This is a genomic window from Hymenobacter qilianensis, assembly GCF_014489555.1.
Classification (GTDB): domain Bacteria; phylum Bacteroidota; class Bacteroidia; order Cytophagales; family Hymenobacteraceae; genus Hymenobacter; species Hymenobacter qilianensis.
Genome location: NZ_CP060784.1, coordinates 2467055 through 2524213 on the forward strand (window position 1 = coordinate 2467055; position 57159 = coordinate 2524213).

The window sequence follows — 57159 nt, forward strand, 5'->3', positions numbered from 1 at the left end:
GTCAAGTACATGAACCGACTTAAGTTCTTGAATACTTTGTCAACATGATTCGGTATACGATGAACCAAAACACACAGAATACCACAGCCTGCGCTAACAAAATTTCAGCATAATTATCAGGCTCCATATATGCTATTCCAAAACCAATGAAGCTAACTGGTAGTGTTACCAACAATCCTAACATTACCCAATCCCCATAGAGTGGAGGGTATAGGCATATAACACTTGCTGTTCCTAGCCCGACGTATAAAAATGATAGAGCAAATGAGCTTTTGAGAGCACGGTTCTGCAAATCATTCATATTGTCAATCAATTACAAAGGCAGGAATGAGTAAATATATCAGCATTTGCACCACGCCCGCACAAGGCGGTACTTTGAAACATGGAAAACACGCCCGACCTCCCCGAACTGCTGTACATCTTTGATCCGCTTTGCGGCTGGTGCTATGGCATGACGCCCGTAATCCAGCGCGTGCGCACCGAAATGGCGGGCCAGATTCAGGTGTCTGTGCTCAGCGGTGGGATGGTGACCGGCGAGCGAGTAGCTCCTTTGCGAGCCAAGTGGAATTACATCAAAAACGCCCTACAGGATGTGGAGCGGGCGGCTGGAGTGCGTTTTGGTGAAGCGTATCGTATGTTAGGAGAGGAAGGCAGCGTTATTCAGAGCTCCGAGCCACCCTGCCGCGCCCTCACCGTTTTTCGCCAGCTGAATAGTGACCCCAGCCGTGTCATTGATTTTGCCCACGACATCCAGCAGGCGCATTATTTTCATGGCTTGGATTTGAATGACCCAGCTATCTATTCGGCGCTGATTGCCCTTATGATGTGGATGCAGCCGAGTTTGAGCGCCGCTTAGTGCTCCCCGAAACAGCCACGGCGACCCGCCAAGAGTTTGCGGCCGTGGAGCGCATTGACGTCCAAGGCTTCCCAACGACGATACTGCGCGTGGGCCAGCAGGGCTACGTGCTGGCGCGGGGTTTTCAGCCCTATGAAGCCTTCAGCAAAGCCGTGCGACAGGCCTTGCAGCAGGCTGCAGAAGAGCAGTAATGCAACTTTAGACTGCGTGTCAGCCGCCGATGCTGCCAATTCGTACCACCTGCTGTTTGATCGGCGACCAGGCAATACGGCGGCCGTCTTCTTTGCCAACTAAATACTGAAAGCCAATGGAATCGGGGCGGCGGCGCAGGTCGTCCCAGGTGGTGCGGTCGATGGTGCCGGCTTGGTAAGTGTCTTTGGCGGTAACGGCCGGCGTGCGGAAGTTTTTGTCGGCAAAAAACTCGTCCATGCGGCGGCGCACAAATGCTTCGCGCTCAGCCTGCGTGGCGGTGCTGTTTTTCATCTCATACACCATCGACGCCTCCAGATCGGCGGCAGAAAGCACCTCCCGAAAAATCGTTTCGCCACTGGAATTGGTGATGGTAAAAGTCGCTTCGCCGGCCAGCAGCGAAGGACCGCGCAGCACCAGCTTAAATTCATCGTCGGTGGAAGGGGAGGAAAAGCGTCGCCGCCGCTGCACCGTTTTGAGCGTGTCCGATTGAGCATTGACGGCTGGCGCGCGGGTCGTGTCCATGGGCTCGGCCGGAGCAGTCGCACTCGCCGTATCCGACGACTCTATCTGAGTGGAATCGGGCCGGGAGCATGCTCCGAGCACTATGAGCAGGAAAGCCGAGCATAGGAAATGACGCATACGAGAGGCAATTGGAAAGCTGTTTCCAATACGGAATAGGTTGAATTACTGTTCTGGGGGGCTTTTTTAAAGCGAATCTCTGCGTCGTTCTCTACTGCACTACCCAATGCCGCAGCACCAGCATCAGGACGAAAGCCGCGCTCAAACACAGCGACGACACTTGGTTCATGCGCATGGTGCGCTCAAAGCTGGCCGCAGCCGCATCGGACCAAGCCAGGAAAGCCCAGCGGCTGAATAAAGCCACTACCGGCCCGGTCGCCACCAAGAAGATCAGCAGGTTGCGTAGTTCGTCGCGCTGCCAATAGGTAAAGCCCAGGAGCGCGGCGCCGAACAGCAACCCCACCGCCGCAAACACAAACGTACCCCGAATGCCCAGCACGAGGCTCAGGGTTTGGTCGCCGCGCTGCCGGTCTTCTTGGTGCTGATATACCTGTGTCAGCGGATAGGAACCGCACAAAAACAGCGTACTCACCAAGGCCAGCAGTAAGTTGTCGGGGGCCAGAATTTCCTCAAATTTGCCCCCCGCGCCCACTTGCGTCATCAGAAAGGTGAAGGCGCCCTGAAACACAACGACGACCAACGTACTCAGAAATGGGTACTTCTTCAGCCGGATGCCCTCGTAGCTATAGGCTTTGGAAATAAGCAGATACACGACTACTAGCCCTGCAAACAGCGGGCTGAGCAGCCAGGCGCCCACCACCGCCAGCATATCAAACAGCCACACCAGATGCAGCAGCTCCTCCGATACCTTGGGGGCTTTTTGAGGCCACCGATGCTGCCTTCGTCGCGGTCGTAATAGGAGTTGTAGCCGTTGGAAGCCGGGTAAGCCAGCACATGTAGCACCACAAACACGCCCGCCGCCCGCCACAAGCTAAACGGCTCACGCAAGGCACTCAGCCCAAACCAGAATACCGGCATCAGGTACACGGAGAAGGGAATGCGCAGCAGCGGCACAGCACGGCGGTAAGCAAGAAGCATGGGAGCGATTAGGTAGCAGTTGCCTGATAAGGTAGAAAGGTAAGCGGAGTTACGCTGCCATTTGGCCCTAGGCCTTTTTTGGCCAGCCCACTAAGTACGTGACCTGCGAGCCCGACCAGTGCTTCACTTTACCGGCCCGCCACTCAAATTTGCCCCCAGATCGGCTTTACATGCTAAGGCCAGCAGCCGATCCGTTGGGTACATGCGCAGAATGGATACGGTGCCGTCCCAGATGGTGCAGAACGGGATCAGGGGAATAATGAAGGTAAAAAACAGGCGGCTCAGCCGAAAGGGCGGCATAAATGGCGTGGCCATCACCTGCATAATTGGCAAAATCGTCCAGGCCAGCAGGATTTCGTGCCAGTGCTTGCCGGCGCCCTCAAACACCCCAATTCCGGCGCCTTGCCGCACGGCATCGGCCAGAATAGCTTCGGCTGCGGCGGGCGTGAAATGATGAAAAGCGGAAAAGATGGTTCGAAAGCCGGTAAGATGCGCGGGCACCGCCGTCGCATCGACGGGCGTAATTTCGTAGTCAATTTGCCCCCAGAGCTTTCCCTGATGCTCTGCCAAGCGCTGGGCTGCGGGTATAAGTCGGTGAGCGTAACGCGCAGATCGGCCAGGCCGGGCAGCTGGCCCAAGGCCCGCGCCACGCCATCGGTGCCGCCGCCCGCGCCCGCACCCAGCTCAAGCACATGAAGCTGCTGGGTTTGCTGAAGCGCCTCCCGCAGCACCGGCACCAGCGGCTGATAAATGCCTAAGTGGCTGGTCATGAAGCGCAAGTAGTCCATCATGCCCGCCCGGATAACACTTGGAAACCAGGCTTGGTCTTCAAACTCGAAAAGGTGGAGGCGGAGCTTCAAGCAGTCAGTTGGTTAAGATTTTCAAGATTGCTCAACCGCCGCATGAAGTGCTGTAACGGATTGGCAGGCTGCGTAGGAGTTGTTTTGGCCCTGTTCCAACGTAATTTGCAGCGTCGAGTCGCTTCCGGTTTAAAAATATATTCTTCAACAAGTAGAATCAGCTCTGATCTTAGTTGCGAATCAGGGCAAACTTGACCAGCTTTGCAAAACAAAGTACTTTTGTCGATATGAATCCAGCCGTCGATCCGCTCGCCCAACTTACCGAGATCCGCGCCATCATGGAGCGCTCGTCGCGTTACTTGTCGCTCAGCGGCCTTTCCGGTATTGCGGCGGGGTTGCGGCCTTGGCAGGTGTGGGAGTGGGGTATTGGTATCTGGGCCAGAAGTATGGTAGTACGCAGGACTTTGTACGCATCATGCAAAGCTCAGAGCAAGAGCGGGTTGCAACGCTGCCATTTCTGCTGATGCTTACGGGGGCATTATTCTGCTGGCTTTGGGTGGTGCTTACTACTTCACCCGTCGACGGGCCAAGCAAGACAGGGTGCAGCTGTGGAGTCCTTTGGGGCGGCGGCTGGCCTTGAGTCTGGCCATTCCGCTGGTGGCTGGGGGGCTTTTTTGCCTCGCTATTTATCTGCAAGGCGCGGCCGGACTGGTCGTGCCGGGTATGTTGCTGTTTTATGGTCTAGCTTTGCTGAACGCCAGTAAGTACACCTTGGAAGAAATCCGGTGGCTGGGCCTCACCGAAATTGCGCTGGGGCTGGTGGCGGTTTTATTTCCCGGCTACGGACTGATATTCTTTGCGCTAGGCTTTGGTCTAAGCCATATCATCTACGGCCTGATCATGTACAACCGTTACGAACGGACTGCCCGCGCCCTGTGAAGCACAACATTCACATTCTCAATAAAGCCTTCGACCACCGCGTGCGCCTGGGAGTGATGGCTGTGCTGCTGGGTCAAAGCGACCCGGTAAGCTTCAATGAGCTAAAAGAAGCCCTCGACCTGACCGATGGCAACCTGGCCAGCCACGTAGCCGCCCTCGAAAAAGCAGGCTATGTAGAGGTGAGCAAGCAGTTTGTAGGTAAAAAACCCAATACGACCTATATGCCCTCCAAGGAAGGAAAACAGGCTTTTCAGGAGCATCTGAACGCATTAGAAAAATTGCTGCGGGGGTAACGCTCTTTTTTTGCTCATTAACTTTGAAATACAAAGTTCTTTTAAAATGTCAAATTTATTCTAGCCGCCTTATTCGCCATGGAAGTTTCCACCAATTTTCCACCCGCCCGCTCCGATTCGTCGGTTGCAGCCCATCGGCTTACGCTTACCACTTTGCAGAAAGTGGCCATACCCGTCGGGGCAATCTGGTTTTACACATTGTTCTGGCAGGAGCGGCCCGCCCTGAACGTGCTCCTGTATACCCTGTTTGTGCTCACCGTTGGGCTGGTGGAGTTGCCGCGCCACGCCCCCCAATGGCGTTCTACCGGCTTCCGGCTTACGCTGGCCGGTACGATACTCAGCGCCGCGCTGGTGGCTTGGTATGGCTCCGGGGCAGCATTTTTAGCTTGGCTGGCCTCTTCAGCCATGTGGCTTGGCTACCGCAACCAGCCTCACTTAAAGCTGGTAGTCTACGCGCTACTGACGGCCGTTAGCAGCGCCATTCGCGCAGTGCCCAGGCTGGCGCAGCTGCTGGTATTGCCACGCAGCCTGGATGGGCGCGTAGAACGGGCTTGGTTTTACGGCCGTCTGCTCGTGCTGCCGTTCGTGGCGCTTTTAGGGTTTCACATCCTCTTTGCCATCGCCAATCCTGTATATAGCGCCCTGACGGAGCGGGTGCTGAACGCAATAGGGGAGTGGGTAGAGGCCTTTTTCGAGATTTTCTCGATACCGCACTTCCTGTTTTTCCTGTTTGGCTTGGCCCTAACCGGGGCGGCGCTCGTCATCGTGCCGGTGCACTACTTCGCTGATAAGGAGTCCCGCTTCGGTGAGTTCATTCTGCGCCAGCGCGACCGAGTCGCTTCCTTCGCCGTGCGCCGCCCCGACTTCCGGGCCAAACGCTTTCGGGCGCTCGATTTGCGCAAGGAATATATCGTGGCCCTCAGCATGTTCGGTCTGGTAAACGTGTTGCTGCTCGTCGTCAATGGCGTTGACATCAACTGGATCTGGTTTGGCTTCCAGCCCTCCCCCGGCTTCGACCTTACTCAATTTGTGCACGAAGGCACTTATGTGCTCATTCTGAGTATTCTCGTGGCGATGGGTATCGTGCTGTGGTTTTTCCGCCGCAACCTGAATTTTTATGAGCAGGGTCTGCCACTGCTGCGCTGGCTAGCGACGGTGTGGGTGCTGCAAAATGCCGTGTTGGCCGTGTCGGTGGGGCTGCGTAACTACTATTACATCCTCTACACGGGGCTGGCTTACAAGCGAATTGGGGTGTATTTCTTCCTGCTGCTCACGTTTTTTGGGTTGGCCACGGTGCTGCTCAAAATCTGGCAGCGCCGCTCGGCGTACTCGCTGGTTCGCATGAATGGGCTGGCGGCTTATGTGCTTATGCTGGGACTGGCCTGCGGCAACTGGGAAATCTGGATTGCGCGCTACAACCTGCGCCCCGAGCTGCACGAGCTCGACTACGGCTTCCTACTCAACATGCCCGACCGGGTGCTGCCCACGCTGGCAGCCCAACCCGAGGTGCTCACCCAGCGTCACCTCGTGCACGAGTATTACGGCAGCTGGATAGAGCTCAAGCCCGATGATGCGGCGCAACGGCTTCAGCAACGCCTGGCCCGGTATAAAGAAAGGCAGGAGGCTCGCAAGTGGCCCAGCTACACCTACGCCGATTGGCGAGCCTATCAGCAGCTGACAGCCAATAAGCTATAAGTCGCAACTCATTCTACTGTATTCTAACTATATATCCATGACTTTCTCCGATTGGGCCAACTATTTCAGTGCCAACCAAGACCACCTCGACGACCTGAGCTGGGACGACAGCTACCGCCTCACCGAGCGCGAATTGCGCGCTATTCGCTACTCGCTGCCGCAGTTTCAGCAGGGTGAGCACTCGGAGGGCAAGCATCTGTACCAAAAAGCCAAAGACCTCGGCGACCCTGACTATGTAGCCGCCATCCGCCTTTTTATCAGGGAAGAGCAGGGCCATGCCCGCGTATTGGGACAGTATATGGCCATTCACCAGCTGCCGCGCTTATGCAAGTCAAGCGCCTTAGACAAAGTGTTTCGCTGGCTGCGGCAATGGGCCTCGCTGGAGCACACATTGCGGGTGTTGCTGACGGCCGAGATTATTGCGGCCGTATACTATCAGGCACTGTATCAGGCTACGTATTCGGGCTTGCTGCAACAAATCTGTCGGCGTATTCTGCGCGATGAAGAAATGCACCTGAACTTCCAGTGCTTTACCCTGACTCAGATTACGCAAGGCCAAAGCGGGCTGCGTCGCTGGGCCACGCGCCAGGCCTACCGAGTACTGATGGCCGGCACTACGCTCGTTGTGTGGCTCACTTACCATCGCACGTTGCGGGCCGGAGGCTTCGGACTGCTGGCTTTTGCCGACGCGGTGAGCGTAGAGTTTGGGCGAGTGGAAGACATGCTGGCCACGCCGGGGGGCATTTTTGTGCGCCCAAAAACGCAGGAGCCTACTGTTTTGGTTAAAACTAGTGCTCCCCGCCGCCCAGCAAGTGTCGCATTTCAAGCTCACTAAAGGGGCAGTAATTCGGAAGCTAATTGAACCAGAGCGCGTAACAATGTGGTTTCATCGGGAAGTCTGGCTGCGGGGCCGCGCCTAGTTGGTATATTTGCGTATCCGTCGTCGGTGCCTTCTGCTAGGAGTGGCCCCTCGGCCGCCACGTGTTTTGTTCTGCATGTCCGCTTCCGAATCGCCCAATTCTGTACAAAAGCCGCGTCGGCGCTGGCCTAATATCCTGTCGCGCATGGCGTGGGGGCTTTTATTATAGGGCTGGGCGTCTTTCTGCTCTATCCTATTCTGGTCAGCACCAACTTCATGTTTCTCTTTGGCAAGTCGCCGGGGCTGGAGGAACTGGAGAACCCGAAAGTGGAAAAGGCTTCCGAGCTGTACACTTCCGATGGCGTACTGATTGGTACTTATTTCCGCGAAAACCGCTCACCTATTCCGTTCAGTAAGATTTCGCCTCTGCTGGTGAAGGCCCTGATTGCCACCGAAGATGCGCGCTTCTACGAGCACGCCGGCATCGACCCACAAGCTATGGCCGGCGCGGTTTGGGCCGTAGTGCGCGGCGAAAAGCGCGGCGGCAGTACCATTACGCAGCAGTTAGCCAAAAACTTATACAAAACCCGCCGGGGCGAGACCAGAGGCGCACTGGGTTATATTCCGGTGGTGAGTACGCTCATTAGCAAAACCAAGGAGTGGCTGACGGCCGTGGAGCTGGAGCGCCGCTATACCAAGGAGGAGATTCTGCGCATGTACTTCAATACGGTGGAGTACGGCTCGCAGGCCTTCGGTATTAAAGTGGCCGCCAAAACCTTCTTCAGCACCTCACCCGACAGCCTCAAGCCCGAAGAAGCGGCCATGCTGGTAGGTGTACTGAATAATCCAACAGCTTATAACCCTCGCTTTCACCCCGAAGCCGCGCTCAAGCGCCGCAACCTGGTGCTAACCCGAATGGGGCAGGCTGGACATTTGAGCGCCCAAGTCGTTGATTCTCTGAAAAAAAGCCCCCTGGCGTTGCGCTATCAGGTAGATAAGCACTTCGACGGGCCAGAGGCATACTTCCGTGGGGCCGTAAGCCAGACGGTGAATGAATGGTGCGAGAAGAACGGCTATGACATGTACCGTGATGGCTTGAAAATCTATACCACCATCGATTCGCGCATGCAGGCCCACGCCGAGGAATCGGTATTGCAGCGCATGAAGGTGCTGCAACGGCAGTTCGATAATTTCTGGCGCAATAGAGGCGGTAATCCGTGGGTAGATGATCAGGGGAAAGAAATTCCCGGTTTCATTGAAACCCAGATGAAGCGCACCGATCAGTACAAGCGGCTAGCTGAGCGCTACAAGGGCCAGCCCGCCCGCCTGGATTCGGCCTTGAACGCGAAGCGCCCGATGAAGGTGTTTACTTGGAAAGGCGACGGTGACACGACACTCGTCATGTCGCCTCTCGATTCGCTGGCATACTACAAGAAGTTTCTGCACGCCGGCATGATGACCATGGACCCCTTCACGGGCCACATCAAAGCCTGGGTGGGCGGGCTGAACTACCGCTTTTTTCAGTACGACCACGTAAAGCAAGGTCGTCGGCAGCCGGGCTCTACGTTCAAGCCGTTCGTTTACTTAACGGCTCTCGACAATGGGTACACACCCTGCGACCGTATCCGCGACGAGCGTGTAACCATTCGTTACGTGGAGAACGGCAAAAACATGGAGTGGAAGCCCAACAACGTAACCCGCGAGTACTCCGGCTCCAACATGACGCTGCGCCACGCTATGGCCCGCTCCATCAACTCCGTCACGGCCCAGCTGACAGAGCTAGTAGGATGGGAGAACGTGGCCAAATATGCTCACAAAGTTGGTATTCGCAGCAAGCTGCTCGATGTGCCCAGCATTGGCTTGGGCTCGGGGGGCGATGTGAGCGTGTACGAAATGGTAAACGCCTACAGCACGTTCGTAAACAACGGCTTCCGTACCGAACCTTTGCTCGTGACTCGCATTGAGGACCGCAACGGCAACGTCATCAAGCAGTTCGATCCTAAGCAAAAGCGCGTTATTCCGGCCGAAACAGCCTGGCTTATGCTTCACATGCTGAAGGGCGGTATGGAAGAACCCGGTGGTACGTCACAAGCGTTGTGGGAGTACGACCTGTGGAAGAAGGGCAACGAGATAGGGGGCAAAACCGGCACTACCTCCAACTATTCCGATGGCTGGTACATGGGCGTAACCAAAGATTTGGTGAGCGGCGTGTGGGTAGGCGGCGAAGACCGTAGCATTCACTTCTTCCGCTCTCAGCAGGGCGAAGGCAGCCGGATGGCGTTACCCGTTTACGGCACCTATATGGAGAAGCTCTATAAGGATAAAGACCTGGATATAGAGTATGGCCGTTTTCCTCAGCCTACTGTTAAGATATCGAAGAAGTACAACTGCGTAACGCCTGCCCCGCGCCGCATCGTAGAGCCCATAGATTCGCTGGTCGCTGATAACCTGCTGGAAAAGCTTAACGCAGGCACTATTGCCATACCCGACAGCTTGTAAATCAGGATAGTCCATCATACAACGGAGGAATAAGAACTGCTGATTCTTATTCCTCCGTTGCGTAAAATGACTCCAGGGCGCCCTTCAGATTGGGGTATTCAAACGTGAACCCTTGTTTCAGTACCTTTTCGGCGCTTACCCGCTGTGAGGCCAGTACGATTTCGCTCATCTCGCCCATCATCAGGTTCAGGGCAAAAGCAGGCACCTTGGGCAGCACCAAGGGTCGATGCATTACGTCCGCCAAAGTTTCAGTGAAAGTTTGATTGGTAACTGGGTTCGGCGACACGGCATTATACGTGCCCTGCCATTGCGGCTCGTCCAGCATCTGAATCAGCAATCGACATAAGTCGTCGAGGTGAATCCAGGACATAAACTGTTTGCCTGAGCCCAAGGCAGCTCCAGCCATAAGCTTCACGGGTCGGGCCATTTGGGGCAGCGCGCCGCCTTCCGTGCTGAGCACAATACCAATGCGCACAACAATGGTCCTGATGCCCAGCGCTTCTACTTCATGGGCCGCTTGCTCCCACTTCCGGGATACATCAGCCAAAAAATCATCGGAGGGAGTATTGGGGGGCGTTTCTTCGTTTACAAGCTTGTCGCCGCTATCTCCATAGATACCGATAGCCGATGCTGACAAAAAAGCCCGAACGTGGTGTTCGCCTTTCGCCAGCTCTTTTGCCAATAGTCTGGTACCATCTAGGCGGCTTTCCAGAATCTCGCGCTTTCGCTCGTCAGTCCACTTTCCATCCGACACACTCGATCCGGCCAGGTTAATAATGTAATCGGCGTAGCGAATGGCGGCGGGGTCCAGCGTATCGTGGCGCGGATCCCAGCGGAAAGTGTGGTAGTGGCTGGCGCCGGTTTGGCGGCTGAGCAGGGCCACTTCATAGCCCGCATCAATGAGTAGTTCGGCGAGACGTGTGCCAATTAGGCCCGTACCGCCGGTGATGAGAACTTTTTGGGACATACTAATGGGTGTTGCCTATTGCAGTCTGGCACTTACGTGTTTGGTCAGCAAAAGGTGTTGGGCAGATGAGGTCGTGAATGGGGATGCAAGCTAATAGGCTGCCGACAACTCACAACCAGAATTTACTTCCCAATCAACCGCAGGAACTCAGTGCGAAGCGCCTGGTCGCGGTCGAAAGCCCCGCCATACTCGGCCGTAAGCGTGCTACTGCTGGTGTCGTTCACGCCCCGGCTCATTACGCACAAATGATCAGCCTCAATCAACACAGCCACGTCGTTGGTGTGTAGCGTGTTTTTTAGCTCCTCGGCAATCTGCCGCGTCAGGCGCTCCTGCACCTGCGGGCGGCGAGCGTAATACTGCACCACCCGATTCAGCTTCGAGAGGCCAACCACGTGCTCGCCGGGCAGATATGCCACATGCGCTTTTCCAATGATAGGCACAAAGTGATGCTCGCAGCAGGAGAAAAGAGTGATGTCACGCTCCACCAGCATCTGATGATATTGGTAGCGGTTGTCAAAAAGTTTTACATCGGGCTGATATGCAGGGTTGAGGCCGCGAAACCACTCGTGTACATACATTTTGGCTACTCTGCGCGGGGTGCCCTTCAAGCTGTCATCGTTCAGATCGAGGCCTAGCAACGTCATGATTTCGCGAAAATGATCGGAAATGCTTGCTATTTTCTCTTCCTCACTTAGCGTAAAGGCATCGGGGCGCAGGGGGGTGCGCAGGTCAGCCGGCAAATGGGCATCGTTTGGGACGGGGTGGTCCGTTGCGGCAACTGCGGGCACGGCGTTATCCATGGTATTCAACAAAGTTGCGTTCGGTCTCATATAACGTGACCGATAAAAGTAAATGGGACTCAACATGAGCCCGTAGCTTTTGCCAAATCACTACGGCGATATTCTCGGCCGTGGGGTTGAGGTGGCGAAACTCTTCCGTATCCAGGTTGAGGTTACGATGATCAAAGGTATCCAGAATCTCGCGCTTAATCAGGTCGCTTAAGCGCTTCAGGTCATACACGTAACCCGTTTCCGGATCAATCGCGCCCGTGAGGCGTACGATCAACTCGTAGTTGTGGCCGTGATAGTTGGGGTTATTACACTTGTCAAATACTTGCTGATTGCGCGCATCATCCCAGGCAGGATTGAAGAGCCGGTGGGCAGCGTTAAAGTGTTCCTTACGACAGACGGTGACTTGCATAGTGCTTGCTGAACCACGGGTGTAGTGATTTGTTCAGTCCACTTCGGTTCGGACTATTTATTCTACGATCAAAAGGACTTTAGCGGCGAATGAAATAGTTGGCATCGCCTTGTAAGTCAGTCGCTGCTCATATTGTGGTAGTAAAGCTATAAAGGTTATGACTTAATAAACAAAAGTGTCAATTCTTGAAAAAAAACAACTTAAAGGGTATGTAGTAAAGGGTAGTCTGGTATAGATTTGGCGTAGTGAGATTTGAGACAGCAACACAATCTTTCTACTAATAACTTTTTCTTCAACCCTTTTCATTCATATATGAAACAAGGTGTACTACTTACTCTGCTCCTGAGCTTCATGCTGACGGTAACTGGCTACGCCCAGAAATCGCCCGTTGATGAAACGGATATGTCGATCAAAGGCATTCCTCGCAAAGGGCAACGCATTTCCTTGCAGCTTGAAAGCAAGCGCGTAGAAGAATCATGGGCTAAGCGACTGAACGAGAGGTTTGGTAGCAAAGTAAAGAACGACAAAGGCGTGTATTCGATGGAGGGTGTCACGATCGATGAGATCTCTAAAACGCCGGTTCGGGTATTCAGCAAAATTGATGCTACCCCTACAGGTACTACCATCTGGTGGGCCATTGACTTGGGCAATGCTTACCTCGACAGAACGGCTACTCCCGTACAATGGAGCGCCGCGGAAAAGTACCTAAAAGACTTTGCTCGTCTGCTCTATCGTGAAGACTTAGCAGTGCAGGTAGCTGAGGCTGAAAAGTCTCTGGTTATTTCACAGAATAATCATAACGCTGTAATTGCTAAGGCTGACTTGGTAAGAAAGGATATCGAGAAAAATAAGGCTCGCAAAATGGAGATTCAGCAGGAACTGGCCAAAAATGCCGCCGAGCTTCTCCAGTACAACAACGTAGTGGACATGAACCTGAAAGAGCAGGAAGCTGCCCGCGCCGACATTGTAAACATGCGCGTAGCCCTGGAGGCTGTAAAGGATCGTATGAACAAGATTGAGTAGCTTATACCAAGCACGAAAAAGCCCCCAGAGTTTGTCTGGGGGCTTTTTCGTGCTCTACCCTTCCCGGAAGCTTTCCTAGCGCATTACACTACGCACATGTTCGACGGCCGCCTGTTCGTCTTTCCAGCCCATAATGCGCACCCTGCCAAGAGAGGCCCGGTGCTGAAACCAAAGCCGCAGTATCTGTTGGGCGGCCGGGTAGCGCTGGGTAAAATCAGTCCAGGTTCTCGTCTCTGGTAAGATCTGCTGGCTGGGCCGGGCTGGTACCGCCAACACTACCCGCTCCAAAGCGCCGGCATTATCAAGCACCACCAGGCCAATGGGCAGCACTTCCAGCACCGTACCTGCCGGCTGACTTGCCGCCAGCACCAACACGGGCAGCGGAAATCCAGCTGCGGTGCTGGTACCCGGCACAAAGCCATAATTACCAGGATAAGGCAAAAACTCCAGCACTCGGTCTTTGCCCGCCCGCTGCTGGGGGCAAATTCGTGAGTGGCTGCATCGTAGCGACGCTCAAGGTTGGTGCCCGCCGGAATCTCAATGACAGCTTGAAGCAGCTTTCGCTCAGATGAGAAGGTCGGTAACTCGGCGTAGTCGGTTTGGCAACCAGCTACGCCGAGACCAATCAGAAGGCTAACTATAAGTCGTTTGGCTCCCTGCATCAATACTTGGACTTACTTAGCTAGCTGCTCATCGAGCTGGCGGAAAGGGTTGAGTTGATCTAGGCGCAGCACGAAGCGTATCCGATCAGTAAAATCCTTGCGGCTGCTAGGCAAGCCATTCTCATACTGAGAGCCGGCCACGGGCAGATAGAACTGGAAGATATCTTTGATCACCGGAACGACCAAGCCTGCATCGTAGAAGAAATTTTGCCCCCCACGGCTTTCGTATACTGTAAAGTTTTCCTTCATAGCCCCAAAATCTGCGAAGATGCCTAGGCCTGTTACTGGCAGATCAGCTTGCAAGTTAAGGGTGCTAAGCCAACGCTGACTTGCTACTGAAATCTGAACTTCATTGCCTACAAAAGCTTTGAAAGCGCCGTCGCGGTCATCAGTTTGGTGCGTTTGGGCGGTAAAAGCATTCGAAATCTGCTGACGATCTAAGAAGGCAGTTTGGCGGCGGTAGTCGGGGCTGCCGCTCAGACCAATGACGAAAGGTGCGTCGTTAGCTTTTTGCAGGAAGCGTCCTCCAAACAACCGGGCCTGCACGCGTTTCTTCGGCGAGTAATAGCGGCTATACGAAGCTGAAGCGCGCAACAGCGTAGCTTGCAAAGACGAGCTTTCAATCGATAAATCCGGCGTGAGTCGGTTCAGCTCCACGCTGGCTGACCAGCTTTGCAGGGCGTCACCAGCCTGCACCTGATACAGCAACGTCTGGATGCTGCTGGTCACATCAGAATCCTCGTTGCGCACGGAAGTGTTAGCAAGTTGGACCATGTGCTGGGGGCATTATACGCCGACTTAGGCAAAGTCAGGGTCAAGCTAGGCTCCACCTTTACATAGCGTTCGAAACGTTGTACCGTTACGCCGGTAATGAGCTGGCGAGCGGTTTCCTTGGGCAAAATGTTCAGATTAAGCGTGCCGATACCGTTCAGCTCATTGCGATTGAAGCTGTACATTGGCATCGCCAGGTAGCTCAAGCGCTTGGGAACCAAAGGGCTGCTATAGAAAGCCGCCCCCAGCATGAGCTTGTCGGAAGTATTGGCTCCCAGCACCGGCGCCCAGTTGATGGCAGCACGGTCCCAGCGCTCCACACTTACGAGGGGTCGGAAACGCAGCGGCTCCAGGCGAGGCAAGCTGCCTTCCAGCTTGAGCTTGTCGTCGCGACGGTTGAGCTGGGGCGTCAGGTAAGCTGGATCAATGACGACAGCGGCAACGCCCTCACGCCGGAAGTCAAGCTGGGTTTCCTCATCTTCTTCGCCGTTGCCAAATACAGGCGTCCATTGCGTTTCAATCACCTCGCCCTGAGCGTTAAGCGTAGCTACTGGCACGGCAAACGGAGCGGGCGAGTCGTTGCGAACCAGCACCTTTACCTGGTCATTAGTCACCTGTATATCGCCGACAGCGGCATTGTAGCGGGTGGTGTTTTGAAGCATGTTCTCAAAAAACCAGTCCAGCTGCTGGCCGGTGCTTTCTTCAAATGCCGTCTGCATGTCGGCAGGAGCGGGGTGCTTGAACTGCCAACGCTGGTAGTAGGCGCGCATGGCAGCATCAAACTTCTCCTGCCCCAAGTAGCCAGCCAGATACTTCAGCAGGGAAGCCGTTTTGGTATAAACGATAATACCGTAGTTGATTTTGCCGTACTCCGCCGCACTCGGGCCGCTTACTGCCTGATCGAGGCCCCGGCTGGCTGAGGCTTGATACGGCACTTGATTTAGGGCCGTCGCATTTAAGCCTTCCACCCCCAGAATAGTAGAAGCTTTGCCCGATGTCAGTACGCTTTCAAACATACCTGCATTCGGGTTGTCGCGCTCCGCCACCCGGTTTTCAATGTAAGAGTTTACCCCTTCATCCAACCAAGGATAAGCCCGCTCATTGGAGGCCAGAATACCGTAAAACCAATTGTGCCCTACCTCGTGCACAATGGCCGATGGCATCGTAACGGTTACCATGGGGTATTCCATGCCTGAACCGGCACTCAGTGCCCCGTCTACGGCCGTAGCGGCGGTGTACGGGTACTCACCCACCCACTGTGAATAGTAGGTGACAGCGTCGTTTACGTCCTGTAGCCCTTTTATCCACTTCGCCACATCCTTGTTCAGGAACATAACCCAGGTATCTACCTGCTTGCCCGAAGGCAGCGTGACGGCGCTCTTGAGCACATTGAACCGCTTATCGGCAAACCACGCGAAGTCGTGCACGCGGTCCTGCACGTAACGAAGCGTTTTCGTCTCCGATGCAGAACTCGGGAAGGTCAGGTCTTTGCTATAGTCTTCAGCCTTTTTGGCGGCCGTGGCGGTAGCAAGCTGCGTTAAGCGCGCCTGCTCTTCCGCGTTTTGCAGCACGCCGGTGGCACCTACGGTATAGTTCGCGGGTAGCGTAATGCGCACATCAAACGAGCCGAACTCGGAGTAAAATTCACCTTGGTCAAGGTAAGGCATCGGGTGCCAGCCCTGGCTATCGTACACCGCCGGCTTCGGGTACCACTGCGTAATCTGGTACGACTGCTCTACGTGACCGAAGCGCGAAAAAGAGGCTGGAATCTTTACTCGAAAAGGCGTTGTAATCGTGATTTTGCCCCCCGGAGCCAATGGTTGGGGTAAGGCTAGCTTTGCCATATCGGCGTGCTCCGGATCGAAGCTAAGCGTAGCAGGTTGGCCGTTTACTTTGAAATCAAGCTGGTCAATGAAGCCGCGCTGGTCCTGGGGGGCAAATTGAAACTTCCGGCTGCCGTTTCGCAATTGCTGCTTGGCAAAAGCTGTGGTATTGTCGCGGTACGCATTGGGCCAGAGGTGAAACCAGATGAAGGTAAGCTGATCGGGCGAATTGTTGGTGTACTGAATTTCCTCCTGGGCCGTGAGCGTGTGATGGCGGTCATCCAGGGTAACATCAATGGAATAATTGACTTCCTGCTGCCAATAACTGCCAGGTGAAGTGCTCTGCGCCGATAGCGCCAGAGGAAGAAAAGCAAGCCAGCAGCTGGCTAATAACTTTTTCATGCAAAGAGAAAAGTGTAACGAGCGAATAAATGCGGGACGAAAGTACGCGGTCGGCCTCAGAATGTCGTGTCACAACCTTTGTAGCGGTCGGTCCGTTTTCTCAAACTCAGTTTCACCATCCGCCCCTGCGGACTAACACCCCCTACCTATGTCTTTCAATAAAATTCCCAAAGACGATACCCAGCACCAAAATCATCTGGATGGCGCCATCAATAACCTGAACAATGACTTGCAGGAAGAAGCCTCCAAGGCCGGCTTCGACAATGTGCTTCAGCGTTGGATAGAGGATGTTAAAGATGTGAACAACCCGGAGCTACACCAGATTGTGGTTGATTTGCAGGCGTTGAAGGCTCACTTTAATGGCGGCACAATCGATCATAAGCTCGTTGGTCAGCTGATGAGCCGCTTGGGTGACAACACTCTTAAGGCAGCTGTTTTTGCTGAAAACCCAAACACGGCCCAGCGAGTAACCAACCTGGGTGAAGCTTTGCTCAAGGCAGCCAAGCAAGTACAAAACCCCAATGTCAATTCTACTCCCGAGCAGGATTTGAAGAATTCGAACGGCTAGTAGCTGCACAATCGAATTCGTGTAAACGCCAAAAAGCCGGCTCCTCTTGAGGAGCCGGCTTTTTGTATGCTTAAGAAAGCTTGGCTTAGCCGCGCTTCTCTTTGATCTTGGCTGCTTTGCCCGACAGGCCACGCAGATAAAACAGACGAGCACGACGCACTTTACCGCGACGAACTAGCTCAATCTTGTCGATGTTGGGCGACAGAAGCGGGAAAATACGCTCGGTGCCGATTTGGTTTGAAATCTTACGAACAGTGAAGGTTTCGCCGTTGGAATTTGGATTCTTACGCTGGATAACAACGCCCTGGAACTGCTGAACACGCTCCTTGTTGCCCTCGCGAATCTTCACGTGAACATTAACGGTGTCGCCGGCGGCGAAAGCGGGGAAGCTGGCGCGGCGCTCCTGGGATTCCTGCTGGATAAAATCGAGTAGTACGCTCATGGCTGGAAAAAAACTAAAAATAGGACGGCGCCGCCGTCCGAGTGGTTTCGGGTAAAAGAGGCGCAAATATAGCGCTCTGTTTTGAGGAAGGCAAACTTATCACTGAGTTAAATTCTGAAAGGGCCAAAGCGCTACGTATATAGAGGTTAGGCAGCTACTCATCCAGCAAATCCGGGCGTCTTTGGCGGGTTCTTTCTAACGCTTGCTCGTGTCGCCAGATGTCAACCTGAGGGGTATTTCCGGAAAGTAGAATCTCCGGTACGGACTGGCCACGCCACTCAGCCGGCCGTGTGTATACAGGCGGCGCCAGCAAATTATCCTGAAAAGAATCGCTCAGCGCTGACTCTTCATTGCCGAGCACTCCCGGCAAAAGCCGCACGATAGCGTCGGTAAGAATAGCGGCCCCAAGCTCGCCACCACTTAGCACATAGTCACCCACACTGATTTCGTGCGTGATGTAGGCCTGCCGAATTCGCTCATCAATCCCTTTGTAATGTCCGCAAAGAATGATGATGTTCTCAGTCAGCGACAGCTGGTTTACCAGCGGCTGCCGAAGCGTCTCACCGTCTGGGGTCATATAAATGACGGCATCGTAGCGGCGCTCAGCCAAAAGGCCATCCAAGCAAGCCGCAATAGGCTCTACGCGCAATACCATGCCTGCGCCACCGCCAAATACATAGTCATCAATCTGCCCGTGCTTGTTAATGGCAAAGCGCCGCAAATCGTGGACGTAAATTTCAGCCAAGCCCTTATCCTGCGCCCGCTTCACGATAGAATGAGCAAAGGGACTGACCAATAAATCGGGCTGGCAGGTGACGATATCGAGGCGCATGGGAGCACCGCCGTTGGCGATGAAGCTAGGTTCTGAAAATAAATCGGTAATAAAGCTCTGGGGCTTTTTCAGCTACGGTTCGATGAACTCATCGGGCTCATCACGCTCCCGGGAAGACGGCTTGAGATAAACATCCAACAAGCCCTCCGGCAAGCTGACGTGCAGCTTCTGCTCGGCTTCATCGGCGTGTAAAACCAATTCATCTACCACCGGAATCAGCACTTCCTGGCCTTGGTAGCGCATGCCCATCAGGTCTTGCTGGGGCATCTCATAGAACGTCTCTACGATTCCTAACTCGCCCAGCGTTTCATCTACTACAGTGTACCCGATGACGTCGTGGAAGTAAAACTGATCCTCCTCAAGCTCCGGCAACTCCTCGAGCGCCTTGAATAGCTTGGCATTTCGCAAAGGCTCGGCTGCTTCCACCGTGTCGATGCCTTTAAGCTTTAGCAACACACGGTCAGACGTTTGAGGTTGCACCCGCTCCACAGTGAAAGCGATAAGCTTACCGGGCGTGGGGGGCAATTCTAGCCACACAGACTTCATTTTGCTGTAGGCCTCTACGTCGTCTACATCCAGGTAAGCTACAACGAAGCCCTTCAGGCCGTGTGTCTTTCCAATGCCGCCAAGTTGATAACATTCGTCGATAGTCATAGGATAGGGGTTCAAGAGGGTGAAAGGGGAGGAGGCAACAAAGACAGCATTGGCGGTAAAAAAGTTGAGAGTTTAGAAGAAGCTGCCGCGACGCAGGCCGCAAGACAACAACTCCTAAACTCTCAAACATTTAAACTCCTAAACTAAGCTTAGGCGCCAGCTTCCTCAGTGGTTTCAGCCGGAGCAGCTGCTTCGGTCGTTTCGCCTTCGGTTTCAGCAACAGGCTCAGCAGCAGGAGTCTGCTTCTTGCGAATTGCTTCAGCACGGGCTTCTTTAACCTTAGTTTCAGCGGCAAGCTGCTGCTTGCGCGTTTCTTCCTTGGCAGTGCCCAGGCTAGTGCGCTTGCCTTCGATTTTCGCGTCTTTCTGCTCTTTCCAGGCAGTGAAGCGCTCGTCAGCTACGTCCTGAGCGATGGCACCTTTAATAACACCCAGTTGCAGGTGCTTGCGGTACAATACGCCACGGTAAGAGAGCATAGCACGAACCGTATCGGTTGGCTGGGCACCCTTCATGATCCAATCGAAAGCTTTGTCGCCGTCGAAGTTGATGGTAGCAGGGTTAGTGTTAGGGTTGTAGGTACCGATTTTCTCGATGAAACGGCCATCGCGGGGAGCGCGGGCGTCGGCTACTACGATGTCAAATTGCGCGGCTTTTTTGCGGCCGCGGCGGGCGAGGCGGATTTTAACTGCCATAAACCTAGTTGGTTAAGCGACGGAACCCGTCCGTCTGGTTGAAAGTGAGGCGCAAAGGTACGTACATCTGTGCAAGATTGAAAACCTTTTACCAGATTCAAGCTCATTGCTCGGTGTTAGCCAGATTATAGAGGCAAAAGAAAAGGCTGCCTCGTTTCCGAAACAGCCTTTCTATGATCCAGGATAACTTAAGCAGCAACCCGAACTGGTACTTGCTGCTTACGCTTGATTTTGATAACACGCATTTTATCCAAGCCCCAAATGAACACATAGGTAGGATCAAACTCCCACCACTTCACACCGAAATTAACGCGCAGTGGCAGCTTGTGGTGGTTGTTCTGAAACAACTCACCAAAGGCCAAAAAGTCTAAGGCTAGCGTGTTCTTCGATTTGTCGTGATTATCGAAGTTCTGGTAGCCGTACTTATGACCACCCCAGTTTACGATAGCGCCATGCAGCGGACCCATCAGAAAGTGAACTGGCAGCAACAGATACATCCACCAAGCAGTAGCAAAGTTGATGTAGAATAGTACGTAAGCCGTACCCCAAGCCAAACGCGAATACCACTGGCTACCAAAGTTTTCTACAGCTTCCCATACTGGATAATCTCCTTCGAAACGCTCAGGGGCTTCTACATTATGCTTGAGCAGATCAGTATAAATGACCTTTGTCTTCCACATCATCGCAAACGGGTTGGATGAGAAATGAGGGGAGTGCGGGTCCATCTCAGTGTCGGAGTATGCGTGGTGCATGCGATGCAGAATAGCATAAGCCCGCGGCGACAGGAATGACGAGCCCTGACAAGCGTAGGTGAAGAGGTAAAAGAACTTCTCCCAGAACTTGTTCATCGTGAACATTTTATGCGCCGCGTAACGATGCAGATAAAAAGTCTGGGTGAACAGCGACAGGTAGTAGTGGGCAACGAAGAAAATAAGTATGGGCATAGAGCAGGAGTGTTGAATATCAGAGGAAGCAGAACCGGGGCGTTATTCGCAAAAGACTACGCAGTCGACTTTAGTTCAGATTTCGACTACAAACCTACAGCCAGAGCTTTGTAGGGTCAATAAATAGGCTGAAAAGGCCAAAATCTTGTTCAGGTGCTATTTTTAAGCTAGCTCAAAAGGAAGCACAAAGCCATTTCCACTAGCTAAGATTCAGCTTTTTAAACAATGGCTTTATAGAACTCTTTAGCCCCATGTAAGGAAGCCTTATGAGGAAGATTTACTTCTAAACCCGTAGACCAGAAAAAGGTTGAAAAAAGCTGTAAACCTTGGTCTTCAATAGTATATGCTGGCAGCCTCCCAGTGCGCCACAGTCGGCAAAGGAGCTTCAAAGGTCATCAGCTCTTTAGTAACAGGATGAGACAGTTCCAGCCGTCGGGCGTGCAGAGCAATACTTACATCAGGCAAGGGTGCTAAAAATCCATATTTCACGTCGCCCACGATGGGTGTACCTAGCCCAGTAGCGAGCTGTACCCGAATCTGGTGTGGGCGACCCGTAATAGGGTTAACCTGAACCAGATAGCGCGAGCCAGCTTGTCCTAATACTTCATAGTCCAGCTCGGAGCGCTGGCCTTGCGGATGAGCGGCAGAATAAGCTTTGGTGACGTTGCGGATAGGATCTTTGACGAGCCAGTGCACTAAGTGCCCGCTGCTGGGTTCAGGGCGCTTGCCTACCAGCGCCCAATACGTTTTGTGCACCGTATTATCCCGAAACATCTCATTGAGGCGGCTCAGGGCTTTCGATGTTTTCGCAAGCGCAACTACGCCACTCACGGGTCTGTCCAGGCGGTGCGCTACGCCAATGAAGGCGGCCCCAGGCTTTTTGTATTTAAACCGCAAATATTCCGCGGCCTTTACCGATAAAGGCTCGTCGCCGGTTGAGTCGCCTTGTACAAGTAAGCCAGCCGGTTTATTAATGATAAGCAGATGATTGTCTTCAAACAGAATTTCCTTCTGTTCCGACCATAGATTAGGACGAGTCACGCGGGATTAATTGACGGGTAATGATAAACTCTTGAAAAAAGCCCCCCAGAGCTACAATGGACAGAGATGAGGGCAAAAAATTGTGTTTGTAGAACTTAGTAAGCCTCTTCAGACGAAGGGAAATCGCGTGTTTTTACATCCTGAATGTAGCGCTCCACGGCATCGTGCATTACATCGCCAATCTCGGCGTAGCGGCGCAGGAAGCGGGGCTTAAACTCTTTGGTGATGCCCAGCATATCGTGAACTACCAGCACCTGCCCATCCACATCGGGGCCGGCGCCGATACCGATAACCGGAATAGTAAGCTTTTCAGCGACTTGCTTAGCCAAAGCCGACGGAATTTTCTCCAGCACCAAGGCAAAACAACCCAGCTCTTGGAGCAGTTGAGCGTCTTCAAGCAATTTTTGGGCCTCAGATTCTTCTTTGGCTCGCACCGTGTAGGTGCCGAATTTGTAAATGCTCTGGGGAGTGAGGCCCAAATGGCCCATTACGGGAATACCAGCCGTTAGAATGCGCGTGATGGACTCCCTAATTTCGGCGCCGCCTTCCAGCTTCACGCCATGCCCACCCGACTCCTTCATGATGCGGATAGCCGAGCGCAATGCCTCCGATGAGTTACCTTGGTACGAGCCAAAGGGCATGTCAACCACTACAAACGCCCGTTTCACGGCCCGCACTACGCTGGAAGCGTGGTAAATCATCTGGTCGAGGGTGATGGGGAGGGTCGTTTCGTGGCCGGCCATCACGTTTGAGGCCGAGTCGCCTACGAGCAGCACATCGATGCCGGCACCATCGAGCAGAGTAGCCATTGAAAAGTCGTAGGCCGTGAGCATGGCAATTTTTTCACCCCGCCGCTTCATGGCTAGCAACTGGTGGGTGGTCACGAGCTTAACTTCTTTGTGCTGGGACATAGGGAGCGGAGAAAGTGAGGTATAAAGGTGGGACCCGGATCGGCGGATTTTTGACTAAGCCTGAATTTGCCCCCCAGCCTTACCGGTTCTGGAAAGTGCGGTTGCGGTTGAGCTTGAGGTCTTGCAGCAGGCTTGATTTGGCGGCAATAGTTACGTTGTAGCCTTGGCGAATACCAAATGGGAACCAGCTGCCGCTGATTTGCCAGCAGTGCAAATCACGGTAAAAATCGAGGGAAGTAAACGAAACCTGATTGCTGCGGAAGTCATAGCCGCTGCTGTAGCCGACGCGCAGGTTCTGAGTGAGCTTCACCGAGCCGCTCAGGTTGAGCGAAGCCACGGTAAGCGCATCGGCACGAGGGCGGTTGGGGCGACCCGGAATGGGGCCCGGATCCTGATAGGTAGCGCCAAAAGAAGTGCTCAGCTCCCAGGGAATATCAAAGTCAACGTAATCCTCATACGGATCGACGCGCACCGGATTGCCTAGTACAGGGTCGTTGGCCGGAGCCACATCGCGCGCCACAGCCGACTTTTTCGTGCCCGCCGCCGGGTTGAATTGGTAGCTAAGATTCAGCGTAGCAGTTGTCAGCTGGGCCAGCCGCCGCTTGGGCTGATTAAAAAGGTATTCGTTGATGAAGCGGCCCGTGGAGTCGCGCTGATAGAAGACAAAGCCGGCATTCACCACAATGTTCAGCTTCTTGGCTACCTGCGTGCGGAACGTAACGGCCAGCGGCAGCAGGTTGAGCGAGTCGGCGGCAAAGTCGTAGCCGGTGTTAAAGTCAAGCCCATCAATCAGGCTTACTTTCTCAAACGGGGTAGTGCCGGTCGTGTCATTTTTGGAGCGAACCTTCATTTCTATCTGGTTCTGTAGTCCAATAGTTACCGCGCTGGATGCCCGGCCATTCGCATTGCCCGCCGCTGCTCCAATAAAGCGGCTGAAAGCTATCGGATTGCGGGTGATGTCGTTTTGCTGGCCAAACTGGTTGTACAAGCGGCCCTGTGCATCACGCAGCGCCCCCAGGTTTAGGTTCGACTCATAAAAATTGTCGTTCCGGGAGAAATCAGGCGCGTAGCTGTAGCTAACCGAGGGCGTGATCTTGTGGCGGATGGCTTCAATCTTGGCGCCTTTTATCGGTAGAATGCCATAGATATTGGTCGATAAGCTGGCCCCGCCGGAGTAGTTGTACAAACGGCCAAACTGCGAAACCGTATCGATGCGTACGGCCTGTGCTTCGGGCTCGAATTTGTAATTCAGGCGTTTGAAATACCAGGATTCGCCGTAGTTGATCGTGGGGTTGAGACTCAGATACTTAAGTACCGTGTAGTTGCCCAGCGTAATGCCAAACTGGTGTTGTACCGTTGGCTGCGCGTTATTCAGCAAGGGCGCCAGATTCGAGAAATCGAAAGGAATGGTGCGCCCCGTAGCGGTGCCGCCAATCACGGGTATGACGCCGCCATTAAGCAGGCGGGGCTGCTCTGAGTTGCTTATCTCGTTTCGGCCGATGAGGTTATACGTTATGGCAATCTGCTCGTAAAACTGATCGTAGAAACGCCCCTTGGGCTCAATGCCAAACCACTGATACGGATATTGCCGCGCTACCTGCACCGACACATCGGGCAGCACAAAATTCATGACACCCGTTTGGGTGTTCTGGTTTTGGCTAAGCTGAAGCGAATAGTTGATAGGCGAGTTGCGAATCTGCTTCTGATAGCTGATCGTGGAGTTGAACGAAGGCGTGAGATAGCGCCGCGTATCAAACGAGTTTTGCTGGTTGTAGTCGGTGCTGCCCGCCTGCACGCTGGCCGAAAAACGCCCCCCACCGGGCCGGGGAGTGGGCGTATGGCTCCAGTTTATCCAGATGGTCTTGGGACTGCGCGGACGCCGGAATTCTACGTTGGTATTGAGTGCCTCCGAACGCAAAATAAGATTAGCCGGGCGCTGGGTATAATCAATGCTGAGCAGGCCGTTGTAGTTGTAGCGCTTGATGTACTGCATCTCGCCCCGCAAAGCAAAGCCGCCAAAAGCTTCGGCATTACCGCCGTATACATCACCAGTCAGGCGCAGGCCAATGTACTCGTTGGGGGCGAAGTAGTAGCCCCCATTACGCAGGAAAAAGCCCCGGTCGGCGGACTGGCCAAACGTGGGGAAAATGAGGCCCGAAGCGCGGCTTTTGCCCGGAGTTGGGAAGTAGCCAAAGAGGAAGCCCAGTGGAGTCTGGATGTCACTTACCACCAGGTTGAAAGGGCCCGTGACCACCTTCTCCCCCGGAATCACCTTCATCTTGGTGGCATTGATGTGAAAGTGTGGATGCTCCAGATTGCACGTCGTGTACTGCCCATTGCGCCCGAAAATCTCGTTCAGCGCGTTCTTTTTCACAATGCCGGCATGCACGTAGCCTTCACCCTGCTGGGTAACGGCGTCGGCAATCTTGCCCTTACGCGTCTTGAAGTTGTAGTTGATCGTACCGGCCTGATAAAGCCCCCCAGCGTCTTTGAACACCGGCCGGCCCTGCACTTTGCCCGCGGAGTCGGGGGCACCATTGGCCTTAAGCAGGTTTTGGCCGTAGTCAACGGTGATTACAGCCGCTTTCAACGATAAATCGCCGTAATCCACGTTGGCTTCATCGTAGAGATACGCGACCTTTTTCTGGACATCGAAACGAATGGAATCTTTCGCCGAATACTTAACGGTGGTCTTTATATCGCCTTTCACTTCGGCTCCCACACGTAGAGAGTCGCCAGCCGCGCTGGTATCGATAGCTGATACGAGCCGCGTGCCACGAGCCGCTCGGCTGGTGTCGGCTAGTACATTGGTGGTCTGGCGCCCGTCGGAGTTGACGCGCGGTACGACGGCAGGCACGGCCTTTGCGGGACGCTGCTGCTGGGCCCAGGCGCCGCTGATACTCAGCACCAATAGCACTACTGCGAGCAGCGGCCTCAGCCGCCCCGGATGGGGAAGTAGGCAAGATTTACGCAAGCGGAACGGCGCGGGCAAGGCCACGTAGTTTTTATCGTTTATTTTGTGGCGATTTGCAAAGGTAGCGGGTTGCTACACCAACTTAACGAACTCTGTGCGGAATATTGTAGCTGTTTGTCTGGCGAGTCTGTTGTTTATTTCTGGCTCGTCGGTAGCCGTGGCCCAGGGTCAGCGGTTTTGCCCCCAAGAAATACCAACTACGCACCGTAGTACTGGATGCCGGCCATGGCGGTAAGGATAGAGGCTGCGCTGGTGTGTCGGCCCGGGAAGCGGCCGTATCCCTGAAAATAATTCTGGAGCTGGGGCGGCTCATCGAAGCTAATGAGCCCGATGTGAAGGTAGTGTATACCCGCAAGTCCGACGTGTTTGTGGAGCTGGCCGACCGCGCCGGCATTGCCAATAAAAATAACGCCGACCTGTTTATCAGCGTGCATTGCAACGCGGGTCCTGCGGCGGCATATGGCACCGAGGTCTGGACAATGGGTACGGCCAAAACCGATGCTAATTTGGCAGTAGCCAAGCGTGAAAACGCGGTTATTTTACAAGAAGATAACTATAAAGCCCGCTACGGCGGCTTCGATCCTAACTCGCCTCAGAGCCACATTCTGTTCTCGCTGTTTCAGAGCGCCCACGTAGATAATAGCCTAAGATTTGCGCAAAAGGTTGATTATCAGTTTAAAACGAAGGTGGGGCGCAAGTCGCGCGGGGTGAAGCAAGCTGGGTTTCTGGTGCTTTGGAAGTCAACAATGCCTTCGTCTCTGATCGAAGTTGGCTTCTTGACTAACCGCAACGAGGAACGCTACCTGAACGATAAATCGGGTCAGTCGTATATGGCCTCGGGTATATACCGGGCCTTCCGCGACTATAAGAATGAGTTAGAGGCTATGAACGGGGACTAAAAGCCCCCCATAGCAGTTAACACCTTATCTACCTGCTCTTCACCTCCCTCAATAGCTGACCCAACGTGTCAAAAGAAATCAAAGTAGCCCTGCTTGCTCTCGTGGCCATTGTAGCCCTTTACTTTGGGTTCACCTTTCTAAAAGGAAGCAACATTTTCTCATCCAACCGTACATTCCATGCCAAGTATGACAACGTGGACGGGCTGGCCTTGGGCAACCCGGTTATTCTGAACGGGGTGAGAGTGGGGCAGGTGCGCGAGATGCATCTGGTACCGGAAGAAGGCAACCGGGTACGCGTGCAGTTTGAGATAGACAAGAATATCGTGGTGGGCGACTCCACCGTGGCCAGCCTGTCGGGTACGCTGCTGGGCAGCAAGACCATCACGCTGTTTATGGGCAAGAACTCGAAGGTATATGATGGCGGCGAAGAGCTAAAATCGTACACCGTTGCCAGTATTACCGATGCGTTTCAGGCCAAAGCGCTGCCCGTACTGGGTACCGTAGATTCGACGCTGATTAAGGTGAACAGCTTCCTGACCAAAGAAGCCCGCATCAGTTTGCAAGCCACGCTGTTGAATGCACAGGGCTCGACGGAGGCGCTGAAAAACCTGTTGATTATGAATCAGCGCAACATCAACCAGATTACGACCAACATGGCCGAGTTGACCCGTGCGCTTAACGTGACGGAGCGCAAGTTTGACCGCTTGGCTTCCAACTTGGCGCAAATCACGGACACGCTCAAAAATGCCCCTATCAGCCAAACAGTGCGCACAATGAACGCCACCGTGACGGAAGCGCAGGCAACTATGGCTTCGCTTAATGAGTCGTTGACCAGCACCAAAGGCTCGCTCGGCAAGCTTATCAATGATGACTCGCTGTATACGAATCTGAACGCTTCCGCTGCCAGCACCGATGCACTGCTGGTTGACTTCAAGGCGAACCCTAAGCGCTACGTCAACTTTTCGCTGATTTCGTTTGGCGGCAAGGATAAGAAGAAGCGGGAGGTTACCAAGAAGCCTGATGGGGAGATAGAAATTGAGCAGAAAGTAAAATCTAGCAGCCCGCAAACCATGGCGCCTGTCGATTCAGTCATTGCACCGGTTAAATAAGGCGTCTGCCAATTTTAAGTACCTTTGAAATCCGCCTTCGGGCGGATTTTTTTGTGTCGAAACCACCCAATTTGCCCCCCAACACCCTTTTTCCCACCCGCATGAATCTGGAGTTCAACAAAAACGAAGATCAAGTCAAACAACTCATTTTTCAACTCAGCCAGCGTCAGAAGAAAGTGGCGCTGGGCGGCGGCGAAAAGCGCATCGAGGCCCACAAAGCCAAAGGCAAGCTCACCGCCCGCGAGCGGATAGACTACTTGCTGGATAAAGGCACAGAAACCGTCGAGATAGGAGCTTTTGCGGGCGAAGGCATGTACAAAGAGCATGGCGGCTGCCCTTCAGGCGGCGTGGTTGTGGTGATTGGCTATGTGAAAGGGCGACAGTGCGTGGTAGTAGCCAACGACGCCACCGTGAAAGCTGGTGCCTGGTTCCCGATTACGGCCAAAAAGAACCTGCGGGCTCAGGAAATCAGCATCGAAAACAAGCTGCCCATTATCTATCTGGTCGATTCGGCGGGCGTGTACTTGCCCATGCAGGACGAGATTTTTCCCGATAAGGAGCACTTCGGACGCATCTTCCGCAACAACGCCGTGATGAGCAGTATGGGCATCGTGCAGCTAGCCGCCATCATGGGTCCGTGCGTGGCCGGGGGGCTTATTTGCCCATTATGAGTGATGAGGCGATGATTGTGGATGGCACGGGCTCGGTGTTTCTAGCGGGCTCTTACCTGGTGAAATCGGCCATTGGCGAAAGTATCGACAACGAGACGCTGGGCGGCGCTACTACGCACTCCGAGATTTCGGGCGTGACTGATTATAAGTTTAAGAACGACGAAGAGTGCCTCGATCATATCCGCAACATCTTCGATAAGATGGGCGGCCAGCCCTCAGCTGGCTTCCACCGCGCCGCACCGGCCGAGCCGGCTGAGAAGTCCGAGGAAATCTATGGCCTGCTGCCCGCCGACCGCGCCAAGCCTTACGATATGATGGATATAATCCGTCGCTTGGTGGATAACTCGGAGTTTGAGCCTTACAAAGACCTCTATGGTCAGACGCTGATTTGCGGCCTGGCGCGTATTGATGGTTGGGCAGTCGGCATTGTAGCCAACCAACGCAAAATCGTGAAGTCGAAGAAGACGGGCATGCAGATGGGCGGCGTTATCTACTCCGACTCAGCCGACAAAGCCGCGCGCTTTATCATGAACTGCAACCAGAAGCGTATTCCGCTGGTGTTTCTGCACGATGTGTCGGGCTTCATGGTGGGTTCGCAGAGTGAGCATGGCGGCATCATCAAAGACGGTGCGAAGATGGTAAGCGCCATGAGCAACTCCGTGGTCCCGAAATTCACGGTCATTGTGGGCAACAGCTACGGAGCCGGCAACTACGCCATGTGCGGCAAGGCGTATGATCCGCGCCTCATCGTAGCCTGGCCCACGGCCCAACTTGCCGTAATGAGTGGCGCCGCCGCCGCCAACACGCTCCTACAGATACAAGTAGCCAGCCTGAAAGCCAAAGGCGAAGTAATCACGCCCGAAGCCGAAAAAGAATTGCTCGACCGCATCAAGAGCCGCTACGAGGAGCAACTGTCGCCGTATTACGCCGCCGCCCGCTTGTGGGTAGATGCGGTAATTGACCCGCTGGAAACGCGCAAGGTACTTTCAATGGGCATTGATGCGGCTAATCATGCGCCGATTGAGAAAGCGTTTAATGTGGGTGTTATTCAGGTGTGAAATGAAATAAATTCGCTTTAGTTTTCATTTAAAATCTATTCAGTGAAAGACCTTAATAAGATCAAAATCTTCTTATTAGAAGCAAAGGATATTTCCTTGGGATATAGCGAAATAAAATTTGTTGATTATGATGATTTGGACGCCGCACAAATTGGTTATAAAGTTGATTCGAAAGGAAATAATTTAACATCAATAAACGAAGGTGATTGGCAGGAGGAATGGCTAGTAATTGCTAATGACGATTTAGGTGATCCAATTATAGTTGATACTTCTTCGCCAGATTTAGCAGTCTTAACTGCAGCTCATGGAGAAGGTGATTGGGAGCCACAAGTAATAGCAGAGAGCCTGGATGATTTTAAAGAGATACTCAACATATTAAATAATAGTTCTTTAGAAAGAAATAGCGAACTCGATACTGATAAAAACTCAATTGATGAGACTCAGAAGCAAGATTTTTTATTAAAAATTGAACAGCGAAATCCTGATGCTGCAATTTGGTATTGGGAGGCATTTTTAAATAATTCATAAAATAACTTTAGTAACCCCCAACTGGCGCGAGATTGTAGCTCGTGACAAGCCTTTTTGTGGAGGTTGTACCTCCACTGCCGCACAGCGGCAAACTGTGACCGCGCCGTCTGGAAAAATCCGGGCGGCGTTGTTGTTCTGGCGGGGGAGGCGCAGCCTCCCGGCATGGCTGGTCACGAGTTACGCTGCACTAAACTCGCGCCAGTGAGGTGGCGAAAACCAGTTCGTTAAAGCACTTTATTTGAACATTCCTACCTATTCTACGTGTTGATTCTGGGCAACCGGCGGCGGCGAAACCGTGTCGGTTGCTTTTATTTGCTACTTCGTGCTTCTCGGGGCCGCTGCAAACACCCCGACCACCTGCTTCATGACTAATAAAGAAATCAAAGCGCTTATCTCGCTGCTCGACGACCCGGAAATTGCCCCCCAGATAGAGGAGCGGATTCAGGCATTGGGCGAAACCATCATTCCGTTTTTGGAAGAGTCGTGGGAGGAGAGCCTCGACCCGCGTCAGCAGCAGCGTCTGGAGGATCTGATTCACGATCTGCAATTTGATGGCTTGAAGCAGCGCCTGCGTGTGTGGCGCGATTCGGGCGGCGAAAACCTGCTGGAAGGCATGTGGCTGCTGAACTCCTACCAGTATCCCGATGCCGATTTGCAGGCCCTGAACCGCGCCATTGAGCAGTTGCGCTTCGAAGCCTGGACACTCATGCGACCCGAGATGCATCCTACTGATCAGGTGCAGGTGCTAAATCACGTTTTGTTTCGGGTGCATAAGCTGGGGGCCAATACGCAGAACTTCCATTCGCCCGCCAACTCCATGCTGCACCTGGTGTTGGAAACCAAGCGTGGCAACCCGCTTACGCTCTGCGTGATTTATCTGCTGGTGGCGCAGCGGCTGAACTTGCCTATTTACGGCGTGAATCTGCCCAATCTGTTTGTGCTCACGTATCAGTCGCAGAGCCAGATAGCGGAGCCGTTTTACATCAACTGCTACAATCGCGGCCTCATTCTGTCGCGCACCGACATCGAGCATTATGTGGCCCAACTCAACCTGTCGCCCAACGATATCTTCTATGCGCCCTGCTCGCATCTCGACATCGTGCGCCGGGCGTTGCGCAATCTGGTGATGAGCTTCGAGAAGCTGCAGGAGCCCGCCAAAGCCCTCGAAGTAGGCAAGCTCCTGGCCATCCTGACCGATGAAATTACTCCCCCCACGGATATTGAGCCGACAGAATAGTTCGGGTTAAATCAAGGCATAAAAAATCCCCCCAGCGCAAGTCTGGGGTGCTTTTTTGGAGTTATATGTAAGCCTACATTCTCTTGATCAGGCAGCCCGCCGCCCGCTTGTCGGCGACGCCTGCGGGCTTTCCAGCCAGAATATTGTCCAGCACCTGCGCTACGTAGCGCTCCTTGGCATAGGCTTCTACCTGAGCATTATCGTCGATGGCCCCTCTGTAGCGCACCACGAAGCCATTCTCAGCAGGCTGCAACACAAAGGCTTCCGGCGTTTTGGTAGCCCCAGCAGGCCGCTCACCTTCTGCCCAGGGTCGGTCAGATAAGGATAATCGTCGGAGCCGGTGCTCTTCATTTTGAGCTTATCCGCGTCGGCAGCATCGGCCGTAGCTTCCAGGTTGATGGGCGCATTGATAAACAAAAACTGCACGCCCTTGCCACTATACGCGGCCGTCAGGGCATTCAGGCGGCTTTGATACAGCTTGGAAAAGGCGCAGTTAGGGTTCACGAATACGACCACAACAGCCTTGTTGCTGGCATAGCTGCTCAGCGTAACGGTCGCGTTGGTGGGACTCGTAAGACTAAAGTCGGTGACGGTGCGGCCATCCTGCGCTTTTGCCACACTGATAGCAACGGTACAGAAAAGCAGGGCGGCCGCTGCAATAATAGAGATTCGACGAAAAAGCATAGGTGGGAAGATTAGAAGGTGGGATGGGAGCGCCAAATCTTTATGAGGTAGATTGTTGCGTCTGCAACCAGACGAAGTGGGCGAAACTCAGCCGTGCATAGCATCTTCAACGCAATACGTTAGCACATAGTCGGATGCTAGGCGTTGATAAGAAATTCGGTGTTCGCTGCGGAAGTTTTCGAGCAGCAGGTGCCCCGTCAAAACACCTGCCTCCCGCAGCTCAAACGGGTTGAGCAACAATTGCTCTTTAAACACCACGCCCCGGCGACTATGCAGCTTATACAGCGTCTCTTTGGCACTCCAATAGAGACTATATTTTGCTACGTCATCACCGGCATTGACTCGTTCAGTTTCGGCTAGAAACCGGGTTGCCAAGTGTTGCGCTTTGGGTCTTATCAGTTCAACATCTGTGCCAACGCGCCCCTGAGTCGATACAATTCCCGCCACCCACTCCCCCGAATGTGACAATGAAACCGCAAAATCAGGCAATTGCTCTAAGTAAGGTCGACCGTTGCTGTCGTTAAGCAGCAGGGACTGAGCAGAGGTTAGCTCCCGCAGCAGCGTATGCGTAAGCGCCCGTCCTGCCAGCCACTGCGCCTGACGCGTCAAATCGCGCACTGCCGGCTGCTGCGCCGCGTAATGGGCAGAGTGGGGGAGAAGCTCGACCAACGCGGGGGGCATTTCTGTAAGGTGCCACAACCCGAGCAGAGCATGGTCAGAAAGAGGCGTGAGGGAGTGTAAAGGCATTATAGCAGATAGAAGGAATTGACACTTATACTTTTACTTCGAACCTCATGCAGAGCAAAGCGAAGCATCTCGCGTGCTGATGCGGGATTAGTAACCTAACGGCACGAGCGAGATGCTTCGCTATCGCTCTGCATGACCGCCCATTTATTAAGAACTTAGTTAAACGCAGGTCTAAAAGCAGGTATCGAATTGTTTCGCCAAAATCAACCGCTAGCCGTTCTGCTATAGGCTTAGAAAAACCGCTGTAATTTCGCCCTAAATTACGACCTCGCTCATGCCGTTGCTTTCACGTCCGCAGGTGCAGAAACTGGCCACACTCAGCGGCCACCGCGACTGCGTGTACGCCTTAGCCGGTTCTGCTGAGGAAAACCGCTTCTTTTCGGCCGGCGCCGATGGTATGGTCGCCGTGTGGAGCATCGATGACCTTGCGCGTGATGGTGAGCTGGTGGCCTGGGTTGAAAACTCAGTGTACGCCCTGCGCTACTTACCCGAGCGCGAGCTGCTGGTGCTAGGCCATAATTTTCAGGGCGTGCAGGCCATTGCGTTGGCAGAGCGAAAGCTGGTGCATAGCACCGCGCTGCCGCCAGCTGCCATCTTCGATTTTGCATACTCAGCGCCCCGTCAGCGCCTGTATGTGGCCCTTGGCAATGGAGTGCTGGCAGTATTGCGAGCCGCCGATTTTTCACTGGAAAAGCTGGTGCCGCTTAGCGACAAAAGCCTGCGTTGCTTAGCGCTGCACGAGGAGCGAGGCGAGTTGGCCGTAGGGGGCAGCGACACCGTCGTTCGTATCCTCGATATTGATTCGCTGGCCGTGAAGTACACGCTTTTAGGTCATAGCAACTCCGTGTTTACCGCTGCTTATTCGCCCGATGGTCGGCAGCTGCTTACGGCTGGCCGCGATGCTCATCTGCGTACTTGGGCTGTGGGGGGCAATTATGCGGAAGTAGGCAGCATTGTGGCTCATATGTTTACCATTAACCACCTACTGTTCAGCCCCGACGGACTGTTGCTGGCCACGTGTAGCATGGATAAGTCTATTAAGGTATGGGAGGCCGAAACGGGACGCTTGCTGCGCGTCGTAGATAAGGCTCGTCATGCCGGCCATGGCACTTCCGTCAACAAGTTATTTTGGTCGGGCAGGCAGAATCGGCTAGTTTCGTGTAGTGACGACCGCAGCCTTGCCGTGTGGGGGATTTCTTGAGACACTAGGAGTGAGGGCCGAGAGGTAAGAACAGAAAGCAGCAGTAGCTCCCGAATGGCTAATCTGTTTCTTTCAAATACTCGCCTTGCCGCTCGCTTCGTTTCTACCCTATCTCTCCATTCATTAAGGCCCCGGCTGCTCCCTTAGCTTCCAGCCCATCATCCATAGTTCCATGAAAATTACCGCTCTCGACATCCGGCAGAAAACCTTTGAAAAAGCCTTTCGGGGTGTAGACAAAGACGAAGTACAAGCCTTCTTAATGACGCTGTCGCAGCAGTGGGAGCGCATGGGCGATGAAAACCGGGAGCTGCGCCTGAAGCTGGAGCACGCCACCCACGATGTGCAGAAAATGCGCGAAGTGGAAACCAGCCTGTATCGTACCCTCAAAACGGCCGAGGACACGGGCAACAGCATCACGGAGCAGTCGCAGCGCGATGCCGACCTGCGGATTCGCGAAGCTCAGCTCAAAGCGGATCAGCTTTTAAGCGAAGCCAAGCAGGAAGCGCGTCGGTTGGTAGAAGAAGCCACCCGCGAAGCTGAGAAAAGCGTGGCCGCTATGCGCACCGAAGTCAATAGTTTGGGTCAGGAGTGTCATCGGCTGGAAACCCAGATGGAAAACCTCGTGCGCGATTTGCAGCACTTAGCCTCCGACGCGCTGGAAAAAGTAGCGAAAGCAAAAGCCCGACCTAAAACAGATGCGGCCGCCATCCTTTCGCGGGCCGGTAGCGTACAGGTAAGCAGACCCGAACCTTCACCCCAAAACGACTCTGCCATGCGTGTATCTTCTGCTTCTACTTCATCGGCTGCCGCGGTAGCTGGAGCATCCAGCGCCGCCCTGGGGGCAATTTAGCGGCCGAGCCTCGCGCTATTGGCCCTCAGCCCGGCAACTACAACCCCAAGCCCGGTCAGCAGCCTGATCCGGGTGCGCCAGCCCAAACGCCCGGCCCCGAAATTCGCCCCGGCTCACCTGATGAGAACCCTGGCAAAGCTGATCCATCCCGCATCTATCAGCCAGAGCCTTCCCGCGTACCCGACCCCGGCGCCCCGGATATCGAGCGCCCAGCCCCGATATTCAGCCTGTTGGCCCTGGTCATCCTGAAATTATGCCGCCCTCGCCAGCCACGCACCCCGGTATGGCCACGGCTGCTTCAACCGAAAAATCGTTTTTCGACGAGATATAACCCGGCTTCGGCTGTGAAAAGCGAAAGGCCCGCAATAGCTTGCGGGCCTTTCGCTTTTCTGGCTCTACACCTTACAAGTCAAACCAAGGCGCTACGCCACCATTAACCACATACCGTCATGGGACAAATCGCGCTGGAGGGCATGGAGTTTTTCGCTTTTCACGGCTATTATGATGAAGAGCAGAAAATCGGGAATAAGTACGGCGTTGACCTGTACATCCAAACCGACCTGCACGCGGCCGGCGCTTCCGATAAGCTACAGGAAACCGTGAACTACGAAGTGCTTTACCGCTTAGTAGCCGAGGAAATGCTGGCTCCGGCGCGGCTGCTGGAGCATGTAGGCCATCGGGTGATGGACCGGATTCTAACCCAGTTTCCGCACGTGTATACCGTGAAAGTGTGCGTGTCGAAGTTCAATCCGCCGCTGGGGGCATTTGTCGTCGGGCGCGAATCACGCTCAAGCGCAAACGAGCCCAAAATGCCCCCAGAACTCAGATAACTAGGATATACTTGACCAGGAGCTTGCTCCGACATAAAAAAGGCGACCAGTTATGGTCGCCTTTTTTGTTAACAGGAAATTATGAGCTGCTTAGTGCTTATACGTTTCTGTTTGGGTTATTCGGGTTATTTAGGTCATTGGCCGTGTTGGTTGTGGGATTGTTTATCTGCTCAATATCCACTTCCGTTTTGCGTACCGTGTCGCGAATGGTTTCTTCCCGCTCAGTCACTTCTTTGCCAAGGCTGATTTCTTCCACCACGCGGGCCTCTTTGCCTACAACGGCGCGCTCAGCACTCTCCGTAATTTCGATTTCGCCTTCTTTGAAAGCATTGAAATCAGCCTCCGTAGCCGGACGGTTTACGGCATGGCGCTCCACGTTTACGTGCTCTTCCCGCAGTCGCAGGTGCTCTTCTACTGGGCGCTCTACAATGCGGCTGCGTACGCGCACGCCGCCTGTCTGCTCTACACGCTTACCAACCTGCAACTGCTCTTCCATTACTTTCACCGAACCAGTCTGGTCAGTTTGGCCGGTGGTTGCTTGGGTACCAGTACCAGCATACGCGTTGCCAGTAGTGCCGGCACCGTATTGCGAAGCCACATCATCAACATCTACTGCGCCAAGATCATCGAGCAGGTCGCGGGCACGCTCGGCTTCCGAGGCCGACTGGGCGTGTACCGTTACCAACGATTTGCCGCTACGTACTACGTTCGAGTAGTTACGGGTTGTATTATCATCGTCGCCACCAAACAGGTTGCTGAAGAAATTACCGATTTTGTCGCCTGCATTATCTGCAACGGCTTCGGCGCGCGTGCCGGTGGTGTTTGTACTGGTATTAGCACCAGTAGTATAGTTGCTGCCCGAAGCACCCGTTTGATTAAAGGGTGCTACGTCAACGTAGTCCCGCTGAAAGCCATTCTGCTCAAGTTGCTGTACGGCACGCTGGGCCTCAGCGGCAGTGTTGAAAACTCCTATTACGGTATGTGCCATGTTGTTAAGGTATTTGGGTTGTGGGTGAAAGGATGATAAAAAATAGGGTAATGGTAAATCTTAAGTAGTTGGTTCAGAGGAGGAAGAGGGGTTAGGTGCTACGCGTTGTAAATGAATTTCCTCTTTGCGTAGCGTTACCTGTTGGGGTGTGCGCGTTTCCGTCTGATGCTTCGTGATGCGCACTTCTTCTACCAGCAGCAGCCGTTTTTCCACGACTAATACCTCCCTCAGAATAGGCATGATCATCGTGTCGCCCTCGTAGCGAACTGCCGGCGGAGTGGCTACATATTGGTTGATGGCCACGCGCTCCACGTTTACCTCTTCCTGAATAATAGGCACGTCTACGACCTGCTGTTCTTCATGCACCGTCTTTGATACCCGAATCCGGCCGGTCTCCACCACATCCTTTCCGATCTGCACTTGCTCTTCCACCACCGGTATTGTTACCTGTGGGTCAGGCATCTGGTAAGGCTGCTGGTTCTCGAAACGATTGTTGGAAGGCTCCATAGGTGGACACGCTTATATCATTGGTTACCTAGTGATACTCAGGTGTTAAATCATACGGGGTGCCTTCAGCTAAGTTGAAAATTGATCATAATTATATTCACGCTTTCTTCATAAAGCTCGACAGTTATGGCAGACACTTTTGCGTATATAAAAACATTTGAATACTAGCTTTCTTGTAAATGTAATTATCTTGAAAGCAATTAGTTATAATTGTTATGGTGACGGCTTTATCAGCATGAGTTGGAGTTTATGTCTCCTAGTTAAATCTAAGTTGGTAGCGTATTGCCCTGTGCGCAGCTAGCTCTGTTTACCAAGCGTCTTATGTAGAAAGCAAAGGCAGAGCCTGCCTCTGAACTTGTCATATAAATGACCAATATCTGAGAAGGATAAAGGCACGTCTATCTACTTTACGAAAATATTCGTAGATAAAGCTTGTTAGTACGATGAGTTTCGTATATGTTTGTCATACGAATCTCTTCGTACCACCATAACGTCCGAAATCAATGAGCAAGCCACCCCTCCCTAAGCCTACCGAATCGGAGCTGGAGATTTTGCAGGTGCTCTGGCAGCACGGCCCCACCACTGTTCGCTTTGTAAACGACGAGCTAAATAAAAAGCGCGATGTAGGGTACACCACCACGCTCAAGCTGCTTCAGCTCATGCTTGATAAGGGCCTCGTGCTCCGCGACGATGACAGCCGCACCCACGTCTATCGGGCAGCCTTGCGTGAGGAGGAAACCCAGGGCCTGCTCATCGACCGGCTTTTGGATGCGGCTTTTGGTGGCTCGGCGCTCAAGCTTGTGGTGCAGGCCCTGGGCCACCAGCGCACCTCTCAGGCAGAGCTGGACCAGATTCGGGATCTGCTAAACGAAATGGAAGAGCAAAAAAACACAACCGAGAAAGGAGGGACCAATGAACTGGCTTGAGCATCTTCTATCCCCAGCCGTTGTCCGGGCCCTAGGCTGGACTATCGTGCATTCGTTGTGGCAGGGAGCCGTAGTGGCGCTGGCATTGGCCGGTCTGCTGCTGTTGTTGCGTCAGCACACGGCGCGTATTCGCTACCGGGTGGCGGGTGTGGCGCTGGTCGCGATGCTGAGCTTGTCGGCCGTTACATTTGGCCGCTATTATCTGGCTGATAGCTTTGACAGAGAGGCAGTTATTCCCACTGCGTTGGCAAGTACAACTGCAACTACATCCACTGTTGTTCCTGCGAGTCTGGGGGGCAATTTGCCCTTGGTATATGCCTTTGATAAACACGCAGCACCTGCCACAACGGTACAGGCTGCTGCACCAGCCGCCGCCGATGTGTCGTGGCTGCCATATTTCGATCAACATCTGCCCCTTATTGTGACCGCGTGGCTGCTGGGCTTACTGGCTATGACGCTACGCTTTCTGGGCGGACTGGCGTATCTGGACCGCTTGCGGCACTACCGCGTGCGGCCGCTGCCGGCCGTATGGCAGCGCCGCCTGACGGAACTGGGTGAGCGGGCCGGCCTGCGGCGGTCAGTAACGCTGCTGGAGTCGGCGCTGGTGAAAGCGCCCTTGGTGGCAGGCCATCTAAGCCCGGTTATTCTGCTGCCGCTGGGCACCATTTCGGGGCTGAGCCAGGCACATCTGGAGGCCATTCTGGCGCATGAGCTGGCACATATTATCCGGCGCGACTACCTGATGAACCTCGTGCAGTCCATAACCGAAATTCTGTTTTTCTATCATCCCGGCGTTTGGTTTGTGAATGCCTGCCTGCGCACCGAGCGCGAAAACTGCTGCGACGATATGGCTACGGCCATGTGCGGCAGCCCGCTTACTCTGGCACAAGCGCTTACCGGCTTAGCCGAGCTTGGTCACGACCGTTTCTCAGCCCCCCGACTGGCGGTGGCTGCCGTCGGACCGGATGGCTCGCTGCTGAGTCGTGTGCGGCGGCTGGTGCAGCGCCGTTCGGCCCCTACATTTTCCGAAGGCTTTATGGCTGCCGTTGTGGTGCTGGGGGGCATTGTGCTGCTGGGCGTGAGCACGGCCTTCTCCATGGCTGATCCGCATTTCAAGATCAGCCGCAATGAGACAATGGCTGCGGGCAATACCTGGCGTGCTGAGCTGATGCCCGGTCTGCTGGTGGCCCCACCTGTTGCCAAAATTGCTCCCCAGGGTCCTTTATTGGAGGCAGTGGATGTGAACGACGAGGATAAGGACAAAGACAAAAAGAAGCGCCGTCGGAAGGACGATAACAACCGGGTAGTAATTATTCAGGATGGCGCGCGAAGCCGCCGCGACGCGGCAACGGTAGTACTGGAGCGCGACAAAAAAGGCCGCGTGACGGAAATGTATGTTGATGGAAACCGCATTGATGCCCAAGAGCTGAACGCGACGCGAAAGAAGAGCAAAGACGAAGGCACCCAAGTTATTCGCCTGAACTCAGGTCGGACTCTACGTGTGTTAGGGCGCAACGAATCCGAGTTTGACTTCGACGCCAATAATCTGAGAGTAATAGACCTGAATAAGGATGAGCTACGCCGCTCTATCCAGCTGTTGCGCCTGAACAATGAGTCAATGGCGTTGCTTAAGCGCAACCTGGATGGTAACGTCCAGATAATTCAAGGCGAGAACGCACGCCGACAAGCACTACGGTCGGCGGAGCAAGCATTGCGCCTTGCCGAGCAACGTGCTGACAGCGATGAGGAAAAAGCCAGAATCAGAGCGCAGTTTGATAATATCAGGGAAGAGCGCGAACGGTTGCAAGAAGCGGCTGAGGAGGAGCGTGACCGGCTACAGGAAGACCGTGACAATCAGCAAGTCATTCGAGAAAGAAGCCAGGTTGAGCGCGAAGAGCAGCGGGTAGAGCGGGAACGTGAGCGGGCGGCGCGCGATAAAGAACGGGCCGAACGGGCAGCACGAACCCGCAAGGCGGAAGACGCCATCATTGCCGAGCTGCTCAAAGACGGGCTTATTAAGGACAAGCAGAACTTTAAGTTTGAGCTTACCGGTAGCGAGTTGAAAGTGAATGGCCAGAAGCAGCCGGAAACCGTCTTTACGAAATACCGCAAGCTGTACGAAGAAGGCACTGCCCGCACGATAGGCGCCACCGGTAAAGTGCTGCTGAGCTACAACGGTGGCAACGTGAACCGCATTTACTCCAGCAACGACGGCTCCAGCACTTACATTATGGCTCCGCCTGCGCCACCTGCGGCTCCGGCCGCGCCCGCTGCGCCCGGAATACCTGCTGCGCCCGCCGCGCCTGGCGCAGCGGGCATACCAGCCCCGCCTGCCCCACCTCGTGCGCCCCGCGCCCCACGCCTTCCCGCGCCTCCCCGCGTCCCAGCTATCAATTCCGTGGATTTGGGCAACCAATTGCGGAAGGATGGACTGATTGGGAAGAACGACAAGTCGTATCAGTTTCAAATCAATGCCACCAGCATGACCGTGAACGGCAAGCGTCAGTCGGATGAGCTGGCGGCTAAGTACCGGCAGCTGCTGGGCGAAGGCAAGAACAGTAAGTTCAATATGAACATCTCCATTCAGGAGTAGCCTTTTTTTCTTCTTTTCTGGATAAAAGCCGGCTTTCTAACACAGAAAGCCGGCTTTGGTATTAAAAATGCCCCCCGCGGCAACTCTCGCCAGGCTTCGTGCATCTATTGGCTTACCGGCGGGAAATTCCGGTTTCACATTTACAGTATATGCGCCGAATTTTACTTTGTTGGTGTTTAGTATTGATCACCTCCATGGCTGTCGGGCAAAATTTGCCCCCCACAGCGCCGGCTCCTAATGCCAATGCAGCGCCCAAGCGTCAACTCCAGGCAGTCCGCCTCACCCAACCGATTAAGCTCGATGGCCTGCTCGATGAAGCCCAGTGGCAGGAGGCACCCATCGCCACCGATTTTATTCAGAATAGGCCAAACCCCGGCCCGCGCGAGAAGCAGCCGACGGAAGTGCGCGTGATGTACGATGATGCGGCCCTGTACGTGGGAGCCGTGATGCACGAGACCTCCGCCGACTCCATCATGCGTGAGCTGACGGCCCGCGACGACCTCGGCAACACCGACTTCATCGCCATCTTTCTCGATACCTACAACGATAAGCTCAACGGCTACAGCTTCTTTATCACGCCCGGCGGCGTGCAGCTTGATGCGCGCTACTCGCCGGCCAGTGGCGAAGATTTTGCCTGGAATGCCGTGTGGGACGCGCGCACGGCCCTGCGCGGTACCGATTGGGTCGTGGAAATGCGCATTCCGTATTCCGCCATTCGCTTTAGCGCCGTGCCGGAGCAGCTCTGGGGGCTCAACTTCATGCGCCGACGTAAGCGCGACAATCAGGACTTTTTCTGGAATGAGGTAAAGCCTGAAGCCGATGGCTTTGTGAATCAGTGGGGCCAGCTGCAAGGCATCCGCGACATCAAGCCGCCGCTGCGCCTGTCGCTCACGCCCTACGTATCCACGTATCTCAACCACTATCCTTACCAGGAGCAGGGCGTGCGTAACACGAGCTTCTCTTTTAATGGCGGCGCCGATATTAAGTACGGCATCAACGAGAGCTTCACGCTCGACGCCACGCTGGTACCCGACTTTGGCCAAACGCAAAGCGACAACGTGGTGCTCAACCTCACGCCATTTGAGGTGCAGTACAACGAGAACCGCCAGTTTTTCACCGAAGGAACCGAGCTTTTTAATAAAGGCAACCTCTTTTATTCTCGTCGGGTAGGGGCGCAGCCGGTGGGTTTTTACGCCGTCAATGGCCAGCTTAGGGAAGGCGAGCAACTGGTGAAAAATCCTGGTGAAACTCGTCTGCTGAATGCCGCCAAAGTATCGGGCCGGACAAGTAAAGGCTTAGGTATTGGCCTGTTCAATGCCTTAAGCAACGACGTATATGCCACCGTGCGCGACAGCACCGGACAGGAGCGCGACGTACTGACACAGCCTTTTTCGAATTATAATATCGTAGTGCTGGATCAGAGCCTGAAGAACAACTCCTACGTGAGTCTCGTCAATACCAACGTCACGCGCTGGGGCCAAACCTACGACGCCAACGTGACTGGGGGGCTTTTTCGCTTTGCTGACAAGAAGAATGCCTATGCCATTGATGGGCAGGTGGTGTACTCGCGCCGCCGCGGCAAGTCTTTCGCCTCCGACGCCGACGTAAACAACCAGGATGGCTTCAAATACCTGGTAGGGGTTGGCAAGATCAGTGGCAACTTCACCTGGAAAGTAAGCCATGGCATTGAATCCGATACCTACGACTCGAACGATTTAGGGCTGCTGCTCAGCAATAACAGCATCGAACAGGCTATCGACTTTAACTACAATAAGTACAAGCCGTTCTGGAAGGTGAACAATATGTACACCTATTGGGGCATCAGCAACGAGGTGTTGTATAGCCCCAGGCGCTACCGGAGCGTGGAGCTGTACGGTGGCGGCAACACTACGTTCACCAAGAACTTTATGACGGTGGGGGGCAATTTTGACGCCTCGCCGCGCCGCCACGACTACTTCGAGCCGCGCGTGTCGCCGCTGGGCCGCTTGTACGTGCGGGTGCCCGCCAACGTAGGCGGCAGCATGTTTGTGTCGTCCGATTACCGCAAGAAGCTGGCCTATGATATCAGCTTATCAGGCCGCTACTATGCTCAGGACCGGGGCCGGCCCAACCGTACGGGCCTCGGCATCGGCATCAGTCCGCGCTATCGGGTGAGTAATCAGCTGACTTTTCGCTACGACTTGAGCTGGAGCCGGCAGGATAACCAGATTGGCTACGCCGGCGGCATGAGCAGCCAGGAACCTCTGGACGAGCTTTATCTGGACGAGTCAGTATTGGGCCGGCGCCGAGTAGTTACCGTAACCAACACTGTTTCGGGGTCTTACACGTTCAATAACCGAATGTCGTTTACCATTCGCACGCGCCACTACACCAGCAACGTGCACTACTACGACTACCTGCGTCTGCTGGAAAAAGGTCAGGAAGAAGCCATCGACTACCGCCGCAACCGCGACACAAGCTTCAACGCCTTCAACGTGGATGCCGTGTATTCGTGGTGGTTTGCGCCCGGCTCCCAAATCAGCGTAGTATGGAAAAATGCGGGCTCCAGCTTCTTAACGGCCGACAAAGCCACCCCGCTTTACTTCGATAATCTGACCAACACTGTAAATACGCCCCACAGCAATTCATTGTCAATCAAAGTGTTGTATTATCTCGATTATCTGATGCTGAAGCGTAAGGGTATTTAGGTAAACGACGCACATTCTTTCTTTTTGTTCCCCAGCTACCACCCATGCCACAGCACATCGGCGCTCTCACACTACTCGTGCGCGATTATGACGAAGCCATCGCGTTTTACACCAGTAAGCTGGGCTTTGAGCTGGTAGAAGATACCGACCTTGGGCAGGGCAAACGCTGGGTGCTGGTAGCGCCGCCGCAGTCAACTTCCACTAGGTTGCTTTTGGCTCAGGCTGCCTCGGAGAAGCAAGTGCAACAAATCGGCAATCAGGCCGGTGGGCGCGTATTTCTTTTTCTGCACACCGATGATTTTCAGCGCGATTACACCTTGTATCGAGAGCGGGGCGTGCGGTTTCTGGAAGAGCCCCGGCACGAGAGCTACGGCAGCGTAGCCGTGTTTGAGGACTGCTACGGCAACCAGTGGGACTTGCTGGAGCAGCGCATTGCTTCCTAGTTAATCCGGGCTTCGCTCTGCAATCCTAATAGCTCGGCCGCTGCTCCGAAGGGGGATTTTTTGCCCCCATCACTTGCTCGCGTACCTCAGCCAGCTGCTTTTGTACGCGTGGGTTGGCGTAGAACCGCTCTTCCAGCTCCTGCCGGATGGCCTCGTGCAGCCAGTGCAGATTCTGCTCTTGCCGGCGCCGCTGAAAGTAGCCGCTGGCCAGCATTTGCGTTTGATACTGTTCTATTATCTCCCAGACTTCGGCCACGCCCGCACCCGTCAGCGCCGAACTGGTCGTAACGACGGGTGCCCAGCTAGAGGCGGCTTTGGGAAAAAGGTGAAGCGCATTCTGGTACTCGCGGCGGGCACGACGAGCCGCTAATTCATTGCCCGCATCGGCCTTGGTGATGGTCACGGCGTCGGCCATTTCCATAATGCCTTTCTTGATGCCCTGTAGCTCGTCGCCGGCGCCGGCCAGCATCAGCAGCAGAAAAAAGTCGACCATGCCGTGCACGGCGGTTTCGCTTTGGCCTACGCCCACGGTTTCCACAAAAATGACGTCGTGGCCGGCCGCTTCGCACAGGAGCATAGCCGCGCGGGTGCTGCGCGTAACGCCCCCCAGGGAGCTGCCCGCCGGCGAAGGCCGAATGTAGGCGGCTGAATGGGCAGCTAACTCACTCATGCGGGTTTTATCGCCGAGTATGCTGCCGCCGCTGCGTTGGCTAGTCGGGTCGACGGCCAGTACAGCCAGCTTTTTGCCCAGCTTGTTTACCAAATACAGCCCAAGGGCTTCAATAAATGTGCTTTTGCCCACGCCCGGCACGCCCGTAATGCCTATCCGAATGGAGCGGCCCGCCTGAGGCATAACCGCGTCGAGAACCTGCTGGGCAAGTTGTTGGTCGGTGGCCAAAGTGCTTTCCGCCAGCGTAATGGCGCGACTCAGCACCACGCGGCTGCCGGCCTGAATGCCGGCTACATACTCGTCTGCGGTGAAGCGTTTGGCCATATATGCGAGTTGCCCTTACTTGACGATGAAATTAGGCAAGCCAAACTTACTACGTTTGCCCCCAGACTGATACCATCGTCTTTGTAGCCACAGGCCAGGCCCGCAGCATTGGGATTTTCAATAACTCCCAAAAAGGGGTTGTCTTCGCGGGCCACGTATATTTTGCCATCCGGCCCCGCTGGAGCGCCCCGATTTTACGGTTTTTGGAGTCACCTATTTTAGTGGCTTTGCTGGTCTTCAAATCGAACTGCCAGATTTGGGCCGCCCCGCCGCCGGTGCCGTTATTGGTGCCGTAGAGCTTGCTGCCATCAGGCGAGAACTCTACACCATAGGCTTCTTCATAGGGGCCAAACTGGCGCGGCTTGCTCACCAAGCCCGTTGTGCGGTCGAAGTCGAAGACCTCGAACTTGTTGCTTTCGCGCCAGATTGCGGCTGCCAGCTTGTTGCCATCTGGCGAGAACTTCATGCAGCCGATGGCGTTGCGGCCCGGACCGGCGTGCATAGTGCCCACGTTGCTCAGAATAGGCTTCGTTTGGACGCCATCGGCCGTTACGAGGTAAGCCACAAAGGCATTGGAGTTCCAGCGGTGGCCCACCACCCACACGTCGCGGCCGTTTTGGTGGCGCACTGCCGCCAGCTTTTCGGCCACCGGCGAAATGAGCAGCATATTGGCGCGCGGCACGTCGCCGAGCCCATTGTCGCGGGTCATGTCCACTACGGAGTAGCGCATGCCGCCGGGCCTACCCTGAAAGTCGGTGGTGAACACATAGAACACGTTGCCGCTGCCGGGATCGGGCACAATCAGCACGCCTTGCGTGCTTTCCTGCCCGCCCATCAGCTTACGACCGTTGGGCATAGGCTGGTGCTGCCGGTTGAAAATAGTGCCTCCATTCGTGTAAAACAGCAACTGTCCGCTTTTGGTAGTAGCTACGGCGCAGTTCTCGTAGCTCACCATTTTGCTGTCGAGAAGGGGAGTGGGCTTGCCTTGTGCAAAGCTTAGACCCGCCATATTGCCGAAGTACCAGGTAGATTGCTCGGCCTGAGCCCATGCTGACGAGCTGGTAAACAGACTAATAAGTAGGAGCAGAAGAGGAAGTCGTTTCATAGAATTGCAAAGCGCCGGAGCAGATGTGGTAAGGGGCGCTACTGGAAAGAAAACGGAATTTCGTGCCAAGGTAATATAGCTAGTGCCGGCAGAGGCCCGTGAAAACCGGCGGTGAAAAGTAACAGATAGGCAGTTTACGGAGTTTGAATAAGATCTGGGGGCTTTTTTGAACTCAGCAAAACGCAAAAAAGCCCCCAGATCTTATACTTACACTGTCCTTCCTTATTCCGACCTGTATATGCTGCGCTCTTTTGCTCTGGTATTGTTGGTCAGTGGCTTTGCTTTGGCAACGCTGGCTCAGACGCCGCTTACTAAACCGTCCTTGCCTGAGCGGATCAAAGCTCAGCGGTGGCAAAAACGCGTTGTTGTTCTCTGTGCGCCCACGGCCGAATCAGCGGAGCTTAAGCAGCAAAAAGCAAGCATGGCTGCCGCCCAAACGCAGGTAAATGCACGCGATATGCTCATCTTGGAAGCTATTGAGACCAGCTTAAGCCCCAGTGAAAAGCAGTATGTGCGTCAGACGCTGGGTATAAAGCCAGGCGGTTTTGCTCTGGTGCTCATTGGTAAGGATGGTGGCGTGAAGCGCAAAGAAACCGAGCCCATCGACCCCAAAGCCTTATTCGAGACAATCGACGCCATGCCCATGCGTCGCCAGGAAATGCGTGAGAAAGACAGATAGGCTTGTTTAGCCGATACTCCGTATCACGCCGCCATCTACCCGTACGGAGGCCCCATTAGTGGCTGAAGCCAGCGGACTAGCTAGATACACGACCATATTGGCTACTTCCTTGGGCGTGGCAAAGCGCTGAAGCAACGATGACGGCCGGGCATTCTGGAAGAAATCGTGCTCGGCTTCTTCCTTCGATTTGCCTTCCGCGGATAGCTTTTGCAGAAAATCCTCTACGCCTTCGGAAGCTGTGGGGCCAGGCAGCACGGAATTTACAGTCACGTTGGTGCCTTTTGTCAGTTCGGCCAAACCACGAGCCACGCCAAGTTGGGCCGTTTTGGTGGTGCCGTAATGAATCATTTCCTGTGGGATCTGTAGGCCCGACTCACTGGAAATAAACAGGATGCGTCCCCAGTTCTGGGCAAGCATGAGCGGAAAATACTGACGCGAAAGCCGCACGCCGCTCATCACATTTATTTCAAAAAAGCGCATCCAGTCTTCATCCGTAATATCGGCAAACTCCTGGGGGGCAAAAATGCCAACGTTGTTCACCAGAATATCCACCGCGGGCACTTCGCGCAGCAAGTCCTGTATTTCGTCGGCGCGTCCAAAGTCTACGGCCACGCCGCGTACCTGGGCTGTGGGCGTTTGGGCCAGAATAGCTGCCGTAGCCGCCTGAATCCGGGCTTCGGTACGACCCGTAATAATGACGTGGGCACCTTCGGCGGCCAGCTGCTGGGCAATGGCCAGGCCGATGCCAGCGGTAGAGCCTGTTACTAAAGCTATCTTATTTGTGAGGTGCAGATCCATTCTATTTCAAACGATAAAGTGAGAGTCGTTAAACCAGTGAGCCTTTATTTTGTATGTTAAGCTTTACGGTTAGCGGCTGAGTTAGTCGCCTGCTACAGCGCCAGCCTACTTAGCGCTGCATCCGTATTGATTTCGTGCCTTTTTATTTACAACACACTTACCGCTCATATGTCGTTCTCATCCGCCCGCCCCGAAGATTTACTGTTTGATGCCGCCCGTCGGGGTGATGTTTCTTATTTGAAAGAATTGATTGCCACCAACATCGACGTTAATACGGTGAATGGCAAAGGCTTTACCCCACTGATTGTAGCTGCCTACGATGACCAGCTGGAAGCTGTTAAACTTCTGCTGGATGCCGGCGCCGATGTAGATGTGCAGGATGCCGGCGGCAACAATGCCCTTATGGGCGTCTGCTTCAAAGGCCACGCCGAGGTTGCCAGCCTGCTGATAGCGCACGGTGCCGATCTGAACCTACAGAATGGCAACGGCGGCACGGCCCTTATGTTTGCCACCTTGTTCGGACGCAATAAGCTGGTAAAACTCATGCTCGACGCTGGCGCCGATACTACTATTCGCGATATCCGGGGTCTTACCGCGCTGGACTTGGCGGTGCAGCAAGGCAATGAGGAAGCTTTGCAATTGCTTCAATAACTGTTCAGCCACCTTACTGCCCATTTGCCGTATAACCCGAAATTGCTTCTGAAACGCTCGTTCTGAAGCCAATAACGAGGATATACATATTCTGCTGATGGACAGTTTAGCCAGATTTGCCCCCACATCTATGCTTTGCTTCGCATTGTGGTAGGTTTGCTTTTCGCAATGCATGGTAGCCAGAAACTACTAGGTTTTCCCGGTGATAAGCCGCCCGTGGAAATTGCTTCGCTCATGGGCCTAGCCGGAATAATAGAGCTGGTCGGCGGCCTCCTGATTGCCTTCGGCTTCCTGACACGTGTTGCGGCATTTGTAGCCAGCGGCACCATGGCGGTAGCTTACTTTATGGCTCACGCGCCGCAGGGGGCAATTCCGCTGTTGAATCAGGGAGAGCTGGCGGTTGTGTACTGCTTTGTGTTTCTGTACATCGCCGCCCAAGGCTCCGGACCCTGGAGCGTAGATAATTTGATCCGAAAGGATCGGCGCGATGTGTTGCCGCGTTAGTTGATAAGCTTCGGCTTTGTATAAAAGAATCTTTCAAACAACAGGCAGTCATAAAAGAAGCGCTGGCATATCTAACACCCATTAGATATGCCAGCGCTTCTTTTATGACTGCCTGTTCTAATTAATGATAAGCAGATTAAGCCGGCTTTGTCAACAAGTAGTACGCATAACGCCGGCCCATCCTCACTTCCTGCTCAATCTCGAGGGTAACGAGCTGGGGCTCGAAGCCACATTTTATTGCGTTTTCCCAAAACTCCTCAATCCGGTAGGTTACCATGTGAGGCATATTTTGGGCGTAGCCCCAACGATGCGGCTTGCTAATGGGAGTATGGTCAGCATAGCGAATCTCAATAAACGCTTGCCCACCCGGCTTTAACATTTTATAAGCAATATCCAGCACACGGGAGCCATAGGCCTTGGTAGGGAAAACACAAAAGACGTAGACGCAGAGAAACAGATCAATAGGCTCCGTGATGACGTTAAGAACCGTCTCGGGAGTACCAACTTTAAACGGCACCGGAACAAAATTGTGGTAGCCTTCCTGTATTAATTGCTTTTGGCATTCCATAACACTGGCCGTTGTAACATCAGCGCCATAATAGCGACTCGAGCCGGGGGCGAAGTGCACTGCATTGGCCCCCCGCCGCAACCCCAGTCGACAATAGTAGCCGGCTGATTATCCACAGTTGCTACGCCAGCCAAGCGACGATACGTGTCGTAATTATGACGACCCATCTTGAGCCACCGCTCATCGTCATTAACAAAAATGCCTGTACCCCGCCAGTGAGCCTTGCCAGGAATAAAATCACGATGAAAGGAATCCCAGTAATGCTGAGAGTCAGTTACTAACTTATCTTCTGAATCATACAGATGTAAGTTCTCCCGCACTGCGTGCTCACTGGATCGGTAAATCCGCGCTAACATATTTCGTAACTGACCTTTCATTACACTATTTGTATAGGGTGAGACATAAAACTTTGAATACAAGGTATGATTTAAGAAACCTTGCCCCAATAAAAATTATATTATGTATAATTATAATTCAATTATATAAAAAAGATGCATAAATTAAACTCGACAGTTGGATTCTACAGATGAGCTAAAAGCTGTTTTTCATTTAAGTCTTGCTGGGTTCAGGCTGTAAGCTCAGTACTGCTATTACTAAAGCTACACCTGTACATAGCACGCTTCCGAGCCTTGGACTATCAAAACTTCAGTACAAGGAAGTCGGCTTAATGAATTTTCTGTGCGTTATTCTGCTAAGTGGAAACCTAACTGAAAAGAGGGCGGGCTTATGCAACAAACTGTTGCATAAGCCCGCCCTCTTTTCAGCAAATAGCTGAGAAAACCAGACTAAGCCGGCTTTGTCAATAAATAAAAGGCATAGCGCCGTCCCAATTTTACCTCCTGCTCAATTTCCAAGGTTACGAGTTGAGGTTCGAAGCCGCAGCTAATAGCGTTTTCCCAAAACTCCTCAATCCGGTAGGTTACCATGTGAGGCAGATTCTGAGCGTAGCCCCAACGATGTGGCTGGCTTATAGGGGTATTATCGGCGTAGCGGATTTGAATAAACGCTTGCCCGCCTGGCCTTAACAGCTTGTAAGCTATGTCCAGCACGCGGGTACCATACGCCTTGGTAGGGAAAATCTCAAAGACGTACGTTGAGAAGAACAGGTCGCAGGGCTCTGTAATTGTGCTGAGGACGGTTTCAGGGGTACCAGCCTCAAACTGAACAGGAACAAAGTTGTGGTAGCCTTCCTGTATTAGTTGCTTCTGGCACTCATTAACACTAGCAGAGGTAATATCAGTGCCATAATAGCGACTCGAGCCGGGAGCGAAGTGCACAGCATTGGCCCCCCGCCACAGCCCCAGTCGACAATAGTAGCCGGCTGATTATCCACAGTCGCTACGCCAGCCAAGCGACGATACATCTCATAATTATGACGACCCATCTTGAGCCACCGCTCGTCGTCATTGGTAAATATGCCTTTGCCCCGCCAATGAGCATTCCCAGGTATGTACTCACGATCAATGCCTTCCCAGTAATGCTGAGAATCAGCTATCAGTTTATCTTCCGAATCGTACAGATGTAAGTTCTCCCGTACTACACGCTCACTAGTGCGATAAATCCGGGATAAAGTATTTCGTAACTGTGCTTTCATCAAATTGATTGTAAGAAGGTATGCTGAATCGTTGTCAATGCAATTTATGATTTAATATTATTTTAATCCTATAGAAATCGTCATTAACATTTGGATAAACCAAATTAATTAAGAAAACAGATAAGTAAAGCTCGTCAATTGTACTATTTAAGTATCGTGTCAAGTAAAGGCCAAGCAAGCTGAAACCTTATGTTTCAGCTAGGAATGAGCAGCGTAATACGGTTAAACTTACGTATTCGCCGCCAATTTCTATAGCGGGTAACTACTTATAAAATCAATATAGGCTGAGTGTATATTGTGTGTCGCATAAGCCCCGACCGTAGGAAAACCCATAAACAGAGCTTATGCGACACACTACTCTTACTGCTCTTTCAGCTTTTGCAATATTTCTTGCGCTGCAACCGCAATTACCGTTCCCGGTCCATACACACCAGCTACTCCGCCTCAAAGAGAAACTCATAATCCTGAGCGGGAATCACACCACCAGCAATTACCAGAATATCTGCGCGGTCAAGTTTTTTTAGCTCCTCAATAAGCTGTGGAATAAGGGTCTTGTGGCCCGCCGCTAAACTACTGACGCCTACTACATGCACGTCGTTTTCGGTGGCCTGGCGGGCTACCTCGGCCGGCGTTTGAAACAGGGGGCCAATGTCTACGTCAAAGCCCACATCGGCGAAACTGGTAGCAATGATTTTGGAGCCACGGTCGTGGCCATCCTGGCCCATTTTCGCTACCAGGATGCGCGGCCGCCGGCCTTCCAGCTTGGCGTATTCGTCAGCCATTTCACGGGTGCGCTGAAACTCAGCGTCGTAGTCCAGCTCAGCGGAATACACGCCCGAAATGGCGCGAATAGTAGCCTGATGGCGGCCGTATACTTTCTCCAGCGCATCCGATATTTCACCAAGCGTAGCCCGTATACGGGCAGCTTGTACGGCTAGCTCCAGCAGATTTTCGGCGCCGCTACGAGCCGCCGCGGTTAGCGCTTCTAGCGCAGCTTGAACAGCGTTAGTGTCGCGTTCGGCCTTGATGGTTGCCAGGCGGGCGAGCTGCGCTTCCCGTACGGCGGCATTATCAATGTCGAGCACATCAATTTTGTGCTCTTCGGTAGGGCGGTATTTATTGACGCCCACAATAATTTCCTTCCCTGAGTCGATGCGGGCTTGCTTGCGGGCGGCAGCTTCCTCAATGCGCATTTTAGGCAAGCCGGTCTCAATGGCTTTAGCCATACCGCCCAGCTCCTCCACTTCCTGTATCAACGCCCAGGCTTTGTCGGCGAGCTGGTGGGTGAGGCTTTCCACATAGTAGGAGCCGCCCCAAGGATCCACGACGCGCGTAATGTCAGTTTCATGCTGAAGGTAAAGCTGGGTGTTGCGGGCAATACGCGCGGAAAAGTCGGTGGGCAGGGCAATAGCCTCGTCCAGCGCATTGGTGTGCAGACTTTGCGTACCGCCTAAAGCTGCGGTCAGCGCCTCGATGCAGGTGCGCGCCACGTTGTTGAAAGGGTCCTGCTCCGTAAGAGAATAGCCCGAAGTCTGGCAATGGGTGCGTAAAGCCAATGATTTGGGATTCTGGGGGCAAATTGCTGCATTAGCTTGGCCCACAACAGCCGCCCGGCGCGCAGCTTGGCAATCTCCATGAAGTGATTCATGCCGATGGCCCAGAAAAACGACAGGCGGGGGGCGAATTGATCGACATCCATACCCACGGCTAGGCCGGCGCGCACATATTCCAGCCCGTCGGCGAGGGTGTAGGCAAGCTCCAGATCGGCGGTGGCACCGGCTTCCTGCATGTGGTAGCCACTGATGCTGATGGAGTTGAAGCGTGGCATGTGCTTAGCCGTATAAGCAAAGATGTCGGCGATGATGCGCATGCTGGGGGCAGGCGGATAGATATAGGTGTTGCGCACCATAAACTCCTTCAGAATGTCATTCTGAATCGTGCCCGCCAGCTTCTCCGGACTCACGCCCTGTTCTTCAGCGGCCACAATATAGAAAGCCATAATCGGGAGCACGGCCCCGTTCATGGTCATCGACACCGACATCTGATCCAGCGGAATTTGGTCGAAAAGAATATTCATATCCTCCACCGAGTCGATGGCGACGCCCGCTTTTCCCACATCGCCCTCCACGCGCGGATGGTCGGAGTCGTAGCCGCGGTGCGTAGCCAGATCAAAGGCGACAGAAAGCCCTTTTTGCCCCCAGCCAGGTTCCTGCGGTAGAAAGCATTGCTTTCCTCAGCCGTCGAAAAACCCGCGTATTGCCGGATAGTCCACGGGTTTTGCACGTACATGGTAGCGTAGGGGCCGCGCAGATAAGGTGCTACGCCCGCTCCGAAACCCATATGATCGAAGCCGGCCACATCATGGGCCGTATAGTGGCTGCGGAGCGGAATCTGTTCGGGCGTCAGCGTTTCGGTGGGCGCAGCCGGGGCGGGCGGCAACGGCGCTGCATCGTACGGAATCCGGGAAAAGTCAGGCTTCATTGGATGGAGGATAGATTGGGTGGCCTAGGGTATGGAGTTAAAGATTACTCGGAGGTTGATTGCTTCAAAAAGCCGTCTTACAGAAAGCAATCCTATGTTTTTCCCTGAAGCCGGGCGAGGATATCGTCGGTTTTATAGGTATTTACGCTGAGCTCCTGGAAGCCATGACGCTCAACGGCAGCCTGCATGGTTGCCACATCACTGGAGAGCAAAGTAGGCAGATGGATTGACAGGTCGGCCGTATCGGGAGCAGATACTTCCCGGGCCAAGGCGTGGTACTGGTCCACGGTGGCGTACATCAAGGTTACTGTCTCGGGCGTGGAAAAAAGCACCGACAGCGTATCGGCTGCTAGCTCGGGCAGCGGTAGCGAGGTCTGCTCCTCCTGGGGAAGGGTTTTGAGGAAGGACTCCAGAATGGCGCGGTTCGCATCCTGACCCAATAGCACTACCGCCGCCCGCTGATTCTGCTGCAACTGCCGCCGGAAGTGCATTGCCGTTACCAGCCGCAATACTTCCGTAGGATACGCAGCACGGGTGGTATCGAAGCTGCGGCTGCGCAGTAGCTTTTTAGGATCGAACTCAAACTCTTCCTCGGCCTGCGTGAAGCGGTTGCTACCCACGATTACTTGCTCGCCGGTAGCTATGCGGTGAAACTGCTGGCGGCTGACAATGCGCAACTCTTCCAGTACAGTGCCCCAGGCTTTAGGCAAACCGCCTTTGGCTTCTGTGGCCTGAAAAAGCGCCCAAGCCTCGCGGGCTAGGGTGTCGGTGAGCGTTTCGAGATAGTAGGAGCCCGCGGCGGGGTCAAGTACGCGGCCCAACTGAGATTCTTCGCGCAGGATAATGGATAAGTTGCGCGCCAGCCGCTCCGAAAACTCGCTCGGCTCGCGGTACAGGCTGTCGAATGGGGTCACGGTAAGCGAGGTAGCACCACCCAAGACGGCTGCCATGGCCTCCGTCGTGAAACGCAATAAGTTGGTGTGCGGATCAAGGGTAGTTTGCAGCCACGATGAGGTGCTGGTATGAATTCGTAGCGTTGTGGCGAGGCTGGGGGGCAAATCGAAGGCATGAAGCAAGGTCGCCCACAACCGGCGCACGGCGCGCAGCTTCGCAATTTCGAGGAAGTAACTGGTACCTATGGCCAAATGGAGCTGCATGGCCGTAGCCACATCGGCCACGCTCATATCGGCGTTAGGCAGGGCCTGCAGATAAGTTGCCGCCACATTCAACGCATAGCCGATCTGCTGGGTATTGGTGCCTCCCCGATTGCCGAAGAAGCTGGCATCAACTGTCAGCGCCTTAAACTTAGACAGATGCTGGGTCAGCTTTATTACCGTCCGCAGCTCAGACAAGTGGCTGGCAAACTCTGAGTTATGGTGGTGAGTGAGAGGATCCGTTAGTAAAAAGCCCCCAGCTCGTTACTGGCTGCCAGCAGCCGACCCAGCAGGCTGCTGGGGTGGTGCGGCACCGAATACCCAATAAAAGTGGTTTCAAGCGGGAGGAAACTGTGCAGATAATCAACGTCAAAAGTGCTGGCATCGTCGGTGAAAATAAAATGCACACCGTCGGCTCCACGGTCCAAGCTTATCCGGGCTTGATCCACGGCATCATGCCCGCTGTTCTGGGGCGCCACGCGCACCACTGGTACATTGCGCCAAGCGCGGTCGGGCGCCGCTGGCTCCGGCAGGAGGGGAGAGGGCAAATCGCCTAGCGTTTCCAGCGCCTCCTTGTGGTAAAAAGGCTGTACGTCAAACCCTTCACTGGTGTGCCACAGCAGCGCAGCCGGGTCGGCGCCCTTCAGGTCACGACGGATACGCTCCTGCCAGGCCTCCGTGCTGACGGTTTGAAACTCGGGAAAAGAAACGGGTGCCGGGCGTGGGGTATCGGCCATACGGGAGTGATAAAGAGCCTATGATTCCGGTGAGGAATGCGGGTTAAAGATACCGCATCGGGCTAATAATGGCGAATTGGGCAAGTTGTTTGTACGGCGGCGCGCAGCTTTTGGCTTTGGCCGCTCCTTTAATCTGCGCTTCTTCCTTTCTCCCTTTTATTATTTACATGAACAAATCTTTAGGATTTTTACTGCTTTTATCAACCGTTTCTATGTCAGCGGTTGCCCAATCTGATTTCCGTGTCGGCTATATTGTGCAGTCTGCTGGGGATACGGTCTCTGGCCTTATTGCTTATCAAGGAGCACAGCGCAGTGCATTGTCATGCCGGTTCCGCACTGATGGTCAGGCTGCTGTCGTTGATTATCAGCCGGAGCAGCTACGCGGCTACGGCTTTAAGCAGGGTGCCAAATACATGAGTCAACCTCTACCTGCCGCACCTGCCCGCGCCACCTTTTTGGAAATACTGGCCTTCGGCAAAGTGGCACTGCTAACCAGTGTTGACAGCGACGACCAACGTCACTTCTACGTGAAGAAAGACGCTGCGCCTGTAGTCGAGCTGATTCAAAAAGATACCATTGTCTCTAAATCAAGCCCCAGCGGTGTTCAAAAAGTAAAAGTTCGTTCGTATCCTTTCCGAAGCGTATTAAATTCTACATTGGATGGTTGCCCAGCAGTTCAGGCCCAGCTCGGGCGGGCCGAGTTGGTAGAGTCCCAACTGACGAGGCTAGTAAACAGCTACAATAACTGCGCTACCGGATCTACTGCGCAAGTTGTTGCACCTCGTACCGGCCGCTTCAAAGCGGGTCTGTTGGCAGGAGCCCAACGGGGCGCTTTCACTTTTAATGACGAAGGTGAGGAAAAGTTGAGCTCCACCGTAGGCCCGATTATGGGCTTTGGGTTTGACTTCGCCCCATCACGATTTAATGAAAAGCTGTCGATGCGTGTGGAAGGATTGTACTCAAAGCAGTCAACCGAGCTGCAATACACGCGTCCGGGTAGTGGACCCTTTCTAACTCAGCGGGCTCAGCGTAATCTGGTAGTCGAGGCGACGAGCCTGCACTTGGTTGCGCTTCTGCGCTATGCACGCACTACGGGTGCCATCAGACCATTTATTCAGGTTGGGCCGCAACTTGCGGCTCATATCAAGAGGAATGCCGTTCTGACTACTACCTATGATGTTGCATCGCCACCTGCTCCCAGCAGTCGGGAGATTGAGTTGCGCCCAAGTAACTTCGGCGGAGTGCTGGGTGCCGGCCTGCTTCTGCCCGCAGGCAAGGCGGGTACTTTCCAGCTGGAAGCTCGATTGGATAAGATGGATAGCTTAAGCGAATCCGGAATATTGTCTGGTGCAACTACTACCTCCGTGTTAGTTGGATATACGATAGGCAAATAGCAACTCGGATAGCAAAAGGCGAAGCAGACAATCAAAGTTGTGGAGATGCCGCACCGGGTTTGGGCAAAAGCCCAATGACCAGCGTTATCTTTGCAGTCCGTCTCTTCGCCTTTTGCTGTTTCTATGCATTTTCTCCGCTCCCGTGTCGCCAGCCTCGGTCTGTTACTTGCCGTTGCCGTAACGCCAGCCTGTCAGCGCGCGGCTTACGTGGCCAAGCCCACATTGGCCCCCGCCACGGCCCAGCCCGTAGGCCAGACTTTGCCCCCCGATCCCAAAATAGCGGCTCTCATTGAGCCCTATCAGCAGAAGGTGACGCAGCAGATGGCCGAAGTGATTGGCAATGCGCCGGTGGCGCTCAAAAAGAACCCGGGCGAATCGCCGCTGGCCAACTTTATTGCCGATATTCAGCGGCAGCGGGCCAGCGCCGCTATGGGCAGCCCCATTGATGTGGGTGTAATAACAAATGGCGGCCTGCGCGCCGAGATTCCCGCTGGACCCATCAAGCTGGGGGGCATTTTTGAGCTTATGCCTTTCGAAAATGAGCTGGTGGTATTGGATGTTCCAGGGCCCGTAATGCAGCAGCTGTTCGACTATTCCGCGCGTATCAAAATGGCTATTTCGGGTGCTACCTATACCGTAGGCCCTGATGGAAAAGCCACCAGTATCCTGATCGGGGGAAAGTCGTTTAATCTGGCCGCTACATATACCGTCGCCATCTCCGATTATCTGGCTGGGGGCGGTGATAATATGGTGTTCTTCAAAACCATAAAGCCTCGTGGCACCGGCGTATTGCTGCGCAATGCCATTGCTGACCACATTCGGCAGCTTACCAAAGAAGGCAAGCCCGTGGAGGCCAAAGTAGAGGGCCGGGTGCGCTAACATCCAG

At 54.0% G+C, this 57159-nt stretch carries 55 protein-coding genes and 2 pseudogenes; 26 read left to right on the top strand and 31 right to left on the bottom strand.

Features of this window, described 5'->3' with window-relative positions; translation table 11 throughout:
* The first annotated feature begins 382 nt into the window (after window positions 1-382).
* Both H9L05_RS11485 and H9L05_RS11490 read left to right on the top strand, forming a co-directional pair.
* On the top strand, window positions 383-856 hold the full coding sequence (locus H9L05_RS11485; RefSeq protein ID WP_187731124.1) for a DsbA family protein: 474 nt from the start codon (window positions 383-385) through the stop codon (window positions 854-856).
* Complete coding sequence (locus H9L05_RS11490; protein WP_187731125.1) at window positions 826-1047, top strand: hypothetical protein; 222 nt, start codon at window positions 826-828, stop codon at window positions 1045-1047. The genes H9L05_RS11485 and H9L05_RS11490 overlap by 31 nt, the downstream gene beginning before the upstream one ends.
* Before the next feature lie 19 nt (window positions 1048-1066).
* On the opposite strand, the gene H9L05_RS11495 is transcribed toward H9L05_RS11490, so the two are convergent.
* The 4 genes from H9L05_RS11495 to H9L05_RS11505 form a co-directional block, all read right to left on the bottom strand.
* Entirely contained in the window at window positions 1067-1687 is a 621-nt protein-coding gene (locus H9L05_RS11495) for a hypothetical protein (protein WP_187731126.1), read from the bottom strand.
* 91 nt (window positions 1688-1778) lie between these two features.
* Window positions 1779-2411, bottom strand: a complete 633-nt coding sequence (locus H9L05_RS11500) for a UbiA family prenyltransferase (protein WP_262892503.1) — start codon at window positions 2409-2411, stop codon at window positions 1779-1781.
* Complete coding sequence (locus H9L05_RS23585) at window positions 2345-2665, bottom strand: hypothetical protein (protein ID WP_223285001.1); 321 nt, start codon at window positions 2663-2665, stop codon at window positions 2345-2347. Before H9L05_RS23585 ends, H9L05_RS11500 begins: the two co-directional genes overlap by 67 nt.
* Window positions 2666-2788: 123 nt before the next feature.
* Window positions 2789-3235, bottom strand: coding sequence for a hypothetical protein (locus tag H9L05_RS11505; RefSeq protein ID WP_187731127.1), 447 nt, complete (start codon window positions 3233-3235; stop codon window positions 2789-2791).
* A 782-nt stretch (window positions 3236-4017) separates the two neighbouring features.
* Here H9L05_RS11505 and H9L05_RS11510 point away from each other — a divergent pair.
* From H9L05_RS11510 to H9L05_RS11530, 5 genes are all read left to right on the top strand, one after another.
* Window positions 4018-4404, top strand: a complete 387-nt coding sequence (locus H9L05_RS11510; protein WP_187731128.1) for a hypothetical protein — start codon at window positions 4018-4020, stop codon at window positions 4402-4404.
* The gene (locus H9L05_RS11515; RefSeq protein ID WP_133271841.1) at window positions 4401-4697 is read left to right on the top strand and encodes a winged helix-turn-helix domain-containing protein; all 297 of its coding nucleotides are present in this window, start codon (window positions 4401-4403) and stop codon (window positions 4695-4697) included. Before H9L05_RS11510 ends, H9L05_RS11515 begins: the two co-directional genes overlap by 4 nt.
* A gap of 78 nt (window positions 4698-4775) precedes the next feature.
* Window positions 4776-6392 (top strand): DUF4153 domain-containing protein, encoded by a 1617-nt coding sequence (locus tag H9L05_RS11520; RefSeq protein WP_187731129.1) that lies wholly within the window; start codon window positions 4776-4778, stop codon window positions 6390-6392.
* A gap of 37 nt (window positions 6393-6429) precedes the next feature.
* The gene (locus H9L05_RS11525; RefSeq protein ID WP_187731130.1) at window positions 6430-7227 is read left to right on the top strand and encodes a ferritin-like domain-containing protein; all 798 of its coding nucleotides are present in this window, start codon (window positions 6430-6432) and stop codon (window positions 7225-7227) included.
* Window positions 7228-7461: 234 nt separating this feature from the next.
* A complete protein-coding gene (locus H9L05_RS11530) occupies window positions 7462-9750 on the top strand; it encodes a transglycosylase domain-containing protein (protein WP_223284377.1) in 2289 nt (762 codons plus the stop codon).
* A 46-nt stretch (window positions 9751-9796) separates the two neighbouring features.
* Here H9L05_RS11530 and H9L05_RS11535 read toward each other — a convergent pair whose 3' ends face one another.
* The 3 genes from H9L05_RS11535 to H9L05_RS11545 form a co-directional block, all read right to left on the bottom strand.
* Complete coding sequence (locus H9L05_RS11535; protein WP_187731131.1) at window positions 9797-10717, bottom strand: TIGR01777 family oxidoreductase; 921 nt, start codon at window positions 10715-10717, stop codon at window positions 9797-9799.
* A gap of 122 nt (window positions 10718-10839) precedes the next feature.
* Window positions 10840-11517: a GTP cyclohydrolase I FolE gene (gene folE, locus H9L05_RS11540; RefSeq protein ID WP_187731132.1), complete on the bottom strand. Its 678-nt coding sequence runs from the start codon at window positions 11515-11517 to the stop codon at window positions 10840-10842.
* Window positions 11510-11917, bottom strand: coding sequence for a 6-pyruvoyl trahydropterin synthase family protein (locus H9L05_RS11545; RefSeq protein WP_187731133.1), 408 nt, complete (start codon window positions 11915-11917; stop codon window positions 11510-11512). Before H9L05_RS11545 ends, folE begins: the two co-directional genes overlap by 8 nt.
* Window positions 11918-12229: 312 nt before the next feature.
* Here H9L05_RS11545 and H9L05_RS11550 point away from each other — a divergent pair, with 312 nt between their 5' ends.
* Window positions 12230-12940 carry a DNA repair ATPase gene (locus tag H9L05_RS11550; protein ID WP_187310055.1) on the top strand — a complete coding sequence of 237 codons (711 nt, stop codon included), beginning with the start codon at window positions 12230-12232 and terminating at the stop codon, window positions 12938-12940.
* Window positions 12941-13015: 75 nt separating this feature from the next.
* Here H9L05_RS11550 and H9L05_RS11555 read toward each other — a convergent pair whose 3' ends face one another.
* From H9L05_RS11555 to H9L05_RS11565, 3 genes are all read right to left on the bottom strand, one after another.
* A complete protein-coding gene (locus H9L05_RS11555; RefSeq protein ID WP_187731134.1) occupies window positions 13016-13393 on the bottom strand; it encodes an inorganic diphosphatase in 378 nt (125 codons plus the stop codon).
* Between the two features lie 221 nt (window positions 13394-13614).
* Window positions 13615-14376 (bottom strand): hypothetical protein, encoded by a 762-nt coding sequence (locus tag H9L05_RS11560; RefSeq protein WP_187731135.1) that lies wholly within the window; start codon window positions 14374-14376, stop codon window positions 13615-13617.
* The gene (locus H9L05_RS11565) at window positions 14328-16598 is read right to left on the bottom strand and encodes a M1 family metallopeptidase (RefSeq protein WP_187731136.1); all 2271 of its coding nucleotides are present in this window, start codon (window positions 16596-16598) and stop codon (window positions 14328-14330) included. Before H9L05_RS11565 ends, H9L05_RS11560 begins: the two co-directional genes overlap by 49 nt.
* Window positions 16599-16746: 148 nt before the next feature.
* On the opposite strand from H9L05_RS11565, the gene H9L05_RS11570 reads away from it, so the two are divergent.
* Window positions 16747-17166 carry a hypothetical protein gene (locus tag H9L05_RS11570; RefSeq protein WP_187731137.1) on the top strand — a complete coding sequence of 140 codons (420 nt, stop codon included), beginning with the start codon at window positions 16747-16749 and terminating at the stop codon, window positions 17164-17166.
* A gap of 85 nt (window positions 17167-17251) precedes the next feature.
* Here H9L05_RS11570 and rplS read toward each other — a convergent pair whose 3' ends face one another.
* The 8 genes from rplS to H9L05_RS11610 all read right to left on the bottom strand — a co-directional run bounded on the left by rplS (window position 17252) and on the right by H9L05_RS11610 (window position 25656).
* A complete protein-coding gene (gene rplS, locus H9L05_RS11575; RefSeq protein WP_133271851.1) occupies window positions 17252-17608 on the bottom strand; it encodes a 50S ribosomal protein L19 in 357 nt (118 codons plus the stop codon).
* A gap of 154 nt (window positions 17609-17762) precedes the next feature.
* Window positions 17763-18440: a tRNA (guanosine(37)-N1)-methyltransferase TrmD gene (gene trmD, locus H9L05_RS11580; RefSeq protein ID WP_187731138.1), complete on the bottom strand. Its 678-nt coding sequence runs from the start codon at window positions 18438-18440 to the stop codon at window positions 17763-17765.
* Window positions 18441-18512: 72 nt separating this feature from the next.
* Window positions 18513-19094, bottom strand: coding sequence for a ribosome maturation factor RimM (gene rimM, locus H9L05_RS11585; RefSeq protein WP_187731139.1), 582 nt, complete (start codon window positions 19092-19094; stop codon window positions 18513-18515).
* Window positions 19095-19243: 149 nt separating this feature from the next.
* A complete protein-coding gene (locus tag H9L05_RS11590; protein WP_133271854.1) occupies window positions 19244-19786 on the bottom strand; it encodes a 30S ribosomal protein S16 in 543 nt (180 codons plus the stop codon).
* 188 nt (window positions 19787-19974) lie between these two features.
* Complete coding sequence (locus H9L05_RS11595; protein ID WP_187731140.1) at window positions 19975-20730, bottom strand: acyl-CoA desaturase; 756 nt, start codon at window positions 20728-20730, stop codon at window positions 19975-19977.
* Between the two features lie 333 nt (window positions 20731-21063).
* Window positions 21064-21771 (bottom strand): RluA family pseudouridine synthase, encoded by a 708-nt coding sequence (locus H9L05_RS11600; protein ID WP_187731141.1) that lies wholly within the window; start codon window positions 21769-21771, stop codon window positions 21064-21066.
* Between the two features lie 95 nt (window positions 21772-21866).
* Window positions 21867-22682 (bottom strand): 3-methyl-2-oxobutanoate hydroxymethyltransferase, encoded by an 816-nt coding sequence (panB, locus tag H9L05_RS11605; protein ID WP_187731142.1) that lies wholly within the window; start codon window positions 22680-22682, stop codon window positions 21867-21869.
* A gap of 79 nt (window positions 22683-22761) precedes the next feature.
* Window positions 22762-25656: a putative LPS assembly protein LptD gene (locus H9L05_RS11610; RefSeq protein ID WP_187731143.1), complete on the bottom strand. Its 2895-nt coding sequence runs from the start codon at window positions 25654-25656 to the stop codon at window positions 22762-22764.
* A 254-nt stretch (window positions 25657-25910) separates the two neighbouring features.
* Here H9L05_RS11610 and H9L05_RS11615 point away from each other — a divergent pair, with 254 nt between their 5' ends.
* From H9L05_RS11615 to H9L05_RS11635, 5 genes and pseudogenes are all read left to right on the top strand, one after another.
* Window positions 25911-26555, top strand: coding sequence for an N-acetylmuramoyl-L-alanine amidase family protein (locus H9L05_RS11615; RefSeq protein ID WP_262892504.1), 645 nt, complete (start codon window positions 25911-25913; stop codon window positions 26553-26555).
* A 65-nt stretch (window positions 26556-26620) separates the two neighbouring features.
* Window positions 26621-27664, top strand: a complete 1044-nt coding sequence (locus H9L05_RS11620; protein WP_187731144.1) for an MlaD family protein — start codon at window positions 26621-26623, stop codon at window positions 27662-27664.
* Between the two features lie 101 nt (window positions 27665-27765).
* Window positions 27766-29393 (top strand): annotated as a pseudogene (locus H9L05_RS11625) (acyl-CoA carboxylase subunit beta).
* A gap of 42 nt (window positions 29394-29435) precedes the next feature.
* Window positions 29436-29921 carry an SMI1/KNR4 family protein gene (locus H9L05_RS11630; RefSeq protein ID WP_187731145.1) on the top strand — a complete coding sequence of 162 codons (486 nt, stop codon included), beginning with the start codon at window positions 29436-29438 and terminating at the stop codon, window positions 29919-29921.
* Between the two features lie 364 nt (window positions 29922-30285).
* Window positions 30286-31158, top strand: coding sequence for a transglutaminase-like domain-containing protein (locus H9L05_RS11635; RefSeq protein WP_187731146.1), 873 nt, complete (start codon window positions 30286-30288; stop codon window positions 31156-31158).
* Between the two features lie 73 nt (window positions 31159-31231).
* Here the strand turns inward: H9L05_RS11635 and H9L05_RS11640 are convergent, their stop codons facing one another.
* From H9L05_RS11640 to H9L05_RS11650, 3 genes are all read right to left on the bottom strand, one after another.
* On the bottom strand, window positions 31232-31387 hold the full coding sequence (locus H9L05_RS11640; protein WP_187731147.1) for a thioredoxin domain-containing protein: 156 nt from the start codon (window positions 31385-31387) through the stop codon (window positions 31232-31234).
* Window positions 31345-31842, bottom strand: coding sequence for a redoxin domain-containing protein (locus H9L05_RS11645; protein WP_187731148.1), 498 nt, complete (start codon window positions 31840-31842; stop codon window positions 31345-31347). The genes H9L05_RS11640 and H9L05_RS11645 overlap by 43 nt, the downstream gene beginning before the upstream one ends.
* Window positions 31843-31929: 87 nt before the next feature.
* Window positions 31930-32589, bottom strand: a complete 660-nt coding sequence (locus H9L05_RS11650) for a 4'-phosphopantetheinyl transferase family protein (RefSeq protein ID WP_187731149.1) — start codon at window positions 32587-32589, stop codon at window positions 31930-31932.
* A gap of 274 nt (window positions 32590-32863) precedes the next feature.
* Between H9L05_RS11650 and H9L05_RS11655 the strand changes: the two genes are divergently transcribed.
* From H9L05_RS11655 to folB, 3 genes are all read left to right on the top strand, one after another.
* Complete coding sequence (locus H9L05_RS11655) at window positions 32864-33790, top strand: WD40 repeat domain-containing protein (RefSeq protein ID WP_187731150.1); 927 nt, start codon at window positions 32864-32866, stop codon at window positions 33788-33790.
* A 172-nt stretch (window positions 33791-33962) separates the two neighbouring features.
* Window positions 33963-34640: a DivIVA domain-containing protein gene (locus H9L05_RS11660; protein WP_187731151.1), complete on the top strand. Its 678-nt coding sequence runs from the start codon at window positions 33963-33965 to the stop codon at window positions 34638-34640.
* Between the two features lie 449 nt (window positions 34641-35089).
* On the top strand, window positions 35090-35470 hold the full coding sequence (folB, locus tag H9L05_RS11665) for a dihydroneopterin aldolase (RefSeq protein ID WP_317174933.1): 381 nt from the start codon (window positions 35090-35092) through the stop codon (window positions 35468-35470).
* A gap of 97 nt (window positions 35471-35567) precedes the next feature.
* On the opposite strand, the gene H9L05_RS11670 is transcribed toward folB, so the two are convergent.
* Both H9L05_RS11670 and H9L05_RS11675 read right to left on the bottom strand, forming a co-directional pair.
* Window positions 35568-36458: a YsnF/AvaK domain-containing protein gene (locus H9L05_RS11670; RefSeq protein ID WP_187731152.1), complete on the bottom strand. Its 891-nt coding sequence runs from the start codon at window positions 36456-36458 to the stop codon at window positions 35568-35570.
* Between the two features lie 60 nt (window positions 36459-36518).
* The gene (locus H9L05_RS11675) at window positions 36519-36965 is read right to left on the bottom strand and encodes a YsnF/AvaK domain-containing protein (protein WP_187731153.1); all 447 of its coding nucleotides are present in this window, start codon (window positions 36963-36965) and stop codon (window positions 36519-36521) included.
* A gap of 503 nt (window positions 36966-37468) precedes the next feature.
* Between H9L05_RS11675 and H9L05_RS11680 the strand changes: the two genes are divergently transcribed.
* The 4 genes from H9L05_RS11680 (at window position 37469) to H9L05_RS11695 (ending at window position 43614) form a co-directional block, all read left to right on the top strand.
* Window positions 37469-37891 (top strand): BlaI/MecI/CopY family transcriptional regulator, encoded by a 423-nt coding sequence (locus H9L05_RS11680; protein WP_187310073.1) that lies wholly within the window; start codon window positions 37469-37471, stop codon window positions 37889-37891.
* The gene (locus tag H9L05_RS11685) at window positions 37878-40484 is read left to right on the top strand and encodes a M56 family metallopeptidase (RefSeq protein ID WP_187731154.1); all 2607 of its coding nucleotides are present in this window, start codon (window positions 37878-37880) and stop codon (window positions 40482-40484) included. Before H9L05_RS11680 ends, H9L05_RS11685 begins: the two co-directional genes overlap by 14 nt.
* A gap of 194 nt (window positions 40485-40678) precedes the next feature.
* Complete coding sequence (locus H9L05_RS11690; RefSeq protein WP_187731155.1) at window positions 40679-43171, top strand: DUF5916 domain-containing protein; 2493 nt, start codon at window positions 40679-40681, stop codon at window positions 43169-43171.
* A 44-nt stretch (window positions 43172-43215) separates the two neighbouring features.
* On the top strand, window positions 43216-43614 hold the full coding sequence (locus H9L05_RS11695) for a VOC family protein (protein ID WP_187731156.1): 399 nt from the start codon (window positions 43216-43218) through the stop codon (window positions 43612-43614).
* Between the two features lie 25 nt (window positions 43615-43639).
* On the opposite strand, the gene meaB is transcribed toward H9L05_RS11695, so the two are convergent.
* Together meaB and H9L05_RS11705 are read right to left on the bottom strand one after the other, a co-directional pair.
* On the bottom strand, window positions 43640-44608 hold the full coding sequence (meaB, locus tag H9L05_RS11700) for a methylmalonyl Co-A mutase-associated GTPase MeaB (RefSeq protein WP_187731157.1): 969 nt from the start codon (window positions 44606-44608) through the stop codon (window positions 43640-43642).
* 49 nt (window positions 44609-44657) lie between these two features.
* Window positions 44658-45713 carry a hypothetical protein gene (locus H9L05_RS11705; RefSeq protein WP_223284378.1) on the bottom strand — a complete coding sequence of 352 codons (1056 nt, stop codon included), beginning with the start codon at window positions 45711-45713 and terminating at the stop codon, window positions 44658-44660.
* A 238-nt stretch (window positions 45714-45951) separates the two neighbouring features.
* Between H9L05_RS11705 and H9L05_RS11710 the strand changes: the two genes are divergently transcribed.
* Window positions 45952-46392, top strand: a complete 441-nt coding sequence (locus tag H9L05_RS11710; RefSeq protein ID WP_187731158.1) for a DUF4174 domain-containing protein — start codon at window positions 45952-45954, stop codon at window positions 46390-46392.
* Between the two features lie 6 nt (window positions 46393-46398).
* Here H9L05_RS11710 and H9L05_RS11715 read toward each other — a convergent pair whose 3' ends face one another.
* On the bottom strand, window positions 46399-47190 hold the full coding sequence (locus tag H9L05_RS11715; protein ID WP_187731159.1) for an SDR family NAD(P)-dependent oxidoreductase: 792 nt from the start codon (window positions 47188-47190) through the stop codon (window positions 46399-46401).
* 168 nt (window positions 47191-47358) lie between these two features.
* On the opposite strand from H9L05_RS11715, the gene H9L05_RS11720 reads away from it, so the two are divergent.
* Complete coding sequence (locus H9L05_RS11720; RefSeq protein WP_187731160.1) at window positions 47359-47841, top strand: ankyrin repeat domain-containing protein; 483 nt, start codon at window positions 47359-47361, stop codon at window positions 47839-47841.
* Between the two features lie 135 nt (window positions 47842-47976).
* Complete coding sequence (locus H9L05_RS11725) at window positions 47977-48345, top strand: DoxX family protein (RefSeq protein ID WP_262892505.1); 369 nt, start codon at window positions 47977-47979, stop codon at window positions 48343-48345.
* A 136-nt stretch (window positions 48346-48481) separates the two neighbouring features.
* On the opposite strand, the gene H9L05_RS11730 is transcribed toward H9L05_RS11725, so the two are convergent.
* From H9L05_RS11730 to H9L05_RS11750, 5 genes and pseudogenes are all read right to left on the bottom strand, one after another.
* Window positions 48482-48994, bottom strand: a complete 513-nt coding sequence (locus H9L05_RS11730; RefSeq protein WP_223284379.1) for a class I SAM-dependent methyltransferase — start codon at window positions 48992-48994, stop codon at window positions 48482-48484.
* Between the two features lie 704 nt (window positions 48995-49698).
* Window positions 49699-50217: a class I SAM-dependent methyltransferase gene (locus H9L05_RS11735; protein WP_317175186.1), complete on the bottom strand. Its 519-nt coding sequence runs from the start codon at window positions 50215-50217 to the stop codon at window positions 49699-49701.
* A gap of 650 nt (window positions 50218-50867) precedes the next feature.
* Window positions 50868-52988: pseudogene (gene scpA, locus H9L05_RS11740) on the bottom strand (methylmalonyl-CoA mutase).
* 92 nt (window positions 52989-53080) lie between these two features.
* The gene (locus tag H9L05_RS11745) at window positions 53081-54340 is read right to left on the bottom strand and encodes a methylmalonyl-CoA mutase family protein (protein WP_187731163.1); all 1260 of its coding nucleotides are present in this window, start codon (window positions 54338-54340) and stop codon (window positions 53081-53083) included.
* Between the two features lie 44 nt (window positions 54341-54384).
* Complete coding sequence (locus H9L05_RS11750) at window positions 54385-54879, bottom strand: hypothetical protein (protein ID WP_187731164.1); 495 nt, start codon at window positions 54877-54879, stop codon at window positions 54385-54387.
* Window positions 54880-54968: 89 nt separating this feature from the next.
* On the opposite strand from H9L05_RS11750, the gene H9L05_RS11755 reads away from it, so the two are divergent.
* Both H9L05_RS11755 and H9L05_RS11760 read left to right on the top strand, forming a co-directional pair.
* Complete coding sequence (locus H9L05_RS11755) at window positions 54969-56273, top strand: outer membrane beta-barrel protein (RefSeq protein ID WP_187731165.1); 1305 nt, start codon at window positions 54969-54971, stop codon at window positions 56271-56273.
* A gap of 123 nt (window positions 56274-56396) precedes the next feature.
* Window positions 56397-57152 carry a 5'-nucleotidase C-terminal domain-containing protein gene (locus H9L05_RS11760; protein WP_187731166.1) on the top strand — a complete coding sequence of 252 codons (756 nt, stop codon included), beginning with the start codon at window positions 56397-56399 and terminating at the stop codon, window positions 57150-57152.
* Window positions 57153-57159 lie beyond the last annotated feature (7 nt).

Bases quoted from the DNA above. Each gene is read 5' to 3' on its own strand.
- H9L05_RS11485 (WP_187731124.1), top strand. From the start codon at position 383: ATGGAAAACACGCCCGACCTCCCCGAACTGCTGTACATCTTTGATCCG.
- H9L05_RS11495 (WP_187731126.1), bottom strand. From the start codon at position 1,687: ATGCGTCATTTCCTATGCTCGGCTTTCCTGCTCATAGTGCTCGGAGCA.
- H9L05_RS23585 (WP_223285001.1), bottom strand. From the start codon at position 2,665: ATGCTTCTTGCTTACCGCCGTGCTGTGCCGCTGCTGCGCATTCCCTTC.
- H9L05_RS11520 (WP_187731129.1), top strand. From the start codon at position 4,776: ATGGAAGTTTCCACCAATTTTCCACCCGCCCGCTCCGATTCGTCGGTT.
- H9L05_RS11525 (WP_187731130.1), top strand. From the start codon at position 6,430: ATGACTTTCTCCGATTGGGCCAACTATTTCAGTGCCAACCAAGACCAC.
- H9L05_RS11535 (WP_187731131.1), bottom strand. From the start codon at position 10,717: ATGTCCCAAAAAGTTCTCATCACCGGCGGTACGGGCCTAATTGGCACA.
- folE (WP_187731132.1), bottom strand. From the start codon at position 11,517: ATGGATAACGCCGTGCCCGCAGTTGCCGCAACGGACCACCCCGTCCCA.
- H9L05_RS11545 (WP_187731133.1), bottom strand. From the start codon at position 11,917: ATGCAAGTCACCGTCTGTCGTAAGGAACACTTTAACGCTGCCCACCGG.
- H9L05_RS11550 (WP_187310055.1), top strand. From the start codon at position 12,230: ATGAAACAAGGTGTACTACTTACTCTGCTCCTGAGCTTCATGCTGACG.
- H9L05_RS11560 (WP_187731135.1), bottom strand. From the start codon at position 14,376: ATGGTCCAACTTGCTAACACTTCCGTGCGCAACGAGGATTCTGATGTG.
- H9L05_RS11565 (WP_187731136.1), bottom strand. From the start codon at position 16,598: ATGAAAAAGTTATTAGCCAGCTGCTGGCTTGCTTTTCTTCCTCTGGCG.
- H9L05_RS11570 (WP_187731137.1), top strand. From the start codon at position 16,747: ATGTCTTTCAATAAAATTCCCAAAGACGATACCCAGCACCAAAATCAT.
- rplS (WP_133271851.1), bottom strand. From the start codon at position 17,608: ATGAGCGTACTACTCGATTTTATCCAGCAGGAATCCCAGGAGCGCCGC.
- trmD (WP_187731138.1), bottom strand. From the start codon at position 18,440: ATGCGCCTCGATATCGTCACCTGCCAGCCCGATTTATTGGTCAGTCCC.
- rimM (WP_187731139.1), bottom strand. From the start codon at position 19,094: ATGACTATCGACGAATGTTATCAACTTGGCGGCATTGGAAAGACACAC.
- H9L05_RS11590 (WP_133271854.1), bottom strand. From the start codon at position 19,786: ATGGCAGTTAAAATCCGCCTCGCCCGCCGCGGCCGCAAAAAAGCCGCG.
- H9L05_RS11595 (WP_187731140.1), bottom strand. From the start codon at position 20,730: ATGCCCATACTTATTTTCTTCGTTGCCCACTACTACCTGTCGCTGTTC.
- panB (WP_187731142.1), bottom strand. From the start codon at position 22,682: ATGTCCCAGCACAAAGAAGTTAAGCTCGTGACCACCCACCAGTTGCTA.
- H9L05_RS11635 (WP_187731146.1), top strand. From the start codon at position 30,286: ATGACTAATAAAGAAATCAAAGCGCTTATCTCGCTGCTCGACGACCCG.
- H9L05_RS11645 (WP_187731148.1), bottom strand. From the start codon at position 31,842: ATGCTTTTTCGTCGAATCTCTATTATTGCAGCGGCCGCCCTGCTTTTC.
- H9L05_RS11650 (WP_187731149.1), bottom strand. From the start codon at position 32,589: ATGCCTTTACACTCCCTCACGCCTCTTTCTGACCATGCTCTGCTCGGG.
- H9L05_RS11655 (WP_187731150.1), top strand. From the start codon at position 32,864: ATGCCGTTGCTTTCACGTCCGCAGGTGCAGAAACTGGCCACACTCAGC.
- H9L05_RS11660 (WP_187731151.1), top strand. From the start codon at position 33,963: ATGAAAATTACCGCTCTCGACATCCGGCAGAAAACCTTTGAAAAAGCC.
- folB (WP_317174933.1), top strand. From the start codon at position 35,090: ATGGGACAAATCGCGCTGGAGGGCATGGAGTTTTTCGCTTTTCACGGC.
- H9L05_RS11670 (WP_187731152.1), bottom strand. From the start codon at position 36,458: ATGGCACATACCGTAATAGGAGTTTTCAACACTGCCGCTGAGGCCCAG.
- H9L05_RS11675 (WP_187731153.1), bottom strand. From the start codon at position 36,965: ATGGAGCCTTCCAACAATCGTTTCGAGAACCAGCAGCCTTACCAGATG.
- H9L05_RS11680 (WP_187310073.1), top strand. From the start codon at position 37,469: ATGAGCAAGCCACCCCTCCCTAAGCCTACCGAATCGGAGCTGGAGATT.
- H9L05_RS11685 (WP_187731154.1), top strand. From the start codon at position 37,878: ATGAACTGGCTTGAGCATCTTCTATCCCCAGCCGTTGTCCGGGCCCTA.
- H9L05_RS11690 (WP_187731155.1), top strand. From the start codon at position 40,679: ATGGCTGTCGGGCAAAATTTGCCCCCCACAGCGCCGGCTCCTAATGCC.
- H9L05_RS11695 (WP_187731156.1), top strand. From the start codon at position 43,216: ATGCCACAGCACATCGGCGCTCTCACACTACTCGTGCGCGATTATGAC.
- meaB (WP_187731157.1), bottom strand. From the start codon at position 44,608: ATGGCCAAACGCTTCACCGCAGACGAGTATGTAGCCGGCATTCAGGCC.
- H9L05_RS11705 (WP_223284378.1), bottom strand. From the start codon at position 45,713: ATGAAACGACTTCCTCTTCTGCTCCTACTTATTAGTCTGTTTACCAGC.
- H9L05_RS11710 (WP_187731158.1), top strand. From the start codon at position 45,952: ATGCTGCGCTCTTTTGCTCTGGTATTGTTGGTCAGTGGCTTTGCTTTG.
- H9L05_RS11715 (WP_187731159.1), bottom strand. From the start codon at position 47,190: ATGGATCTGCACCTCACAAATAAGATAGCTTTAGTAACAGGCTCTACC.
- H9L05_RS11720 (WP_187731160.1), top strand. From the start codon at position 47,359: ATGTCGTTCTCATCCGCCCGCCCCGAAGATTTACTGTTTGATGCCGCC.
- H9L05_RS11750 (WP_187731164.1), bottom strand. From the start codon at position 54,879: ATGGCCGATACCCCACGCCCGGCACCCGTTTCTTTTCCCGAGTTTCAA.
- H9L05_RS11760 (WP_187731166.1), top strand. From the start codon at position 56,397: ATGCATTTTCTCCGCTCCCGTGTCGCCAGCCTCGGTCTGTTACTTGCC.